Below are 49484 nucleotides of genomic sequence, written 5' to 3'. Positions count from 1 at the left end.
TAATTTAAAACAAGAAGCGGTCAGATTGATCGTGTTAGCCTGTGGACTAGATAGTGCCGACACTGCTAGGGTGAAACAGGAAGAAAAAGCCAACTTTTGTTAGCATTAGTTAGCTTTTTTGTATCGGATTTTTTGAATGTGAGTGGAAATAACGATGTTGAATATTTAAAAGTTTACTATATCTGGCTCCACAGATTTCTACTCATAACATAACTGTACAACAATTTTTGCGACTTGTCAAGTCTTGAAACTAAAAAACGAAAAATCCTGATTCTGACAAGAGCTTGCAGTGCAAATTTAATACACTCCTAACCCACCCTCCTCTAAGATACAAGGTTGGGTTGAGGAACAAAACCCAACATTTACAGGGGTTTGTTGGGTTTCACTTCGTTCAACCCAACCTACGTTATTTCGTTGTTTTGGGCTTAACCGAAAAGTATTGAGATCAAACCTCAATAGATGTCTCTGTTTCCTCTGGTTCAAGAGTGTTTTCCTTTACCCTACGGATGGGTAAATTAGCAATCAAAGCAGTTGTGCGTTGGTTGCTTTCTAAAGAAAACTCCAAACCATCTGTTTCAATTTCTACATAGCGACAGACAATTGCTAGGATTTCCTGACGCATTTTTTCCAAGGTTTGGGCATCTAAGTCTGCTCGGTCGTGGGCTATAACTACTTGCAGACGACGTTTAACTTCGGTGCGACTGGTGTTTGGTGTGCGAACAAAAAGTTTTTCTAAAAGTTCAAGAATCATTGCTGGCTAGGTTATAAGGCGGTAACTGAAAAAAATTAAACAATCTTTGTCCGTAACAACTTGCGTAACCGGGAAAATAAGTTGTCGTTCGGGGAGTCAAGATCAAGAAATTCGACAGTTTCCCCTTCTAATCTACGAGCAATGTTTTCAAAGGCTGAGGCTGCCAAAGAAGGAGCTTCTGATAATACTAAAGGTTCGCCTCGGTTAGTAGAGACGATCACACGCTCGTCATCAGGGACAACCCCGATTAAGGGGATGGCGAGAAGTTCCTGAACATCCTGTACAGACATCATATCATTTGCCCGTACCATTGCAGGTCTAATCCGGTTGATGATTAAATGAATCTTTTTGACACCTTGTGCTTCTAATAATCCTACTACCCGGTCAGCATCGCGGACTGCGGAGATTTCCGGGGTGGTGACAATGAGGGCTTCTTTAGCTGGGGCGATCGCATTTTTAAACCCCATTTCAATCCCTGCGGGACTATCTATGACTACATATTGGTATTTTTGCGCTAGTGCATTTACTAGCAGTTTCATTTGGTCTGGTGTTACCGCGTCTTTGGTGCGATTTTGGGCTGCTGGTAGTAGTACCAGATTCGGTTGTCGTTTATCTTTGACTAAAGCTTGATCTAAACGACACTCTCTAGCTAACACTTCTACCGCTGTGTAGACAATGCGGTTTTCTAGTCCTAGCAACAAATCTAAATTTCTCAGACCAAAATCCGCATCAACTAAGGCCACTTGTCGCCCGATTTTGGCTAAAGCCATACCCAGATTTGCGGAAACCGTGGTTTTACCCACTCCTCCTTTACCGGAGGTAATTACAATAATACGACTCATAACGGCAATGCGCTCGATTAGGGTTGGTGGAAATAATACTAAATATTGAGAGAATATTTAGAACTAGTTATAGCAGTAGACGGGGCGCTGATAACATCAATATATGATGAAACTTCCAGCATTATCAGGTTTTACTCCTGACTCCTGTACGGGCGTTCGCGAAGCGTGCTGGAAGCATCAGCATTCGGGCGATAAATTATCAATTTTTGTCCAAGGTTGTTTTCCGAATGCTTCGCCCCTACGACTACTGACTCCTGCCATAGAGACTCTGATTAATTTTGCTTAACTGACTGCGAGAAAAATCAGTAGCTTTGGCAATACGGATGCCTTCGGGTGTGATATGTGCCACTTCTGGGAAAAAATGTGTTAGTGATTTTTCAGGCGCTCTAGCTACTGCATCGGCGATTCGCAGTTGGGTTGGTTCCATTTGCAAAGCCATAATTAGACAATCACGATTTCCCCCAGCGCCGGCATGAGCTACCCCCCGCAAACGCCCCCAAATGAGAATATCACCATCTGCAACCACAATACCACCAGGGTTGATATCTCCCAAAATAATCACAGTGCCGGGATGGCGAATTTCTCCACCTGATCTTACTGTCATTTCTAGATAGAGCGCATCTGCTAGAGGTTTAGGACCTGGTTGAGCGTCAGCGGTGAAGGATGGTTGTAGTTGGATTTGTTCGACAGAATAACCTAATGTACAAGCGGCGATCGCGGTTTGTCTGCGACTTGTGGCGACTGATTTTAACTCTAGTTGCAGTTCATTTAAAGTTTGTGCCAGTTCTTGCAGTTGTCTTGAGTCCAATAAGCGGTCTTTCGCTACCAAATGTACTATAGTGTTAGGTATACGTAGGCGATCGCTACCATTTAGTCTCTGTCTCATTTGTTGCCAAATCTCGGAGCAACTGAACTCAGAAGCAGGTACTTGAGATTCTGTTGGCAAAATTAATAATAGTCTTCCCTCCTTGGTTTTTAACTGAACTTGAATATTATTGTTGTTATTTTTTCCTGTTGACACTAACTCATCGCTGTTCAGATCAATCAATTCAAAATTGCTTGTTTCTGTTTTCTTATCTTCAGATTTCTCTTCAGATTTCTCTTCAGAATTAGAATCTATCTTCCTATCTGCATGAGCTTGTAAATAGACAAGAACAGAATTTAGCTCTCCATTGGGAATGATAGAATCACTATCTTTAACATCTACATTAGTATCTCCCTCGTTATGAACAGGGTTGACACTTTTTTCCTCTCTATCATCATTAATAGAGATTGATTCTGCATCGTTAAGTGCAGAATTTGACTCCATTTTCAAATCTTTTGGTGATTTCTTAGAATCAGAATTCATTCTTAATGGGTAATGGGTAATGGGTAATGGGTAATTGGTGATTGGTGATTGGTGATTGGTGATTGGGGAGAAATATTTACCTTCTGCCTCCTGCCTTCTGCCTCCTGCCTCCTGCCTTCTGCCTCCTGACTCCTGACTCCTGACTCCTGACTCCTGCCTCCTGACTCCTGATAAATGTTTACTGATTAGTCAATCTTTGATAAATTGTAGCCAAGGCATCAGCATTACCGACATTACCGGGAAATAAAACCACAGGTAAATTAGAAAACTGAGGATGATCAGATGGTGTAATTACCATTGAACAACCGGCTAAAATTTGACCTAATAACCGAGCAGAAGTTAAATTTAAACCTGTACTCAAGACATCATTAGAAGTTATACCCCCCTTGCTGATTAAAAATCCTATATCAGCTGGTAAACCCTTTACAATATCCATTAGTAAAGCCGAAACTCTTGCCCCAAAGTCTAATCTAGTTTTGACATCTTTAAAAGTCAATTCCTGACGGCTAGTATAAACTACTGGTGTTTTTCCAGCGTTATGTACTTCCCGGATTTGTTCTAGAATCTCGGTTAGCAGTTTAGCAGATTCATTGACTCCATCATCAAGTAATCTTCCGACATTAACTTCTATCCCTACCGTTCCCGCAACTGTTAACAGTGATTCTAACTGTTGAGTTGTCTTTTTCACATGAGAACCAACAATAACTGCTCCCGGCTTACCACCACGCACATATTCTGCCATATTTTCCGCAGCTATGGGTTGGGGGGGTAAAGCAGCTAAAGCTGTTAATATACTAGCAGCGGAGCGGAATAAAAAGCGTTTACCTTGACTGGCGGCTGTTAATATGTCTACAGCAAAGGTGTTAAGATCGGCTTGGGTTTCCCCATCAACTACCCCACACTGATTATCATGCAGTTGTAATAATCTTTCTAAGCTACCTTTACGGATATCATCAAGTAAAAATCTGGTGACGGTATCTTCTTTGATGCGTCCTCTGGTTTTTTCTTCTACATACTTGGGTAAGTAGCTGTAATTGTAACTAAATACGGAATCACGAGCAAATTCTGTTTCGTGTACGGGGGTGGGTACACCATCAATAATGAGATAATGGATGCTGTCACAGGTAATTCTCCCACCTTCAAAAAATGCGGGTACGAGAAAATGAGCGTCAAAAGGTCCGAGTTCTTCGGCAATGACATCGGTTTCTATGGGATAATGACCGCGTAAGGTGGAGTCAGAACGACTAACTACGAGAAAATCCTCGATGTTTTCTGCTGCTAGTGCGATTTTGAGGTTATGACAAACTTCTCTGGTGACATTTGCTGCATCTTCTGGGGTGAGCGATCGCGTATTGGTTAAGATAAAGAAAATGGGAGCATCATCTTTTAAACCTAAACGCAAGGTTTCCACATCCCAACGCATCAGGAGTAAACAACTGTGAACAGTTTGAGAACCGGTGGGATCATCATCTAAAACGATTATTTTGGGTTGGTTATTCATTGAGTATGTTAATGGTGGTAAATATTCTACGTTTAAAATATGATGACATTTTTTTGAGATTTTTCAATTATTTTTGCATATCTAAATTTAACTGTAATCATTGATTTAGATATCTCACTTCTCAGGTTTGCAGATTGGCTAAATTATTTACAAGTAACTCTTGGTTGTTGGCAAGTGGTTGTTTATTATCGCGCAAAATTTGCTCACTTTTTCAGGTGTGAACTAAATCTTTGAGAAAAAATTAGGGTATTTGCAGTTAAATAGGATTGCTATATTCGGGAAACCAGTTTTCATCCAGAATTTGTTATAAAGAACCGATGGGGATAATGGGGAATGTGTCAAGAGGAAGTTGAGCACTATCACTGACTAATTTTCTTGCTTCTTGATAACATTTTTCAAATATCTCCAAAATGTAAGGCTTTAAACTCGGACTATCTGTAAGTTCATCTTTTATTTGTATTCTAAATGTTCTAACTTCTCTTTTGCAATGTCCTTGATTTCGTTCTCTTTCATTATCCCAGCATTTGAGTTTGAGTAGGTGTTCAAGCAACTTAATTAATAAACTTTTAATTGCTCGCTTCTGACTTCTACCCATAGTTTCTAATTCTTCTAATAAATTCTCTAAATCAACAGCAGAAAATTGACCTGTGCGAAGTTGGTTGATGGTTGTTTTTATCCACAGGTAATAATCTTGATCGTATAGGGTTTGAGTTTCGGGTTTTGTTGGTGTTTGCATAGAATAGGGGTGGGTTAGCTATGTGTTGTTATTTTAGCTTAGGTTAGTTGCAAATCAAACAAACTTGATTTATACTGAAAAAAGAGTATTGAAATCACCTTATATGTCAAGTTTACTAGAAAGAATTACGATTAATCCTAAACAATGTGGTGGTCGTCCTTGTATTCGGGGAATGAGAATTAGGGTATCAGATGTATTAGATTTATTTGCTTCTGGTTTAAGTGCAGAAGAAATTCTAGAAGAAATGCCGGATTTGGAAGCTGACGATCTCAAAGCTGCACTTTTATACGCTTCACGAAAACTCAATCATCCGGTGTTAGTCGCATGATAATTTGGGTTGATGCACATTTATCACCAGCTATTGCCACTTGGATTAGTCAGACATTTAGTATAACTGCTTTAGCCTTGCGTGATGTTGGATTAAGAGATGCTGAAGATGAGGAAATTTTTGCAGCAGCAAAGGATAAAGGTGTTATTTTTATGACTAAGGATAGTGACTTTGTTGATTTAGTTGAACGTCTGGGAACACCACCCCAAATCATCTGGTTAACCTGTGGTAATACCTCAAATGCTAGACTGAGAGAGATTTTGAGTGTCAATTTGCTGACAGCTTTGGAAATTTTATCTTCGGGTGAAGCATTAGTTGAAATTACTTAAATAAACTTTCAAAGAATACTGTAAAATTGAGATATTACTTGCTGTTACAATATTTATTCGTAATGTGTAAGTACAGAAAAATTATATCTAAGTTATTTAACACAAGTATGAAGGAATACTAAGATACTTAGAGGTTGTCTTAAAAGTTTTCGGCGAATATAATAGAGCCTCCGGCACGCCTGACGGCGAACGCTACTACACAAGCAAAGTCCACCTGCGTGGACTAACGAAAAATTAAGGATTTGAAACCTGCGTAGGCAGGTTTTGTCTGTGTAGATGTGATTTCTAATCGCCCAAGTTAGACTTTTCAAACATCCTCTAAGACTGGGAACGAGTTAACGAGTTACAGCCCTGTAACTAAGGATACAAACCCCTATCAGTCAAAGCTTGCGCCACTCTACCCACACCAAGAGTATAAGCGGCTAACCGTAAATTTACTCTGCGAGTCTGTGCTTGTTGCATCACGTGATGGTAAGCATTTACCATTAAATGTTCCATTTCCCGGTTTACTCTTTCCTCATCCCAGAACAGATAAGAAAGACCTTGCACCCATTCCAAATAACTAACTACTACCCCCCCAGCATTAGCTAAAATATCAGGTAAAACCGTAACTCCACTGGCTTCTAAAACTCGGTTAGCTTCCAAAGTCACAGGTCCATTAGCTGCTTCAGCAATCATTTGCGCTTGAATCTGATGCACATTTTCTTCCGTAATTTGATTTTCCAAAGCAGCAGGAATTAATACATCACAAGGTAAAATGAGTAAATCTGCATTACTAATCGGTGTAGCTTGGGGAAAACCCAGCACACTGCGACGATTTTGAGCAGCGTAAGCTTTTAAAGCCGGAATATCAAGCCCAGTTTCCGCATATACACCCCCAGCACCACTGGAAACCGCAATAATTTTTGCCCCTGCTTGGTATAACAATTCAGCCGCAGCACCCCCCACATTACCGAAACCTTGAATAGCAATTTTTACATCTGCCAGGGATTTACCTTGATCCGCCAAGGCTTCCCGGACAATAATCATTACACCCCGCCCCGTAGCCATTTCTCGACCCAGAGAACCACCAATAGAAAGGGGTTTACCAGTAACAACACCAGGTACAGCATGACCAACATTTACAGAATAAGTATCCATCATCCAGGCCATTTCCCGCGCAGATGTACCCATGTCTGGGGCTGGTATATCTACTGATGGTCCGATATCTTTAATTAACTCACTGATATAACGGCGACTTATTCTTTCTAATTCTCCCACACTGTATTGTTTCGGATCTATGGGAATACCACCTTTAGCACCACCGTAGGGAATACCTAACAATGCACATTTCCAAGTCATCAACATCGCTAAAGCGGAAACTTCCCGTAAAGTCACTGCCGGATGGTAACGAATACCACCTTTATATGGTCCTAAAATATCAGAATGTTGTACCCGATGTCCGGCTAAAACACGCACTTCCCCGTTATCCATTTTTACGGGTATGGAAACGGTGACGACTTTCCGGGGATGACTAAGTATTTCTAATAAACCAGGATCTAATTTTAACTCTTTACCTGCCCATTCTAAATAACTACAAGCTTGGTCAAACGGGCAAATATGGGCTGGAGAATGATTTTCCCACAATGGGCGCGAGGTTGTCACCATAACATTTACTCCTCATCACGGTACTTTGGTGAACCGGATATGTATGGTTAGCTTACCCTGTTTTTTTGAAAAAATAAGAATTTTGTAGTTTTTGTTACATTTGTTTGGTTATATTTATGTGTAGCAACAATTATTTTACTGAAGAACGCAAATATATTACAATTTTTTAAATTTTATACACTTGCCTAAAAATCGCTGTAAATTAATTTTGCTTGGGTACTTAAAACTGAAAAACCTGAACTTTTACTTGATAATCCTTATGAAAATCCCAGAAAACAAATCTAACAACCCAGATATTTCTACTGATAATCAATTACCTTTACCACCTGGAAACTTAGGTTTACCTATCATTGGTGAAACAATTAGTTTTTTAACAGATAAAAACTTTATTAATAAACGACAAGAAAAATACGGTAACGTTTTTAAAACTAATATGTTTGGTATTCCTACAATTGTAATGATAGGAGCAGATGCAAACCGCTTTATATTTAGTGGTGAAAATCGGAATTTCACAGTTAGACAGGATAAGAATACTTCAGACTTGTTGGGTCCTGTATCTTTAGCAATGCAAACAGGAAGCATACATCAAACCCGACGTAAATTATTAGCCCAAGCATTTCAAACGCGAGCTTTAGCGAGTTATACACCTGCAATGGTAGAAATTACTAATAGCTATTTACAGAAATGGAAAGATTTAGGTCAATTAGCTTTGTATCCTCAACTGAGAGAATATGCTTTTGATATAGCTTGTAAATTATTAGTAGGAACAGACATTACTAATGACCATGATTTTCACAAATTATTTGAAGCATGGTGTCAAGGGTTACACGCTATTCCCATTCGCTTACCTTGGACTATGTTTAGTAAAGCTGTGAAAAGCAGAAAACTGTTATTAGCAAAAATTGACAAGATTATTGTAGAACGTCAAAAACAACCAAGTTTGGAAAATTCAGAAAAAGATGCTTTGGATTTATTGTTAAATGCCAAAGATGAAAATGGCAATAGTTTGAGTGTAGATGAAATCAAAGATCAAATTTTAGGATTATTATTTGTTGGACATGAAGCTTTAAGTTCTGTACTCTTTTCTTTCTGTTTGCTGTTAGCAGAAAACCCAGAAATTTTAGTAGCAGCAAGACAAGAACAACAACAAATAAATTGTACAGGTGACCTCACAGCTGAACATTTTAAACAAATGACTTACCTAGACCAAATACTTAAGGAAATTTTACGACTTATTCCCCCCATACTTGGTGGTTTTCGTTCAGTAATCAAAACCTGTGAATTTAATGGTTATTCTATTCCTGAAGGTTGGGTGGTAGTGTATGACATATACAAAACCCATGAAGATGAAAATATTTATCAAAATCCTCAGAGTTTCGATCCAGATAGGTTTAGTGTAGAGAGAAATGAGGACAAATCTAAACCTTTTAGTTACATTCCCTTTGGTGGGGGAATTAAAGAATGTTTAGGTAAAGAATTTGCTAAGTTAGAAATGAAAATATTTACTGCTTTGCTCTTACGTGGTTATGAATGGGAACTTGTACCAGGACAAAATTCAGATTCAAAAATGACACCCATGCCTCAATCGAGTGATGGGTTAAAAGTATTTTTCAAGAAACTAGATCCCTAACTTCTTTTTGAGAATATTAACACACCATAACTGAACGTTAGAAGTCGGGTATCTGAAAACTTCTGAGACACTAGACCCCGACTTCTTTGATGATGATGTTAAAAAACATAATTCAATGTTAGAAGTCAGATATCTGACAAGTTCTGAAAACAACTATCTGGTTATCAGGGTTTTTATCGAGTAGATAGTGGTGAATATCGCATTATTTATAGATACTATCAAGAGCAAGATTTAGTAGAAGTTATTTTAGTTGGTAAACGTAATGATGATGATGTCTACAAAAGATTAAATCGTTTAATAGGATAAACTTCAAAAACTATTAATTAGCAATTACCAATACCAACTGATAACATTAGTATCCCATCAAACTATATACAATTATGAAAATCCAAGAAAACAAATCAAAAAACCAAGATATTTCTACTGATAATCAATTACCTTTACCACCGGGAAACTTTGGTTTACCTATCATTGGTGAAACAATTAGTTTTTTAACAGATAAAAATTTTGCCAGAAAAAGACAACAGAAATACGGCAACATTTTTAAAACTAATATCTTTGGTTCTCCTACAATTATGATGATAGGAGCAGATGCAAACCGCTTTGTATTTAGTGGTGAAAATCAGAATTTTATAATTCAATGGCCTAAGACTGTTTCAGAATTGCTTGGTCCTGCATCTTTAGCAACGCAAACTGGAAGCATTCATCAAACCCGACGTAAATTATTAGCTCAAGCATTTCTACCCAGAGCTTTAGCAAGTTATACACCTACAATGGTGGAAATTACTAATAGCTATTTACAAAAATGGTTAAATTTAGGTCAATTAACCTGGTATCCTGAAATCAGACAATATACTTTTGATGTGGCTTGTAAATTATTAGTAGGAACAGATACTACTAATGATCCTCATTTTGCTGAATTATTTGAAGAATGGTGTCAAGGTTTATTTACTCTTCCCATTCGTTTACCTTGGACTAAGTTTGGTAAAGCTTTAAAAAGTCGAGAACTGTTATTAGCGAAAATTGAAAATATAATTTTACAACGTCAAAAGCAGCCAATCTCAGAAAATTCAGAAAAAGATGCTTTGGGTTTGTTGTTAAATGCCAAAGATGAAGATGGTAATAGTTTGAGTGTAAATGAACTCAAAGATCAAATTTTAACATTATTATTTGCTGGACATGAAACCTTAACTTCGGCAATGTCTTCTTTTTGTTTGTTGTTAGCACAAAACCCAGACATTTTAGCAGCAGCAAGGAAAGAACAACAACAAATAAATGTTACAGGTGAATTAACCTCTGAACATCTGAAACAAATGACTTATTTAGACCAAATACTCAAGGAAGTTTTGCGAGTTATTCCCCCTGTTGGTGGTGGTTTTCGTTCTGTAACTAAAACTTGTGAATTTAATGGATATAGTATTCCTCAAGGTTGGAGTGTACTGTATCAAATAGGGAAAACCCACCAAGATGAAACTATTTATAAAAATTCTCAAACTTTCGACCCAGCAAGGTTTAGTGTAGAGAGAAATGAGGAAAAATCTAAACCTTTTAGTTATGTTACCTTTGGTGGTGGGATGAGAGAATGTTTAGGTAAAGAATTTGCTAAGTTGGAAATGAAAATATTTGCTGCTTTGCTGTTGCGTGGTTATGAATGGGAACTTGTACCAGGACAAAATTTAGATTTAAAAATGACACCTACACCTCAACCCAGTGATGGTTTAAAGGTGTTTTTCCGTTCTATTTAATATGATTTTGTTGTGTTGGGTTTACGCTTAACCCAACCTACATTAATTAAATGAATGTTTCTGGTGTAAAACTCCCATGTAAACCATAAGGAATATGATGTTTAAGGTGTAATTTAGCAATTACACCTTTTGAAAAATCCTGAGCATCTAAAATCACTACATCTGAGCGATGATTTTCTGAATCATAAACCAAAGCTATTACCCAACCTTCATCTTCTTGTTGAGAGTTGGGACGAGGAATAAAAATTGGTTCACCCATAAAACCCCGTGGTGCTGCACTCCAAATTTCTTGTTTTTCTGTTGCTAAGTCTACTTTCCAAATAGCTTGTAAGGGTGCATTTCCTATAGGGTTATGTGCGGCAGCAATATATAAATAACGATAGGGTTTTCCTACATTATTTGGATGAATAGTAGGAAATTCACAAGCACGTTTATCTATTAACTGACTTTGTACTTTTTTCTCCGGCAAATTAATATCAAATCGCCAAATTTGTCCTGGTGCATTGGTGTCAAAGTTGGTTTGTAGATAATCAGTATTTGGTTCTACTTCTGGTAATGATTCATAGCAAATTGAATCAATGATAATTTCAGTTTCCACTTCAAAAGCGTTGACATGATGGAAAATAAAACCTGCTTGGGTTTCTAAAGTTCTGACTTCTTCTTTCTCAGCTTTACTATCTTTGCGGGGAATAATAATGATTTTTGTGGGTTGATTTTTTTGGACTTGAATACATTGTCCAGCACTGGCCATTCCTAAAGCGAAAGGTATGGGATTAAAATTAACAGGGTTTTGGAAGAAGATACAGTAATTTTCGGTGATGACAAAATCATGAATAAAGCAAAAACCAGGAACACTATGATTTTGTTTACTGATAATTTCGCCGTTGGTGTTGAGTTCAAAAATTGTAATTGTGGTTGATAGTCCTGGTTTAATGGCAAAATTAACTAATTTACCATTGGGATCTATGCGGGGATGGGCGCTGAATGCTTCACCTTGGGATAAAACACCATTAAAATATTCGTTGCCTAATGTTTCTAAGGTGTGGGGATGCAATAAATAAGGTTCTGCTGCTTCCCATAAAGCTAATAGTTTTTTACCCCAATAGATAACATTAGTATTAGCAATATGTTTGATTTTGAAATCAAAGGCATTAGCTAACCAACCTCCTGGTTTTTGTGTACCAAATACGCCACGATAAAGAATTTTACCAGCTTTTTTTTCTGCTAAATAACCTTCTGTTTCTACAAATTTATTACGAAAATGGGCGCGTCCGTTAGTAAATGTAATGCGGCTGATCATTCCATCCCCATCAAAGGGATGATGTAATCTTTGTCCGTTGATATCTAATAAACCGGGTCCATTTCTCAATAGTGTTCCTTGTAGTTCTGCGGGTATTACCCCTTCTATTTCATCAATCCAATAATCATATTCTTGTTTGAGTGATTCATATCCTTTTTGCCAATCTTCTTGATTGTAAGATTTTGCTAACGTTTGCTGGTTTTGAGGTTCTAAAATCTGCATGTTTTGGTATTTTTTATTTTTTCAAGACAAGATGATATTTTTTCAACAGTACATCATGAATGTACTTTTCAAAAAACAAAAATGAAAATTAAATGGTTTTGATTAATTCACTGAATTACTGCATTTTGAGTAGATGTGATAGTTTCTGTTTCTTCACCTGGTAAAAATTTGATAAATAGCAATGGTACAAGGGCAATTACATTGGTGATAATTACTAGTAACCAGAGGGTATCAAAGTTATTTTCGGTAATTCCTAACCAGTGCATGATTAAAGCCCCAAACTCTCTGGAAATAGCTCCTCCTAAATTGAAGATTGACATTAAGAGGGCAAATAATGTGGCTTCTATTCCCAAGGGACATATTCTTGCGGCTAATACCATCACGGGCATGAAGGCAATTTGTCCCATGACTGCGAGTATTAAGCTATCACCTAAACTGAACCATTGATCATCTATTCCTAATGCTCGATTAGTGTGGGTTACTAATATTAACATTGTCATTCTTAATGCAGCAGAAATGACGATGCTCCAGCCACAAATTACTCGAAATGGTACGGATTTTAAGAACCGTTGGAAAATCCAAATTCCAATTAATGAGGCTAAACTGGTAACTAAATGGACTCTGCCTAAAAATTCAGGTTGAAAGTGTAATTCGTTGGTGAAAAAGTAGAAAAAAGCTGCTTCTCCACTGGGGGTAGATTGCCACAGAAAGATAAATGCTGTGGGTATCCAAATTACTTTTTGTGTAATCGCTTTACCCAGTTGTTTAATTTGATTGGAGGTGGAGAGAAGATTATTTGCTTGAGGTTTTATAGTGTCTTTGTTAATTGGCGTTTCTGCAATTAACCAAGCTACCACGGAAATAATTAGCGGAAAAAATGCCGTGACTAAAAATACTGTGCGTGTGCTGAAATATTCTAGGAGTAAGCCGCTAAAGTAAGCAGTAATTAAGCCTCCAAGAGCAGTAGCACCCCAGCACAAAGATTGCAGAGAACCAGCTTTGGCTTGGGTTTCTACTCTGGCACGTTCGACAACTAGGGAGTCTACAATGACATCACTGAAGGCAACGGAAAGGGAAGATAGGGCGATCGCTATTGTTGCCGCCCAACTATTATTAACTATTGTTCCCAAACTTACCCAAGCACCAGCCCCCAGTATCCCAGATAACACTAGATAGGGACGGCGACGGTAGCCAAATATGGGCAAACCATCGGAAATAAAGCCAAATAATGGCTTAATCATCCAAGGTAGAGCAACTATTCCCAACAGTGCTGATACCTCAACTGGACTCAGTTGCAATTCATCTTTGAGGAAAAAGCTAACGGCTAGACGCGATAACCCTAATATGCCTTGAACAAAGTAGACTGCTAGAATCGCAATTAGTTCTGGTTTAGGTTCATTACCTAAGAGAATTTTTTTGCCTACTGAGTCTTTGACTTTGGGCAAGTCAGATGAGTGAATCAGCATTTGATGAATATTCTTTAAGTTTTATCTACTTTTATATCATATCGACATTAACTGGAAGTTATCCGCTGTTCTGGCAACAAAGTCAAACCAAAGCGCAAGCGCCATCTCTAGCTTGACGCTTGCTCTCAAGAAATATGGTATTCACTTGTCTATTTCCACTCTGTAGATATTCAGAACCAGCCGCATTAGATTACTCTACTGAGTTAACAGCAGACGGAGTAACTACTCCTGTGTTACGGGTTTCCAAATGATTTGATAAGCGACTGATAGTTAACAGTGGTACTTCTTGTCGGCACGAAAGGCAAAACCAATATAGTTCACCATGACGGACATGACGTAGGATTGATCCACCGCAGCATGGGCAAGTGTTGGCTCTATTACTCATACCAATGTCCTCCTAAAAAAGTTTGTTGTTGTAATCGAGCAAAAAAATTTTGATTACACCTAATTTGATTACACCTAAATGGATGTATCTGTGAAAGTTCCAACCTCTCCGCTTGGTGACAGAATTTGCATATTTTGGGATATTTTCTGGTGAAAATTGAGCTAATATGCTATATCTTGCGATTCTTGGTTTGGTCTACAAAGAGTGTCAACATCATATATATTGATTTATATTGATTTATTGATTTGACATCACCTGCTACCAATCCTGAAATTATTTTATGAGGTAAAAGCATTTATGCTTACTTTTCTTCCATTTAAGTTAACTTTTCTGACTGACTATTAGAAAAGCGTATTCTCGGTTAACTGTATTATCAACTCACTCACAAATGTAATATCACAGTCGTAGTAAGTGCTAACAATTAACGTCTTTATTAGTTTACAAGCAAGTATTTTATATTTTCATCTATCTGGGGGATCATAATCATTTATAATGTTCTGTATCCTAACTTACAATTTTGCCTATTTTGTATTTGCGAATACGCATTTACAGCAGGGATCAATTACTTATAGCTTATTTTTAAGTGAATGGGAGGTTGAACAAAAAAATCCACAATCAAAAATGATTACAAAAAATTTACATATTCTATATTTCTTTATTTACTATCCTACTGATAAGTAACTCATGAAAATCGCTACTTGGAATGTCAATTCAATTCGGACTCGTTTAGAACAGGTGATCAACTGGTTAAGTGAAAATCCTGTTGATGTTTTGTGTTTGCAGGAAACGAAGGTTGTAGATCAGGATTTTCCCTTAAATTCTTTTGAAAACTTAGGTTATCATCTTTATATTTACGGACAGAAAGCTTATAACGGAGTGGCACTGATTAGCCGTCAACCTTTGGAAGATGTGAGTATGGGTTTCTGTTCAGTGTTAACAGATTTAGATCCAGTTTGGGATGAACAAAAGCGGGTAATTAGTGGTGTAATTGATGGAGTGAGAATTGTCAATCTTTATGTTCCTAATGGTTCATCGGTGGGAAGTGAAAAATATGAATATAAACTGCGTTGGTTAACAGTATTACGGAAATATTTGCAGCAATTACTATTATCAAATCCGGCTATTTCTATGTGTGGTGATTTTAATATTGCCTTGGAAGATATAGATATTAATGACAAAGTAAAAATAGAAAATCACATTATGGCATCTATCCCAGAACGCCAAGCTTTAAAAGATGTACTTGATTTGGGTTTTGCGGATGCTTTGAGAAAGTTTAATCAAGAGGGGGGAAATTATAGTTGGTGGGATTATCGGACGGCGGCTTTTAAAAGAAATTTAGGTTGGAGAATAGACCATCATTATTTAACACCTGTGCTTTATGAACGCGCTCAAAGTTGTATTATTGATATTGCACCCAGGAAGTTAGAAAAACCTAGTGATCATACGCCGGTGGTGGTGGAATTTTAGAGGATAGCAAGTAAAGCGATTGCCTACGGCAGTGCGCTCCGCGCAATCGCACTTTATCAAGGTAAACAATAGAGACCGGTGAATCATACGAGATAATGAGGAGATCCTGAATAAACACAAAAATTTCATTAATCAAAGTTTTGAGGTCAAGAAATTTTTAAATCTCCTCCTGTCTCCTGTTTCCTCTAACTCAACGGAAAGAGTTTTATGGCTTATACTATGCGACGCTGCAATATCAGCAAACCCTAATTAGGATGTTGATGATTTTGTTTATGGATTAACACAACAATCTGGTTTTACATCAATATTGAGAGTTTCATCACCGCGACTAATTTCAAATTTTAAAGTAGAATCAATAGTTGAAGATTTCACTACTGTGTTGACATCTTGAATACTGCTAATGCTTGTGCTATCAACACTTGATATTATATCTCCAGGTTTTAGACCAGCTTTTTCAGCATTAGATTCACTGGTAACTTTCGTAATAACAACCTTTCCATCTTGGGATTCTATCATCTCAATTGCTACACTGGAATAACCACTAAACTTACTTTTAACTTGAGATGTAGATGGAACCCAAGTATTATTACCATCTAAATAATAATTGGAGAACACAGGTTTTCGTTCCACTCCTACATCATCAATCCGAAAATTATCAGGATTGTAATTAGAACTTGGTTGTTCTGTATTTACATCAACAGGATTTTCTCCTAACAAAACTAAACTAGTATTATTAGAAGAACATAAAACCACGTTTTGTTTAATAGTTTGAGTTCCACCTTGATTAGGTAATCTAACTAGCATAATTCCTGAAGCATTGTGTATAGATAGTATTGCTGTTACTGGGATCTGAGTGAATCCACTAGCAAATTCCAATTGCCAATTGCCATTAATATTGGGATTAATCTTGGCATTAGTTTCCATAAGTTGTTCTTGAAAAATGTTACTGTTACTCCGTAAACTACAACCAACATTATTCGGTGTCGTTGATAAAGTAACTAAAATTTTACCTGCTAAGATTGCTCCTGTAATTAATAAAATCAAAAACTTCCAGGGAAAGTTTATTGATTGACCAATACCATTAATAACTAAAGATCTAGCAATAAGATCATGAAGAGCTTGCTTCTCTGGTGTAAATACTGCCATTAAAGGACCAATTATTAACAGAGCAAATCCAATTAGAAGTAAGAATACTGATAAAGATGAATAAGCATTATTACTAAAATGAAAAGCAAGTATCCAAGGCAAAATAAAAAACCTCTTAGAGAAATATCTAGCTGAAGCTCTAGCAAATGATATTTTATTACCGTTAGCATCTGTAACCATGATTCCTGAGATTCTTTTGCCAAATGTAGCCTGAATAGAAGAACTCTCCATACCTGCAGAGTAAATCCATCCCAACAGAATATACACAGTCAACCCTGTAATCACCAAAGAATTGTTATCAGGTGGGTTAGAAACCATAGTAATAACCGCTGATAAAACCAAAGTAATGAATCCATCTTGCTGAGAAGCTGCACATCTTTTAGTAAGACTTGCGGTCTTATTGGTATACATATCACTATTTCCTGATAACTAAAGAACCTGATATTAGATCATGAAGAGTAGTTTTTTTCTTCGTGAAACCAGCCATAAAAAAGCCGATGAAAAGTGTTAAATATGAAAGTAACTTACAGAAATATCTTTTAGCGCATTGCTCAAAAGTCAGACTTTTACCATTGATATCTGTGACTACAATTCCTAACAAAAGTTTCCCCACTGTTCCTTGGAATTGTGAACTTTCCATCACCGTGGAGTATACAAACCCCAGGATTACATAACATACTAATAACCGTACCCAGAATTGATCCTGAGGATAATTTGCATTATCCAACTCCGTAAAAACAAAGCTGGGAATACCTACAATTGTTATATCTAAAATCTCCGCTACTAATCTCATGGAAAAACCAGCATATTTAATTGGTGGCGGCGGTGGCGGCGGTGGCGGCGGTAGTGGTGATATTATAGTTTGAGTCAAATTGTTTGCTATAGGTAACGCTTCTAAGTCCGACTGGTACGGCGGTGGTGGTGATATTATAGTTTGAGTCAAATTGTTTGCTATAGGTAACGCTTCTAAGGCCGACTGGTAGCGTCTATAGGGAATAGGATCGACCATTTTAGTTAAAAATTGAACTAAATCATCTCTGACGCTTACCTCTAATTGATCCTGCCAAATAACTTTTAATGTTCTTGAGTCTACAACAGGCCTTTTACCTATAAGTGCTTCAATTGCTACTATTCCCACTGCATAAATGTCACTACATAGATCAGGTGTGCCCCTAGCTTGTTCTGGTGCCATATATCCCGGAGTACCTACACCTGTAGCTTCTATTACTTTCCCTTCGTTGTCATATACCTGTGTAGTAACTTCTTTAACAGCACCAAAATCTATCAGAAAAATTTTTTTATCTGAATTGCGAATGATCAAATTTGCTGGTTTGATGTCACGGTGAATTTTTCTTTGTTGATGCACAAATGCTAATACTTGTAAAATATCTCGCAACAAAAAAATCACTTCATGTTCAGTCCATCCTTTACCAGGAGTCAGTATTTGACCCAGATTCCTACCATCAATCAATTCCTGAACTAAAAAAAATTCATTATTTTCATTAAAGAAAGCTAAAAGTTCAGGAATTTGATCATGCTGTAAACGCTGTAATGTATATGCTTCTCTCTGAAATGCTTCCTCTACCCATCGGGTATTAGCCTGAGGTTGAGGTCTAAGCCTTTTAACAACACAACGGTGATTAAATCTACTTTTATCTTCAGCTATATATGTTTCTCCAAAACCACCGGTTCCTAGTCTCTCGATGATCTTGTAACGTTCGTTAAGCAATTGACCAATCATAATATCACAAGTGAATTATAGTTAAAGAGTATATTAAGATAATATGTACCAAAGTGATAAAGTTAAGTATTATTAAGTATTTAACTCAGGATAATAAATCAAAGCTATACAGGACAGACCAAAATGAACGAGTTATTCTATATATTCCGATTAAATAGACTTTGTTTCCGTAATAGCCTATATTAAAATTGCTGAATTTTTGCTGAATAATTTAGGATTACTATGCTAGTACGATACTGAATCGTGGCACGAGTGTAAAGTAGTATAAGTAAATTATATATATAATCTATTAATCATTAAGTATCTTAAAACAATGCTAAGACTATTAGATTACACGAAAATAGTAAAATTACAGGCTTTTAGCAATTTGCTGATTTAAAAATAGTGATTAAACTTAACTACATAAAGCCCCATACTCAAATCCAAAAGTTATGATTCTAGTAACTGGAGCAACGGGAGATATTGGCCGCCGCATGGTGAGGTTATTACATCAACAACAGAAGTCGGTAAGGTCTTTTGTTTGTCTTACGTCTCATTAGAGCGAGTTAGAACACCGGGTTTCTGATATATTTATTGGTGATTTGCGGAGAGAACAGGATATCAAAAAAGCCTGTCAAGGTGTGAAATATATCTACCCATTCCGGGTAACACTGGTCAAAGTAGCTTGAGGATATTTGTCCATAAAATTACTAACTGTTGAGCATTTTGTCTTGATATCCGTTTTAGGTGCTGAAAGAGGATATGAAGACGCTCCCATTTTCAAAACTAAACGCACAGTAGAAAAATATCTGCAAAGTAGTGGCTTAAATTACACTATTTTACGCCCATCTGGTTTAGCATCAAACCTGCTACCTTTGGCGGAACGGTTTAGAGAAACTGATTTATATTTGCTCATCGGTGATCCCAAAAATCGCACATCTATTATTAGTACCGATGACTTAGCCAAAATAGTCGTAGATTCTTTAACCGTTGCTGAGGCTCGTAATCAAATTTTACCATTAGGAGGACCTAAAATTTTATTGCGTGAGGACATTCCCAAAATTTTTAGTCGCATCTTTAACAAACAACCAATCATCATTAATGTTCCTTTATTTGCAGTGGATGGTTTACGGGTAGCATTAGGTTTATTGAACTCTTCAGCACAAACAGGTTTAGGAACTTTTCGCACTTTATTAGCTAATGAATTTTACTGTACATCGGAAGAAATTGCCAATTTAGAAAGGATTTATAACTTGCAATTGGAAACTTTAGAAAACTTTTTGGGGCGTTATTTAGCAATTTAATTTTGGTGATTGGTGACTGGTGACTGGGTAATCAGCTTTTTTTCCCAATTACCAATTAACCATTACCAATTAACCATTACCAATTACCAATTACCAATTACCAAATATATGAAATATTCCCTATCTGCAAATCCTGTTCAAGCACGTCAAACAAAAGAAAATTTTGCTAAACCAGAGGAACAATTATCCTATGAATTGGGTAAAGCTGTACAGGAATTACCACCACTTTATACAAGATTATTAGCGGGAACTATTAGTGTTATTGTCTTTGGTACTATTTCCTGGGCGCATTTTTCAGAAATTGATGAAGTAGCGACAGCACCGGGAGAATTAATTGCTTCTACTCAAGTGAGACCGGTGACATCTTTAGGTAATGGATCTATTGTAGCGGTGAAAGTTAATGAGGGCGATCGCGTAACTAAAGATCAAATATTAATTGAACGTGACCCCAATTTACAACAAACCGATGTTAACAGATTAGCGAAATCAAGTAAATTAATTGAAGAAGATTTACAAAGATTACAAGCTGAAAGAACCGGAGGAAATACTGCGGGAACAAAATTACAAGATGAGTTATTAAATTCCCGGTTATTAGATTATAAAGCTAGACAAGCAGCAGCAGAAGCAGAAGCAGAACGCCAACTTTCAATTATCAAACAAGCGAAAATTAGATTAACTCGGTTAGAAGAAAATTTAGCTAATGCTAAAACCGGTGTGAGTAATGCTCAAACTAATTTAGTAAATGCAGAAAATATCCGTGCTAAACTAGAAGAAAGTTTAAAAATTGCCCAACAACGAGAAGAAAATTTGAGAACCTTATTAAATCCTGGTGCTGTTCCCAGAGTTGATTATTTAGAAGCCCAGGAAAGATTAAATCGAGCAAATACTGATATTATTAGAGCCACGAATGAAGTAACTAATGCCAAAAATAGAGTTACAGAAACACAGGATAAAGTAGCATCTTTAGGAAAAGATATTGCTGCTCAAAAACAAGAAATTAATCAAGCTGAACAAGCGTATCAAGCAGCCAAAAATCAAGGTTTAAGATTAGCATCAGAAAGAAAAAGTGAAATTTTAACGCAAATAAATAGACGTAAAGAAGAATTAGCCAATGTTGCAGGACAATTAGAACAAGCGAAACAAGAAAAAGATGGAGAAACAATTAAAGCACCAGTAGCGGGAACAATTTATAAAGTCAAAGCTACCAAAGGACCTGTACAGTCTGGGGAAGAATTGCTGTCAATTTTACCCGAAGGGGAAGAAATGCTGTTAGAGGTAAAAGTTTTAAACCGGGATATTGGTTTTATTCGTCAGGGAATGAAAGCAAAGGTGAAATTAGCAACTTTTCCCTTTCAAGAATTTGGTGTAGTTGATGGGGAAGTTTTACAAATTAGTCCGAATGCAGTGGTTGATGAAAAATTAGGTTTGGTTTTTCCGACGAGAATTAAGTTAAGTAAGCATTCCGTGACTGTGCGGGGTAAAGAGGTGGAATTTACGCCGGGGATGGTGGCAAATGCGGAGATTGTGACGCGGAAGAAGTCGATTCTAACCTTTATTGTTGAGCCAATTACCCGCAGATTTAGTGAGGCTTTTTCTGTGAGGTAATTATTATTAAATATTTGCAAAATCTTGTGGGGTGGGCATACTTCGACATAGTTCGACTCCGCACTTCGACTTACTTCGACTGCGCTCAGTACAGGTCGCTCAGTACAAGTCTTGCCCACCCTTTTTATAGTTAATAAATACTCATCAAATTCAACATCCTCAATTATCCTGTTTATTTTCCAAAGATTCTAACCGCACCTTAATTAAATCTATTTGTAGATAAACATAATCTCTAAGAACTGCAATTTTTCCTATTTGAGTTTCTAAGTTGTTGCGTTCTTCCTGCATTTTTTCTAACATTGATTTAAAATTATCCAATTGTTCATAAATAGCATCTTTTGATATATTTTGAATTTGTGATTTTGAAATTTTATCAAATTCGCTTTTTAATTCCAATTTCAATTCATTTAATTGTTTATTGATTTTCAGGATTTCTAGGTTAGTATTTGCCTGATTATCTTTAATTTCTGGTATGTTTATTTCTGCGTTTAATTGTGATGGTAAATTTTTATTTACCTCTTGTAACTGCTGCAAGTGTAATTTTAATTCATCTAGTTCATTGTTGATTTTTTCAAGTTCTAAATTATTTTTTTCTAAATTATTTTTAACTTGATTTTGTTGCTCATCTATATCTAAATATGATCTAAATGAAACACCAGAAATATCATTAGTAAATTCTAAAATTCCCTTTTCTAATAACTTCCATTCCTTACCACTAGGTAAACTGGATACTCTAGCAGGTTTAATTAATAGAAAATGAGTATCTACTGTGGGAGTAATACCACGAAAATCAAATAATTTTTCTACAGTTTTTAGTTTATGAATATGCAATTTAATGTTAATGCTAGGTAAGAGAAAGATATTATTTTGATTAGATACTATTATCCAATATTTACCATTTTCATCTTTTTCTAATAAAACAGGTTGATTTTGGTTATCTTCTCGATAACTTTTAGCTGTTAATTCGGCAATAATTGAGTTTTTTAATAAAACTTTGGGAACGTTATTATAAACTTCTATTAATTCTAATTCAGATATATTTAGGGGTGTGATTTTTTCCGTTGTAAAAGCACTTGTGACGATAACTGAACCAGTTTGGACTTTTTCAGTAAGTGTAGATAGGTAATTTTCTATATTAGTGATTCGCGGTGTCAGGTTTTGTTCAATAATTTGCTCTAGTTGTTTAATTCTACGAATTAAATCATCTTGAAAATTGGATGTCATAGATTATCTATCTCCTTATATAATACTCTAACTAATGCTTTTAATTCTACAATAAAATGTGGTTCTGGTTGGATATTTTCAATATCACCTTTTTGAGAATTTAAAAGGTTTCTTAGTTCTCTTTCTGTAGCTCTCCATAATTTTTGATTATATTCATACTCTGGTTTATTAAAGTTATAACCTTCTATTGCTTTAATATCTTCAATTCTTAAATCATCTAAACTATCATGGAAAGTATCAAAAAATAGCTGTAACTGAGTTAAATTAGTAATCTCATATTTATCAATAGTGTTTAAATTTATATCTAATTCTTGTAATTTTTGATCTTGCAAAACTAAACCACAAGCAACTTCATCTTGAGGGTTTTGACTCATGCGTGTAATTTCTTCTGTGTCAGGAAAACCAGAACTTATACTCATCATGCGACTGAGTAAAGAATTAATTTCTGAATTTCTATCAAATTCTCCACCTTCTGACAACCAATTTAAAAGACGTGAACCAATTCCACCAATATAAACAGGAGTAATTTCTTTAAGAGTGTATTTACCCTCGTGGTGTAAAACAGCAAGAATTTGACCAATATAAAAATACAACCCAGATAAACCAATAGACATTAATGTTATCAGTTTTTGAAATTCAGGATGATTTATAAATAACTCTCTTTTTCGTTCTAACCAGTTTGCAGACTCTAATCTTAACCAAATATCTAACTGGTCATAAAAAGCATATTCTGGAAATTTTATCCAGTTGTCAGGTTCAATATCAAATATTTTCAAAATCTGAGGGTTAGTTTTTATTATCTGAGAGAATAAGTCTATTTTACCAAAATTTAGAGAACATTGATAAATAAGTTGATTATCTTGCCAGATAGATATATTAGAATTTACATTACCAATATCAATACAAGTGGTATTTACTAAATCATAATCTTCATATTCAGTAAAATATTGAGCAAATGCTAAACTTTGTGATCGAAAATATTGAATATCATTAATATTGGGGCAAAGATGTTTAACACCTGTTTTAGATTGTAAATTATTGGTTATATCTTGCCACATTTGAGCATATTTATATTTACCTTTACGGGAAAATTGAGGAGGATAGGAAATACACCATTCAATTGTTTTAACTTTGTTGTTAACAGCATTTGCAGTCAGGTGTAATATGAGGTGTTTAAGAAATAACCGAATATATCTAAGATTTTTAGTTGAGCATTGTAAATCTTTTTTAACCCAGCTTTCTTGTTGTGAATATCTATTCCGAACAGGAATATAAACTCTACCATCAAAAATTGGACGTTCTTGATTTATGTCTGCACTTCCCCTAGTAGTTAGTACGGTAGACATGGGAAATGGTTTATCTACTGGAATAAAACTTTCAGGAATGAAGTATTCAAATAAAACTGGAAACCTAGTATCTATAGAAACATCTGTAACTTTATGATGTAGATTATCTGATTTGAAAGATTCAACAATTTTATCATCTTTATTAACATAAACGCTAGTATAATCACTTCTAAAATCTATACCTATTTTCCAGGAATATGCAAGCTCTATTTTCTTTTGTGTTGGTAGTAAAATAATACCAATTGTATGTTCTTGAATATTTTTACATTCAATAAATTTAGGAAATTGAGTACATCTAACTATTTTATAACTACCTCGACCTTCTTGAAATTGCTTAATTTCCTCTACATTAGGAAAACAAACCTGAAAAGTTTCTTCTCCATATTCAGCATCATAACAAAAACCGTAATATTCTTTCCATCCCTCTGCTTGAAAATTAGGCCATACTTCTAAAACTGGAACTTCAGGAATAAGATTTTCTGCTTGAATTGTATAATCTTTAAACAAAGGAGTTTCACTATTTGGTAAATCTAAAATTAGTCTTACCTGTGATAAATCATCTTCATCAATCAATTCAAATTCAAGCTGTTTAGTTAATTCTTCTGGAGTAAAATAATCTAGTAGAATTGGATTAAGCGGTAAAAGAGGAGTAATCTGATGATTTGCAAATACTAAATATTGCGTACCTTGAGGAAGTAAAGCACCTGGTAAAATACTCTCTTGTTCGATAAATACGAGCTTGTTTAAAAATAAATCCTTGGTTGTCAGTTGAAGTTCTTTGAGCTTAGTTAATAAGCTGTCAGTTTTCATTTTTAAATCATGTAAATTATTATTCATATTCATCTACATCTACTCAAATTCAATAATTCCTTTCTCCGTCAATTGCCAGGTTTGTAAATTACCTATCATTACCACTTTAGCAGGTTTGAGTAATTAAAACCTAATTGTAACCTTACTTCCTTTAATTTGAAACAACACTCTAAACATTCCTGTTCTGAAAAATCTACTTTTTCAAGATTATTAGCTGGCATATAATTTAATTGATTCTTTTAGTTATTAAAATTGTAATTTTCCAGGTTCTACTAATTGCCAATGTTGTCCAATAGATGATACTGTTGCTGGTTTTAACAATGTAAAGCTACTGGAAGAACTGGGATGATATCCTATACATTCAAAACAGCTTGATATTGTTTCATAATTATACTCATTAATTTTAATATTGCCTTTGGGTACAAGATATTCATAATTTCCTTCTCGAACTATCCAGTAATTACCTAACTGATTTTTTTCTAGAATAGGTGCAACTTTTTTTCCAATACGACGCTGTTCTACTGTGTGATCACTTTCTGCAACAGTGATTGCATTTGCAGATAAAGAACGAGGTTTACTATTATATACTGTAAGTATTTTGGTTTCGTGATTAGATAGAGATGTCTGAGATTGATAAATATTTTCCGTTTGGGATTTAAGTGGATGTACTACTCTATTAACTGGTGTATTAATTGGTTGATTATTCGTAAATGTGTAATTTGATAAACTGGGACTTTGGGGATTTTGATAACCTCTTTCTATGGTTTTTAACCTTTCATCTAAATTATCAAAATGCCGTTTAATCTGTGTAAATTCTCCTTCAATGTAATTTACAATTCTTTTTGGTTGAGTTATATTATTTGATGAATGATTTTGTTTTGTTTCCAATATGTTCAACTTATAAAATAACCAAGCAATTAATCCCCCAAAGATAATAAAACTCATAATATTTACACTGACAGTCAAATTTAGAAGTTTATAAATCCTGTCAAGTTCAGATTTAGGTATCAGAATTTTATCTTGATTAGCAGGATTGTGATTTTCTGACACTATCTGTTGATAGTTACTTACAATCCCATTATTATCCGATAATTGTTGATTTTTTGTTAGTTGTTTAATTACATCAAATTGTTTGTTTAATATTTCATTTTTTTTATTCAAAAAATTTTGTAACTGTATCTGTGTTTTTTTCCTAAAATTACCATTAGGTGCAATATTTTGAGTTTCTTGGAGTTTAATAATTTGTTGGACTTGAGTAACATCAGCATCACTAAAACCCTTTTCTAATGGTTTGATGGCGTTCTCTATATCACTAATTGTCTTGTTTATATCTGCGAGGTTTTTTATTTTGTCTGGATTATTAATTTTTGTGAGAGCATTTTTCAATTGAACTATTTTTTTATTTGAATCGGTAAAATCTAATTCTTTTCTTTCTAAGTTACCATCTATAACTTTCTGGAGATTAGCATTTAACTGAATTATTGATTTATTTAATTCAGTATGTGCGGATAAAATCGAATTAAAGTCATCCACATTCTGTAAAATTACAGGAGATGGGTTAGCTTGAACTTTAACATTATTATTTTCTGATTTTAATGGAGGACGTTGACACCCCACCATCAGAGAGATGAGTAAAGAAACTGAGATATATTTGATATGATTTGTTTTTAGCATAATATTCACATATTGTTTATTAAAATTGTAAGATACCTGGGTCAATTAATTGCCATTCATATTGATTTTTAACAGTTACTTTACCTGGTTTTACCAATACAAAATTTTCAGATTTACCTGATTGATAACCGCGACAGTCAAAAGTTGAGAGTAATGTCTCTTGGCTATATTCATTAATCTTAAATTTTCTTTGAGGAACTATATATGAACAATCATCTATATTGATTATCCAATAATTACCTTGACGATTACGTTGAAAAATTGTTGCTTCTTTACTGCCTCCCCAACGCTTAGTTTGACTTTCTTCCGGCTCAGATACTTTAATTATCCATTCCGGGAAATCCTGGAAATCGAAATCCGGATTCTTATAAGAATTTACTAATTGCTGTTCGTGCAATGTCAGAATTGTAGAATAATCTGTATAATTATCTGCGATGCTCTTAGTTTCTTCATCATCAGTTTTTGTTTCATCTAAATTTTCACCATTGTCATGATTAATATATTCCTCTTCTTTATTTATTAAATTCTCTTGATTTTCCATCTGAAATTTATTATTTTGTGCCTGAGAATAATCATTAATTATCTTAATAATGGCTTCAACAACTAAGGGGTGTTGAAAATGATTTAGTAGTTCTTGTATTTTATTATCGGCTAGATTATTATATGTATTTTCTGAAATATTAGTATTTTCATATTTTTCTAATCTTTCTTGTAGAGATTGATTCTCTTTTTTCAGATTTAAATTTTCTTTTTTCAATTCAGAAACTATGAATATAAGGAAATAACTTATAGCTTCTTCTCTATTATGATCACCGTATTCAGTTTTACAAACAGGACATATATTAGAATTAGCTTCCATTTTTCACCTCTGTATACTTGATAATTGAAAGAAAACAATCAGGGCGAAAATATCGCCCATATTTAAACCGCTTTATTTACCAGACCATTCCCTAGCTAAAACTTTCAGTAAAGCCTTTAAGCCCAGGATAAAAGGAGGTTCTTTACCTATACTTTCAACATCACCTTTAACGGAATTTAAAGAATTTCTCAACTCCTTAACTGTAGCTTTCCACAACTTTTGATTGTATTCCGGATCGGGATCATCTGGATATTCTTTTTCAAATTCATAACCTTCTAGTGGTTTAATTCCATCAATTCGTAAATCATCTAGACTAGCATGAAAAGCATCCAGAAACAATCTTAACTGATTTAGTTCAGGAATTTGATATTTAGAAATGGTTTTAGCCTTAAATTCTAAACGATCTTGCCAACTATAGGTTTCATTATCTATTTCACAACCTTCACCAGCAATTACATGATCTTTTTCCTTTTTATTTAAACCTTTGAGCTTTTTATCTTTTAACACTAAACCACAAGCAGCTTCATCTTTGGGGTTTTGACTTAGGCGTGTGGGTTCTTCTGTATCTGTAAAACCAGAAGCTACACTCATCATGCGACTAAGTAAAGCATTTATTTCTGAATTTTTGTCAAATTCTCCACGTTCAGCTAACCAATGTAATAAACGTGAACCATTACCACCAATATAGACTGGAGTGATTTCATCAACAGTGTATTTACCCTCTTGATATAAAACAGATAGAATCTGACCAACATAAAAGTACAAGCCAGATATACCTATTGCCATTAACCGTAATAAACCTTGAAATTCTTTATTTTCTTCCAAAGTATCCCGTTTTTTATCTAACCAGTTATCAGCTTCTAGACGCATCCAAACATCCAGTTTGGCATTGAAAGCAACTCCTTTCAATCTCGTCCATTCATCGGGGTTAATATCTAATTTTTTGAGAAAATTAGGATTTATTTCGATGAACTGAGAAAATAAATCACGTCCTGCTAATTCCACAGAACATTGATGAACTAGCTTATCATCTTGCCAAATAGAAATATCTGATGTACCACCACCCATATCAATACAGGTAGAGTTAACTAAATTACAATCTTCATACTCAGCAAAATATTGGGCTACAGCTAAACTTTCAGTACGGAAATAAGTTGCATCATCCTTACCAGGGCTGTTGTGTTTAATACCTGTTTTGGCTTCTATTTCTTTAGTTATTTTCTGCCAGGTTTTGGCATAGTTCTGTTCTTGTTTAGGTGAAAAAGCTGATGGAAAAGATAAAGACCATTGAATTTTTTGTACACCATTTTTAGCGGCTATAGCACTAATATGTAATGCTAAATGTTTAAGGAATAGTTGGTTATTGCCTAAATTCTCAGTTTCCCATTTGAGATTAGTTTTGATCCAGGTTTCTTGGGGTGAAAAGCGATTTCGTGCGGGAATATATAAACGACCATCAAAAATTGGACTTAATTGGTCTGTTTTTGTGTTTCTTTCTCCTTTTGTTGTTAAGACTGTAGACATCGGAAAGGGTTTCTCTACAGGAATAAAACTCTCAGGAATGAAGTATTCAAACAAAACTGGAAATCTGGTTTCTACTAACACATAAGTAATTTTACGATGCAGTATTTCTAAGTTCAATCTTTCTGTTACTTTATCGTTTTTATTAACATAGACGTTAGTAAAGGAAGTACCAAAATCAACACCAACTACCCATTCACCAGTTAGTGGAACTTCTTCTGGACTTGCTAACAGAATTAAACCAATTGTATTGGTATAAATGTCTTTACATTCAATAAAGGATGGAAATTCATCTAATTGTACTGTTTGATAAGATCCTTTACGTTCTTTGAAAGAATGAACTTCTTTCGCACCGGGAAAACTAACCTGAAAAGTCTCCTCCCCATACTCAGCATCATAGTAAAATCCATAATATTCCTGCCAACCCTTAGCCCGAAAATCAGGCCACACCTCTAACACCGGAACTTCATAAATAATATTCTCCTCTAACAAAGGATAGTCCTTAGTTAAAAGAAAAATTTGCTGAACTTTTCCACCTTTCACACCAGAAAGAGGTAACGTTAAACTTACCCGTACTTGTGAACCACCTGCACCATTATTAATCAATTGTAATTTAATTTTCTTAGTTAAATCCTCCGGGGTGAAATAATTTAATAAAATCGGATTCACAGGAATTAAAGGTGTAATATTCCGATTCTTAAAAACTAAAGATTGTGTACCTTCAGGTAGTAAAGCACCTGGTAAAATTCCCTCTTGATCAATAAATTTTAACTCTGGTAAAAATAAATCTTTCGATTCTAAACAAACTACTTTTCTACTTTTATTCCATGTTCCAATATCTTCAGGACGAAAAGCAGCTAAGGTTTTACCTTCGTGAATAGATATATTTTGTGGTGGTTCATTCCAAGCAGTAGCAATATCAGGATCAATAATTAACAATTGCGGAACATTCGGTTTCATCAAACTGGGAATCACCCTAACATTAGATTCTTTCACCTCTACCTTAACAGGTAAATTCAGCGCGGTTAACGCCCCTCGGTTAATTTCAACTTCAAAATATGTGGGGTTATTACTAAATTGAAAGTTCGGTGTAGTTGTCACACCCAAACTATTAATAAACCCATTAACTAAACCAAAAATTCTATCAATGGCTTTACTATCACCGTTATATCTTCTGATTTCTTTGCGGAGGTTATCTAACCAAAACGCTAACTGTTCTTTTTCTGTTTGGTTAAGATAATTATGAGGTGATTTTAACTGTAATGTATTTGCATCCCACCAAGGTATACTATCCCATTTTCCCTGTTCTGAAGGTACAACTAAGGTACTAGGTGAAGTCATCCCCACAGGTTGATCATTACAGGTAAAAACATATAAATCTTCCCAAGGATGTTTGTTATTATTAAATGTATAAAGAGTATTAACAGGATCAGGTAAAAGCTCATATAAAGAACGAGCAAAAACATGATTACTTTTCTTTGTTTCCAGTTCTAAAAGTTGGGATTTAATGGGAAAATTGCGGACTTCTGCTAATGCTAAAACCGCTAACATTCCTTGCCATTGAGTAATCATTTGTTCTCGAATTGGGTAAGCATCATTATGTAATGCCATTTCCATTGATAAAGCTCGCGCCCAAACTGTGGGAACAGAACTCACGCTGGTTACTGCTCCCGGTGCTTTGTAATCTAAACTAGAAGCGACATCATTAAAAGCTTTTGGTGCTTGAGTATCCCAAATTCCAGGATTACCCGATGTGACATCACAATCATTTTTCAGTTTTGGCAACAACAAAGCAGATTGATTATTAGTATATGCACTAGTCATGATCTAATTTTCCTCATCAACAAATTTATTTCTACAAAAAGTTTTTTCTACAGAAATTTCTGCCTACAAACGACAGACAATATATAAAGCCTTAGCCAGTCCAAATATTCCTATTTTGGGTAAGTTGCTTATAGCTTCAGGATTTAATCGTCTTTTCAAGTCTTGTACTGTATCCCTAGATTTTTGGTTTTTATCTCGACTGTCCCCAATGATTAAATCTGATAAATAATCAGGTTTCATGGGACTATTAGCGAAATGTTTGGCATTGAATAATTGAATATTCTCGTCAGCACATTGATGAATTTGTGATAACCAGCGTAAATAATCTTGACACCAAATACTAATTATTTCTAATGCATTTTGTTGTTCAGGATCATTAAAATCAACTGATTTTTGTTGATTATTGCCAAAAACAGCTTTATCTGGAAAGAATCTAGTAAACCAAAATCCTTGAGGACTTTTTTGAAATTGTTTAATTCCAATGCTCTTACATTCTGCTAACAGTGGGGCAATATCAGCTAACCACGCAAAGACAAACCGAGTGGCATTTACTAATTCAGCAGTGACTAATTTTTGTTCAGGAATATCTCGCCAAGTGATATTTTTTAAATTCTCCCGGTTCATTAACACTACACTTTTTTGCTGGGGAGTTGTGTTTAATAAAAATTGTCTGGCGGCTAATGCTGCATACATTTCCAGAAAATGCGGATCATTACGTTGGGTGTTTTTGCCCACACTGAAAACTTTAACTGGAGATAAGTTCTGATTACCCAATAAATAGACAGTATCAAAAGTTTCTTGTGCCTGACCACCATAATAACGCAGGGCGGCTTCTGTATTTAATAAAAACTGATCAGACCGAGCATAAACTGTTTCTGAATTGTCTGCCGAACTCGGATTAAATCCAAAATAAGGTAAAACAAATAAACAACCAATATCTACTTTACTTCTGATTCTCAGGTTTTCTAACTTATTATGAATTAATCGCCCAATTGTCGGCAAGCCTGAAGCACCAGTACCGCCAAAAATTGACCCACATAAAAATACCTTTGGTCGTTTTCCCGCCCCTGTATCTGTTTGCAGTTGGTTCAGGAGTTGACCCCATGAATCATAATCTAAAGCATCAAGTTTGACTTGACTCATTACCGCCGCACCAATGGCAGGACGACCCCGAAAACCGACATCTAAATTAGCTTCTTTTTCTTCCGAAGTATAGAGAACATCAAATAAATTTCCTAATGCTGGTTCATCATCTTTGAGCAGGTTATATTCAAAAAATGAACTCAGATTTTTATTAACGCTGGTATTTGCAAAAGGCGACCATAAACCAAAGTCTCTGATTTCCGTTTTCATCCAAGGAAATTTATCAGCCAAAGTTAATTTATGGCAGTCTTGATAAATTTTCAGACTTTTTCGCGCTCGTTCTAAATTACCGTTATTTTCATCAGCATCAACAAATAATAAATTTAGGGGTTCTTCGTTAAAAAGTCCTATAGATGCTAATTGAATTATTGCTTCAATGCACTTAGCACCAGTTCCACCAATTCCAATTACATAAATTGACATTTGTTAATCTCCCATTAGTTTATGACGGATAAAAAAAGCTCCAGGGGGAATGTATTTGACGGTTTCAGGAGAACTGGTAGCGGTATTTAACCAATACAACCAGATAGCATCAAACAAGAAAAAACACATTAATGAAAATTGCGCTTCATCGCTGCGATTGATGTAAAAGACTGTAAAAGCAATGGTGAGTAAAGGTAGCAGTCCTAACAAAAACCAAATTAACAACCATTTACCCCGGCTACTACCGCCAGACTTACTCATTGCTCCCAACACACACCAAAAAATTGTGGAAAACAGACAAACACCGAACATAATCAGTGCAGCTGTGGTATAGTCAGCAGCAAGCCATGTATCCAAGGGGACTTTTTGAATGGGTATAATTTGATTTTCATATATGAGACGCTGCCCCAAAAACATCAGTACAGCACCGATCACAGTAAATATAATGATTCTGATAATCTCCCACGGATTCATTAGGCCTCCTTATAATTCCTACTGATCTAGAAGTTTGTTTTTTTGTTTAGATTTAACATTAGTAGTATTTGTTATACAATCATATTATTCTGAGAATGTCAACACAAGAAGCCGTAAAATTACTTAATAAGTATTAATTTTTGGCAACAAACCAACAAAATATTGATATTGAATAATGGAGAAAAATGACATGATGCGTATAAAATGGGCTTTTTTAGTATTAATTGCAGTTTTTTTAGTTGCTTGCAACAAAAAAGAAGAGTTAAGATGTGATATTCCCAGTGTTAATTCTGTCAATAATCAAACAGCTAGTAAGTCAGATAATCTGAATGTGGCTATTTATCTAGATGGCAGTGGTTCGATGTTAGGCTATGTCAAAGATGGGGAAACTAACTACACTAAAGCTTTAAAATCTCTCAGAACAGTATTTGAATTAACAGGGAAATTACCAGTTGAATATTATCGTATTGCTAATCCCATGCAGAAGATTACAAGTAGTGAATATTATAGTTTTGGGGCAACTTCTGTTTTTTATGATGGCAGTAACGCTAAATTTAAAGCAGTCTCTAGTCCCATAGATGCTGCTATTATTCCCTCAGTCAAAAACCAGCCAAAAATGACGGTAATAATTACCGATTTAGAACAAAATAGCGGTGATGTAACTAAATTAAATAAAAAAATCCAAGATATTTATTTTAATTCTGATAAAAAAGATTATGCTGTCGGTATTTGGGCTGTTAAAAGTGAATTTAATGGTAAGGTTTATATAGATAAAAATAATCAACTTCAAACTTTTGATTATAATTCTGGTAAACAACCAGAAAAGCTCAGACCATTTTATGTTTTGTTCATTGGACCCTACCAGGATGTGAAATATTATTTTGGTGAATTACAAAAATATAACTCTAATCAATCATTAGCTAATAGCGATATTAGTAAGTTAATGATTTTCCATCCTGATCATATCATTGAGCAAGTATCTAAATTAGAAACACTACCAACAACACCTAAAGGTATAACAAGAACTCTATCTTTAGTTAAGGATGGAGTTGCAGCTAGTAAAGTTAATCAAGGTAACTATGAACTATTACAAATAGATTCTCGTCAACAAGATAGTTTAACAATTAATTATAGTGTGGACATAGCACCGTCGGAATATAGTTTATTTGTTGATCCTAATTCCTTGAAAGCACAAGTTAAAGCCGAAAAGTTTGATAAGTTCGCTAAAAATTTTACAGCAGTTGATGCTATTTCAGCAGTAAATAGTCCCATTGAATTTAAAGATTGGCAAATTATTCCTCAAGAAAATAAATTAAATTTTACTGCTGTCATCCAACCTCATAAATTCCCTGAACCTGGTATTTATAAACTACAATTTGATATTTTGACGGAAAACCTACAAATTCCTACTTGGTGGAAAGAATGGGATTGGCAAACTAGAAGCAATGAACAAGATGGTTCAAAAACGCATAATTTAGAAGAGTTTTTTATGGCTTTGAAAATTAGAACAGAAACTATGAAAGCTGAAAGAGCAAAAAATACTGACGATAAAAATCAAACTTCACAATGGTTAGTTGGTCGCTTGTGTTATGGAATTCAGAAAAATTAAATGGCAGTAGCGAAAATTGCTCAACCTTCGACAATATCATACTTTAGACATAAATAGATAAACTTAAATTCATGGTTTTAAAAACCATAGATTTGGGTTACATGAGGTACACACTTCTCCCCTTACCAAGGGGAGGGTGTGCGATAGCGCGGGTGGGGTAATTATTAGACATCTCCGAAAATTAAATATGCGTAACCTGAAACCCATTCGTAGGGACAATTCATGAATTGTCCCTACATCTTTTTCGGAGAGGTCTATTAAAGTTTAGACTAATGTGAGAAGTACAATAGGTAAAACTAAATATAGTCTAAACTCCAAATATCCATATTTTCTAGATTCATATCATAGTCCCGTAATTCCCATCTATCTTTGCTCTCACTGTAGTAATTAAGGGTTTCTAAATTGGGAGTTTTGGCATTATAATCACCAAACCGTAACCCTAAATCTTCATTACTAATAGATACAACAACCGACGGTAATTGAGTTGATTCTGATTGAAAAGGTAAGGGAAAACTACCACCAATATTGCCAATATCAGTAGGAAATTGAGAACCAATATCAATCATATCAATAGGAAAAAAAGAATCTAAAGGCGGAAAGAAAGAAGGTAGAGAAGGCGAAGGATTTGAAGGTTGTGGTTGTTGGGGATTTGTACTATTTTCCGCCGTACTGATGATAATTTCCCGCACTTGACTTTCTGTTAAATTCGGGTTAGCACTCAGCATCAAAGCTACTACACCAGCAACGTGGGGAGCGGCCATAGAAGTACCGCTATAACTAGCATATTTATTATCAGGAATTGTAGAATAAACCTCCTTACCTGGAGCAGTCACATATTTAATTTCTTGAGAACCAGAACGATTAGAAAAATCAGTGAGTTGATTATTTTGATCTACCGCCCCCACAGCAATACCTGACTTATCAGCATAACGAGCAGGATAAGATGGTGTAGCATCGCCATTATTACCTGCGGCCATCACCACAATTACACCTTTACTGCTCGCATATTCAATAGCTGATTTGAGAGTATTATTACCAGAATTTCCTCCTAAACTGAGGTTAATAACATTAGCACCATTATCTACAGCGTAACGGATACCATTAGCGATATTTGCATAAGAACCTGAGCCATTTTCATCTAAAACTTTAACTGCCATAATTTGAGAATTATAGGCAATTCCAGTTACACCAATACCGTTATTTTCGGCGGCAATAGTTCCCGAAACATGAGTTCCGTGTCCATTATTATCTAAAACATTATTGTTGTTACTATTAAAATTCCAACCTAAAACATCATCAACATAACCATTACCATCATCGTCTATTCCATTACCAGTAATTTCTTTGGTATTTGTCCAAATATTGTTTTTCAAATCTTCGTGATTATAGTCAATGCCTGTATCTAAAACCGCAACAATGACACCTTTTCCTGTATGTCCATTTTGCCAAGCTGTGGGAGCATTTACCATGTCTGCACCCCAATTATTTCCACCCAATTTTGGAGCATCTGGATAGGGGGTTACACCAACTGCTTTACTCACTGCTTTTCCTGCATTGACTAAACCATAACCATTTTGAGAGTTATAGCTGTTTGCAGTCACATGAGACTGAATATTTGCATCTTTTGGTAAGCTACTACGATTACTCCAACTTAAACTATTGTCAATGGGAGTTGCAAAAGCATCACCTGAGTAAACAGGTGTAATGTTGATTTCCTGACGGGAGGAAAAAGAGTTAGTATTATTCAACGTCATCAGACTTTTATCCTTAAAATAATAATCTTTTTTTCGCAGTCTGAATTTTTCCAACTTTATTTTTCAAACTTTGTCAGATAAAAGTTTGAAACAACGTTAAAACTTACAGTTATTCCCCTTGGTTAAAAAATACTATGAATCCTCTCAGATAAAAAGCTAATTTGATTACGAATTCATGGTTTTAAAATCAAGCTTTGCTCACAAAAAATAAGTCATAATTTAATAACTTAAAACTAGATAAATATGATGAATTAATAACAATAAATATAAAAATCATCAACAGGTAGAATGCACCGAAAGTAGCAAAAAAGACAGTTTTAGATAATTAATTAGAGAATTAAACAGATTCTCGCCAATTAGCTGGCGCTTCGATATAATCAGGAAGGCGAGTAGTGTGATCGCCCACTGCGTTAATGATCTGTTCAGATTTCAGGTTTTTAGCACCATTTAAAATCGCCCCAGTCAGTTTAACATCATCAAGTTGAGCGCCTAATAAATTAGCACCGATGAGATTAGCTTCAGAAAGATTAGCTTCATCAAGTATTGCTTGAGAAAGATTAGCACCCATCAAATTAGCGTGATTTAAATCGGCTTCTGTTAAACTAGCTGCACTAAGGTTAGCAAAATAAATATCTGTTTGCTGTAATTTTGCAGCATTCAAATTTGCACCTTGTAAATTTGCACCATTAAGATTTGCACCATTAAGATTTGCAGCAATTAACCCTGCTAAACGTAAATTAGTTTTCCCTAATTTCGCACCTTGCAAATTAGCTAAAAATAACTTAGCACCTGATAAATTAGCAGCCTTGAGATTAGCTTGTTGCAAATTAGCTTTATACAAGTTGGCAGATTGCAAATTAACTGAACGCAAACTTGCACCAAACAAATTAGCGGAACTCAAGTTGACTCCATATAAATTGGCAAGATTGAGATTAGAACGACTCAAATTAGCTCCCCGCAAACTAGCCTTAAATAAGTTAGCTTGATAAAGAATAGAACCGATGAGTTTAGCACCATCCAAAACCGCCTCACTTAAATCCGCATTTCGCAAATCTGCACCACACACATCAGATCCCCGTAAGTCTACCCCTTGGAGTTTAGCTCCTGCTAAATCAACTCGTCTGATATCGGTATTACGTAAATCTAATTTTTGATTTTCTCGATCATGTTGAAAATTGCGTCTCCCGATCACAGTCAAAGCTGCTTGAATATCAGTACGCAGTTTCCAAGATTCTAATGGTAGAGAATAATTTGCTTGCTGTTGTCGGCGTATCCGATCACGATTGTTTCCGAAATCAATAGTCATGAAATCTTCTGGTTTTTGTACTTTCCTCTCTAGTTGTATGGGTGCATTTTCGCGGACAAACGCAGTGAGAACTTGCATAATTGTCCAATGTTCTTGGGGAAAATCTTGGGCAATTCTTTCTAAAGCATAAATAGCTCCTGTGCGCGTTTCTACCTTGTCATGTCCTAACTGGGAAATACTGCCAATAAAACGTTCTGCAATCAGTCTTTCTTGAAGAAGTTTGGTATTTTCAAGACTAATTGCTAGATTTTTCTCAGATGTAATTGCATTTTTTTCTATTGCTTGAGTTCTTTTGGCTGCATAATAAACATTAACTATGACAGCTACACCCAGAAAAACTATAGCAATAGTAGTTAATGCTTGATTTTTTTGAGATATTTGCTGTTGAAGTGATAACTTGTCAATATTAGTAGATGCGAAGACAATCAGTATCAATGACAGAAGCACAATAACGATGATAGTGATCAACCAATGCAATGTTGCATCTGTCTTTTTAGCAGACATACTAGAAAGATGCTTCACAATAATGAGTTATTACGGAGATGATAGAAGAAAACAGTATAGCATTTAGCCGCAATTTTTAGATATGTAAAATTTTATTTCACACAAAAAAAGGTAAAGATTTTTTCCTTACCCTTTCCTTTTTACCCCTTAAAACAGAAGTTTTCGCGTATATATGGTCTATTAAATAGTAAACTTCGCTTCTCGTAGATTTGCTCCCTCCAGGATAGCATCATCCAAAATTGCATCTTTTAAACTCGCTAAATATAAATTAGCTCGATGTAAGTTAGCATTAGTAAGATTTGCACCAGCTAGATTTGCTGCACTGAGAATAGCACCCTCTAGGTTAGCACCAACCAGATTTGCTTGTGATAAATTAACTTGATAAAGGTTAGTGTGTGCTAAGTTTATACCTTGTAAGTTTAGTCCCCTTAAATCTGTGTAACTTAAATCAATCTGCTCATTTTCTGGGTCTTGTTTTACGTCTCTTTTACCAATTACAATCATAGCTGATTGAATCAGTATCCGTTTGTCTACCAAGGAATCGCTAATTACTTCTTCTGGGGGTAGATTAGCTGTTTTCTCTCTGACAAAATTAGTCAGCATATCCATAATTATCCAGTGAAATTGTGGATTATCTTGCGCCAAACGTTCCAATTCATTAATTGCAGATAAACTGGTTTCTATTGTATTATTCTCCAGTCGTTGTAGAAGTTTCATTAAATAATCTTGATGAGAGTTATCGCTTTGATTATTCTTTACCTCCTTCTGAATTGCCAGCATCCAATGGATGATTTTTCTTACCAAAATACATAAAAATAATCTTGAGTTACTGGGATATTTAAAAAAATTGGCTATGAGTGGATTATTCCTCACCAACCGATGGGAATCATGATTATATTGATATTGAATCCCTGATGAAATTTATTGCAGTTTATTGCAGTTTATTGCAGTTTCCAGATGCAGCAAAATTCTCAACCAAGCCTAAAAAACCTAAAAAACCTAGTTTTGATAGGTGGTGGCCATAGTCATGCCATTGTTTTGAAACTTTTTGGTAATCAACCTGTGGCTGGAGTAAATTTGACTTTAATTACTTCAGATCAATATACACCCTACTCTGGGATGTTACCAGGACATATTGCCGGATTTTACAATTATTCTCACTGTCATATTGACTTGCCAAATTTAAGCAAATTTGCTAATGCTCAGTTATATCTTGATCAAGTAGTTGGTTTGGATTTAGAAAATAATCAGGTTTTTTGTGCTAACGGAACTGTGGTAAATTTTGATATTCTATCTCTTGATATTGGCAGCACTCCCGCTAAATTGTCTGTATCAGGTGCGGCAGAATATACAATTGCTGCTAAACCAGTTAAACAATTTTTAGAACATTGGTATAAATTACAAAATATGGTTGCTGAAAATCCTCAAAAACAGTTAAGTATTGGTGTGGTTGGTGGTGGTGCTGGAGGTGTAGAATTAGCGTTATCAATGTTGGCAGGTTTACAGAAATTAGGAATAGAAAATTTAACAGTACATTTATTTCAGCGTACTGGGGAATTAATGCCAAATCATCACCCATCTGTACGGGGAATTATGCGGGATGTTGTAATTAATAAAGGTGTAAAATTACATTTAGGTGAAAATGTCTGTGAAGTTGCACCTACAAGAGATAATCAATTAGAAATTACATCGGAATCTGGGTTAAAATTAAAATGTAATCAAGTATTTTGGGTAACACAAGCCTCAGCAGCAAATTGGGTCAAAGATTCAGGAATTGCTACGGATGAAAAAGGGTTTATTTTAGTAAATGATAATTTGCAATCTATTAGTCATCCACAGATTTTTGCAGCAGGTGATATTGCCACAATGATTAATTATCACCTACCAAAAGCAGGTGTATTTGCGGTGCGTCAAGGTAAACCACTGTATGAAAATTTGCGAAGATTGATTTTAAATAAATCGCTAAAACCCTACAAACCACAAAAAGAGTATTTAAGTTTAATTGGTACTGGTGATGGGCGTGCCTTAGCTACAAGAGGAAATTTCACCTTACCACCTCATCACTTATTGTGGCACTGGAAAGACTGTATAGATCGGCGTTTTATGGCACAATTTCGCCATGATTGAAAATTGAAAATAGTGAAAATCTTAGGGAATTTCAAATACAAAAAATATACAAATATTTCTTGTGGTGCGGGCATCTTGCCCGCTAATTATCAAGCTAATTATCAACACTGGGGCGATCGCCACTGCAACAGCCGTACTGACAACAGCCTGTGCTAGAAAAACTACATCCACTGCCACACAAAGTAGTTTACCCACAGTCAGATGGCGCATGGCCACAAGTTGGACAAAAACTTTAGGGACTTATATCGGTGCATACACCATGGCCAAACGAGTTAAAGAAATGAGTTGGGAACAGGGAAAAAATACGGTTTTGTTTTACATGGACTTTGGCCACAATATCAACAAGGTTATCCTGCTAACTGTTCTACAGAAAAATTACCACCATTAGTTAAGCAAAAGTTTAGAGGTTTATTTCCCAATGATCGACTTTTTGATCATCAATGGCAAAAACATGGAATTTGTACGGGTAAAAAACCTATAGAATATCTGACATTAAGTAGAAATTTAAAATATTCTCTAGTTATTCCTTCAGATTATAAAAGTCCAGAGAAACCTTTTTGCACTACGATTAAAGATTTAAAGTCTACTTTTATTACTGCTAACAAAAAATGGAATGTTAATGGGATAGATCCTGTTTGTTCTGATTATGGTAGATTTTTATAAGAAGTATTTTTTTATTATTCTAAAGATGGTACCCCCGGAATTTGTAGTACAGAGATTTTAAGACGTTTTCAAAAAAGTTGTGGACATGATAATTTTTTAGTGAGAAACGTGAGATAAAATTAAAGAAATGAAATTACCGAAAATCAGGGATGGTTTAAATCATGAACTGGGGAAAATACATTCATTCAGATCCACAAATTTTATCAGGTAAGCCAACTATGAGAAGAGATAAATTAGTGGTTGATATTACAAAAAATCACTTCCTTCTTCACTTCCCTCTTCTCTTCGTGTCCTTCGCGTCTACCCTTCGGGAAATGCTTCGCATAACGTGGTTCATTAAAAAAACAAAATCATCTTCAAGATCACAAAACATAACAATTATGCCCTAATATTTAAAACATACCCAAAATACAAGCATTGATACCTGTAAAATTTGCCCCATGAGTCAAATTATTTGGATCGCCAGACACGCCAACCGCCTTGATTTTGTAAACCCTGACTGGTTTCTCACAGCCGAAAAACGCTATGATCCACCATTATCAGATGATGGCATGATCCAAGCACAACAACTAGCAAAAAGACTCAAAGGCGAAAAAATCAAACATATTTTCGCATCTCCTTTTTTGCGAACAGTGCAAACCGCCAACGCAGTCGCCGAAGCATTAGAATTAGAGATTAGACTAGAAACAGGTTTAAGTGAGTGGTTAAATCCCGCATGGATGACAGAAGAACCAGAAAGACTCTCAACCCCAGAATTAAAAGCATTATTTCCTAGAATAGACACAGGCTACACACCCCAGATAGCAGCAAAATATCCCGAAACCCATGAACAAGTGAGATATCGTTCTGCACAAACCGCTAGATGTTTAGCAGCAGAATTTTGGCCAGATGATATTCTGTTAGTAGCACATGGGGCTTCTGTGTTAGGTGCGGCAATGGGATTTGTGGGGGATATAGCTAAAGCAGAAGTTAAAGCTACATTATGTTCTTTAGTAAAAGTGGTGCGTCAAGAATCACAATGGTTGCTAGAACTAAAAGGAGATACTTCCCATTTAACTACAGTAGAGGAAGTAGTAAGATTTGTATAAGTCAGGAGTCACTGGTTCGACACTTCGAGCGCGCTCAGTGCATCGCTTCGCTCACCAACCGGAGTCAGGAGTCAGAATATTTGATTTCGAGCAATTATTTGGAAGTAAACCTGAAAAATATCAATACTGTTTACTGATAGGTAAATAATTAAAGTACAAGTCACACACAAACCAACAAACTAACAAACTAACTGATAAATTTTATGACATTACTATTAGCGGGAGATATCGGTGGCACGAAAACAATTTTACGCCTGGTAGAGTCTTCAAACTCATTAGGTTTAAAAACCTTGTATGAGGAAAGTTACCGCAGTGGAGATTTTCCTGATTTAGTGCCAATTGTCCAAAAATTTTTAGCCGCAGCGAATCTATCAACAGGCAATACATCTACACCAGAAAAAGCTTGTTTTGCGATCGCCGGACCCGTAGTACAAAACACCGCTAAACTCACTAATTTAGCTTGGTTTTTAGACACGGAAAGATTAGCAAAACAATTAAATATTCCGGCAATTTCCCTAATTAATGACTTTGCAGCCGTCGGTTATGGTATTTTTGGTTTAACCACACAAGATTTAGTCACCTTACAAGTTGGTAAATATCAACCTGATGCACCGATGGCGGTTATTGGTGCAGGAACAGGTTTAGGACAAGGTTTTTTAATCAAACAAGGAAACCAATATCAAGTTTTTCCCTCCGAAGGTGGCCACGCAGATTTTGCCCCCCGCAATGAATTAGAATTTCAACTGTTGAAATATTTATTGTCTAAACATGATATTCAACGTGCATCTGTAGAAAGAGTAGTTTCCGGTTTAGGGATCACTTCCATTTACCAATTTTTAAGAGATAGACAAATAGACACAGAAAACCCAGAAATAGCCCAAATAGTCAGAAGCTGGGAACAAGAAGCCGGAAAAGCAGAAAAAACCGTTGATCCTGGTGCTGCTATTGGTAGTGCAGCTTTAGAAAAACGCGATCGCCTATCAGAACAAACCATACAAATGTTCGTCGAAGCTTACGGTGCAGAAGCCGGCAACTTAGCCTTAAAACTCTTACCCTACGGAGGATTATATATTGCTGGAGGCATTGCCCCGAAAATTCTGCCCTTGATGCAAAATGGGAGTTTTATGTTAAATTTCACCCAAAAAGGCAGAATGCGTTCCCTCCTCGAAGAAATACCGGTGCATATAATCCTTAACCAACAAGTAGGATTAATAGGTGCGGCTTTATCTGCTTTTAGGTTATAAATAGCAGCAACAATAAAAACCGCATCTGCGAGGGCTACAAATTATGAATATGAAATTGAATATTGAATTTTTAATACCTTTCATTACTGCCACTTTTGTTTATAGTGGGTTTATTTCTGCCGAGGTAAGTAAATCCCAACCTATAGCTACTCACAAAAAACCAAATGTTCCCGAAGTAGTGCAGTCACAATGGAAAATATTTACTCCCCCAGATAAGAGTTTTCAAGTTTTAATGCCAGTCAGACCAAACACGAAAACTCAAATTCAAAAAACCTACATGGGAGAAATAAAATTAAACATATTTGTAGCCCAACCACCGGAACAGGAAGTTGCGTATTTAGTCACTTACAATGAATTTCCTTACAGCTATGCTAAGATGACTAGCCTACAACAAATATTGAATCAAGCCAAAGAAAATACTTTAAAAGCAACACAAAGCAATTTAATTAGTGAACGTAATATTCGCAGTTCCAACAGTCATCCAGGTAAAGAAATTCAGTATATAGATTCGGCTGGTAAAGTAACTACAAATAGGATGTATGTTGCTGAAGGAAGATTATATCAAGTCATGGCAATAGTTTCTAGAAAACAGCGTTCCACATTAGAAAAAACTATTACCGGATATTTAAATTCCTTTCAGTTAGTTTTGAGAAGATGATCCGATTTTAGATTTTGGATTTTAGATTTTGGATTATAAAAAATACAAAATTTCCCAATGTCTAAAAATTTCTTGTGGCATCCTGCCCGCTATTCCTTAACGGGTGACAAGGTAGTTAGCGGTTGCTGAATAAAGACAAAAGCTAGATATATTGAAGGTTTGAGGCTAATAAACAAGAAAAAGATGCCAGGATTTTGAAGGGTATACCTGAAAAAGTGTGCATTTTGGGTCTGATAAATCTTCGTGGTTCATTCCTTCTTAAACCTCATCAAGTAATCGGCAATAGGTGATAAATAATAATCTTACCAATTCAATTACCCATCACCCATCACCAACTACCAAATTAACTAAGTGCTTCCGCACCACCCACAACTTCCAGAAGTTCCTGAGTAATAGCAGCTTGACGCGCCTTATTATAAGAAAGAGTCAAAGTGCTAATGAGTTGACCAGCATTATCACTAGCATTACTCATCGCAGTCATCCGTGCAGCAAGTTCACTAGCTGCGGACTCTTGTAAAGCTCTTAATAACTGATTGCTCAGATATAAAGGCAATAAAGAATCTAAAATTTGTACAGGGTCTTGTTCAAAAATCATGTCACGGGGTAAAGCGCGAACTGTACTAGCTACCTTTTCCCGTTCCACTTGGAACTGACCACCACGAGTAGTTAAGCGGAAAACTTCATCATCTGCGGTTTCCAAACCTTGAGTATCCAAAGGTAACAAAGTTTGCACCACAGGACGAGAACTCACCAAAGACACGAAGCGAGTATAAATTAACTCAATTCTGTCTACCTTTTCTGACAAGAACAAAGAAAGCAACTCATCAGCGATATTAGTAGCTTCTGCTGCTGTAGGAATTTGTTCTAAACCAGTGTAGTTAGCATCAATTTTGTAACCACGACGTTGGAAGTATTGAGTAGCTTTGCGACCCACGATCACAAAAGTTACATCTAAACCTTCCGCTTTGAGTTCCTTAGCGCGGTTTTCTGCACGACGGATCACGTTAGCATTGTAACCGCCACACAGACCTCTATCACCTGAAACTACCAACAAACCAACAGATTTAACTTCCCGTTTTTTCAGTAGTGGTAGGTCTACATCTTCAAACTTTAAGCGAGTTTGTAAACCAAATAATACTTGTGCCAAACGGTCAGCAAAGGGACGGGTGGCAATTACCTGCTCTTGAGCGCGACGTACTCTCGCCGCAGCCACTAGCCGCATAGCTTCGGTAATTTTTTTGGTGTTTTTGACCGACTGAATGCGATCGCGTATTGCTTTGAGATTAGGCATAATATTTAGGTCATTGGTAATTGGTAATTGGTAATTGGTAATTGGGTAAAAGTTCTTGCTATTACCTATTACCCATTACCCATTACCCATTAACTGTTACGCTGTAGCTAAAAAGGTCTTCTTGTAATCAGCTAAAGCTTCTTTGAGGGCTGCTTCTTCAGCATCTCCCAATACTTTGCTGCCTTGTACTGCTGAGTAGTAGGAGTTCTTACCAGTCTTCAAGTATTCACGGAAACCTCTAACAAAGCTGGTAACTTGGTTTACAGCAATGTCATCTAAATAACCGTTAATACCAGCGTAGAGAATCGCTACTTGTTCAGCTACAGATAGAGGATCGTTTTGGGGCTGTTTCAACAATTCCCGTAAACGTACACCACGAGCTAACTGATCTTGAGTAGCTTTATCTAAGTCAGAAGCAAATTGCGCGAACGCTTGTAAGTCGTCAAACTGAGCCAATTCCAGTTTAATCTTACCTGCTACCTTCTTCATCGCCTTGGTTTGTGCCGCAGAACCTACACGGGATACGGAGATACCGGGGTTAACCGCAGGACGGATACCAGAGTTGAACAAGTCAGAAGATAAGAAAATCTGACCGTCAGTAATAGAAATTACGTTGGTAGGAATGTAAGCGGATACGTCACCAGCTTGGGTTTCAATGATAGGTAATGCAGTCATACTACCTTTACCTAATTCATCGCTGAGTTTAGCAGCACGTTCCAACAAGCGAGAGTGAATGTAGAATACGTCTCCAGGGTACGCTTCCCGTCCGGGTGGACGACGTAACAACAAGGACATCTGACGATAAGCCTGAGCTTGCTTAGACAAATCATCATAAACAATCAGGGTCGCTTTGCCTTTATACATGAAGTATTCAGCAATAGAAGCGCCTGTGTAGGGAGCTAAGAATTGTAAAGTTGCAGGGTCACTGGCGTTAGCGGCGACAACTACGGTGTAGTCCATCGCGCCTTTTTCTTGTAAAGTTTGCACAACGTTAGCAACGGTGGAAGCTTTTTGACCAACGGCTACGTATACACAAACTACATCTTCACCTTTTTGGTTAATGATGGTGTCAATAGCGATCGCAGTTTTACCGGTTTGGCGGTCTCCGATAATCAACTCACGCTGACCCCGACCTACGGGAATCATCGAGTCAATAGCGGTAATACCAGTTTGCATGGGTTCATGTACAGAACGACGTGCAATAATACCGGGGGCTGGGGATTCAATCAAACGACTTTCGCCAGTTTTGATTTCGCCCTTACCATCAATAGCGCGACCCAAAGCGTCAACAACACGACCGATTAAAGCATCACCTACAGCTACTTGAGCAATTCTACCAGTAGCGGTAACGGTGCTGCCTTCTTGGATATTGCGGCCTTCACCCATCAATACCGCACCAACGTTATCTTCTTCTAAGTTTTGGGCGATACCAACAGTACCATCTTCAAATTCTAGGAGTTCCCCAGCCATAGCTTTTTCTAAGCCATAGATCCGGGCAATACCATCACCAACTTGCAGTACAGTACCAACATTAGCAACTTTGACTTCCTTGTCATATTGCTCGATTTGTTGTTGGATAATGCTGCTGATTTCGTCAGGTCTAATTGAAATGCTCATTATGCCTATTGTTCAGTGTTCTTTCAAGACAAAAGAAGTTTTTGGTAAACGGTGATTGGTGATTGGTGACTGGTGACTGGGAAGAATATGATTCATTACCCATTACCCATTACCCATTACCCATTACCCATTACCCATTACCTAACCATTAGTTAAGCGCAAAGAAAGGCGACGTAGTTGACCACGTAAGCTGGCATCAATAACTTGAGAACCGACTTTGATCACCACACCACCAATTAAATCGGTGTCGATTTTGGTTTCAATTTCTACTTCCCGTGCTTTGGTAATAGAAATAACCTTTTCTTTCACTGTTTGCAGTTGTGCATCTGTCAAAGGAACAGCAGAAGTTACTTCTGCTAAAACCGTTTGATTCAATTCCCGTAACAGGTTTACATACTGCTGTAAAATTGGCTCTAGAAAAGAAATTCGTCTTCTATCAACCAACAGCAAAATGAAATTTCTCAGATAGGGGTTAACACCTTCCCCTAACAATTGTTTGAGGAAATTCTTTTTGTTTTCTGGTTGAATAAAGGGGTTATCCAAAAAGTTTTGCAATTCCCCAGAACCAGAAATCAAACTAACTAGAGTCCGTGCATCTGCACCAAACTCTTCTGTCAAATTATTTGCTTGAGCAACGGATAACAAAGCCTGTGCATAAGGCTGGGCTACTTCTGCTGTAGCTGCATTACTTTTCATGGTTTCTAACCTCCCAATTGAGCGATGCTACGGTCAATAATAGTTTTTTGAGCATCCTCAGCAATGCCAGTCTTGAGTTCAGCTTCCGCCTTTTGCAGTGCTTGAGCTACTACTTTTTGACGCAATTGAGAAATTACGCGCTCTAGTTCTGCATTCAAGTCAGCCGCACCAGCAGCTTGCATTTTCTCAATGTCAGCAGCAGCTTGAACCAAAATAGCCTCACCAGCAGTTTTTGCACTTACTTCTGCATCAGCTTTAATTCTGGTAGCTTCAGCTTGAGCTTGCGTTAGCTTTTGTTGCGCTTCTTGCAATTGCTTTGCAGCTGACGCTGCTCTTTGCTCTGCACTCTTAATTGCTGTTTCAATATTTTCTCGACGAGATTTGAGGGTATTACCCAAAACCTTACGTCCGAAAACAAACAGTACAGTAATAATAATGGCAAGGTTAATTAGGTTGGTCTCTAAAATATTAGTATTTAGACCAAAACCACTATGTTCTGCTCCCTCTGCCAGTTCACCTCCGACGGCGGCTGCTTCCGCCATCAATAGTACAAAAGTCCCCATGATTTTCTATCCACAACTGCGCTGCCAAATTCAAAATCTATTGTCAGTAGTCAGTGGTCAGTGGTCAGTTTTCAGTGATTACTTTCTTCACTGTTCCCTGTTCCCTGCGATGCACTGAGCTTGTCGAAGTGTTCCCTGTTCCCTTCCCCGACAATTCTGCGAGTTAGCGTTGGCCTATTAAGTCAGCACCTAACAGCTTCTCTAGTATTTGGCGACTGAGGGCATCTACCTGAGCTTCTAAGGAAGCTAAAGCTTGTTGTTTTTGCTGCTCAATTTCACCAGCTGCTTTTTCTCTTTGTGCTTGGGCTTCTTGCTGCGCGGCAGCTATTTTCTGGGCTGCTGTTTTTTGCGCTTCTGCTTGAGCTTGGGCAATAATCGCTTGTGCTTGTCTTCTTGCGCCGGCTAGTTCTTGTTCATACTGCTCGGCTAACTTTTCCGCTTTTGACAAGCGTTCTTGGGCATCCAATTGATTGTTACGGACATATTCATTACGTCCATCAATGGCTTTACCCAATGGTTTATAGAGAGTTGCATTCAATATCAGGGCTAAAACTAGAAACTGGATTGCCATCAAGGGCAAAGTCGCATCTAAGTCAAACAAGCCCCCTTCTTTGGCAACTTCTTCTACTGCCAATAAGGTGATCCAGTGTGTCATTGTTGCTTGTTCCTATCTATGGTTGTAGTCCTGAGTTATGATTGGTGGATGTTATGAGTTATGAGTTAGTGAGTCATTAATTCAACTCCTAACTCCTAACTCCTAACTCCTAATTTTTGTCACTCAGCACTCAGACTGTGTACTCAGACTGTGTACTAATTATGCGAAGGGGTTAGCAAACAACAGTACGAGAGCAACTACTAGACCGTAGATGGTTAACGCTTCCATGAACGCCAAACTGAGCAACAATGTACCGCGAATTTTACCTTCTGCTTCAGGCTGACGAGCAATACCTTCCACAGCTTGTCCTGCTGCGTTACCTTGACCAATACCAGGGCCGATTGCAGCCAAACCAACAGCGAGAGCAGCAGCTAATACGGAAGCAGCAGAAACTAATGGATCCATGATATTCTTTCCTTACTTTATACAGTGGTTAGTTGTTGAACTTGTAGAGTTGTTTAGTAGTCAGCTATCAGTTATCAGCTTTCAGCGATCAGATGTTGTTTTTTGGTTGACTGCTCTCGGTTGACTGTTGACTACTTTCTGTCACCTGTCACCCATCACCTGTCACCTCATAACTGTCACCTGTCACCTGTCACCTGTCACCTCATGACTGACTTTTGTCATCTGAGGGGTTTAGTGATGTCCCTCATGCTCTTCGCCATGATGATCTTCCATCGCTTCACCAATATAGGCGGCGGCGAGGGTGGCAAAAATTAGGGCTTGAATAGCACTTGTGAATAATCCCAAGGCCATTACTGGCAATGGTACAAATAGAGGCACTAGCAACACTAGCACGCCTACGACCAATTCATCAGCTAAGATATTACCGAATAAACGGAAGCTTAGGGAAAGAGGCTTGGTGAAATCTTCAATAATTTTGAAGGGCAACATGAAGGAAACTGGTTGCACATAGTTGCCGAAGTACCCTAAGCCTTT

41 protein-coding genes and 2 pseudogenes (1 of these 43 only partly in view) are annotated in these 49484 nt (G+C 36.2%); 14 read left to right on the top strand and 29 right to left on the bottom strand.

All coding sequences use genetic code 11. The features are described 5' to 3' along the window. Positions 1 to 445 precede the first annotated feature (445 nt). From minE to H6F45_RS10900, 5 genes are all read right to left on the bottom strand, one after another. Entirely contained in the window at positions 446 to 751 is a 306-nt protein-coding gene (gene minE / locus H6F45_RS10925) for a cell division topological specificity factor MinE (protein ID WP_096572384.1), read from the bottom strand. A gap of 35 nt (positions 752 to 786) precedes the next feature. After that, positions 787 to 1593, bottom strand: coding sequence for a septum site-determining protein MinD (gene minD, locus H6F45_RS10920; protein WP_096572383.1), 807 nt, complete (start codon positions 1591 to 1593; stop codon positions 787 to 789). A 244-nt stretch (positions 1594 to 1837) separates the two neighbouring features. After that, positions 1838 to 2941 (bottom strand): septum site-determining protein MinC, encoded by a 1104-nt coding sequence (minC, locus tag H6F45_RS10915; RefSeq protein WP_190347180.1) that lies wholly within the window; start codon positions 2939 to 2941, stop codon positions 1838 to 1840. 178 nt (positions 2942 to 3119) lie between these two features. Further along, complete coding sequence (locus H6F45_RS10905) at positions 3120 to 4442, bottom strand: four-carbon acid sugar kinase family protein (protein ID WP_190347173.1); 1323 nt, start codon at positions 4440 to 4442, stop codon at positions 3120 to 3122. A gap of 304 nt (positions 4443 to 4746) precedes the next feature. Next, positions 4747 to 5178 (bottom strand): DUF29 domain-containing protein, encoded by a 432-nt coding sequence (locus tag H6F45_RS10900; protein ID WP_190347172.1) that lies wholly within the window; start codon positions 5176 to 5178, stop codon positions 4747 to 4749. 103 nt (positions 5179 to 5281) lie between these two features. On the opposite strand from H6F45_RS10900, the gene H6F45_RS10895 reads away from it, so the two are divergent. Continuing rightward, the gene (locus H6F45_RS10895) at positions 5282 to 5506 is read left to right on the top strand and encodes a DUF433 domain-containing protein (protein WP_190347171.1); all 225 of its coding nucleotides are present in this window, start codon (positions 5282 to 5284) and stop codon (positions 5504 to 5506) included. Then, entirely contained in the window at positions 5503 to 5835 is a 333-nt protein-coding gene (locus H6F45_RS10890) for a DUF5615 family PIN-like protein (RefSeq protein ID WP_190347170.1), read from the top strand. The genes H6F45_RS10895 and H6F45_RS10890 overlap by 4 nt, the downstream gene beginning before the upstream one ends. A 357-nt stretch (positions 5836 to 6192) precedes the next feature. Here H6F45_RS10890 and H6F45_RS10885 read toward each other — a convergent pair whose 3' ends face one another. Then, entirely contained in the window at positions 6193 to 7482 is a 1290-nt protein-coding gene (locus H6F45_RS10885; RefSeq protein WP_190347169.1) for a Glu/Leu/Phe/Val dehydrogenase, read from the bottom strand. 259 nt (positions 7483 to 7741) lie between these two features. Between H6F45_RS10885 and H6F45_RS10880 the strand changes: the two genes are divergently transcribed. From H6F45_RS10880 to H6F45_RS10875, 3 genes and pseudogenes are all read left to right on the top strand, one after another. Continuing rightward, positions 7742 to 9112, top strand: coding sequence for a cytochrome P450 (locus H6F45_RS10880; RefSeq protein ID WP_190347168.1), 1371 nt, complete (start codon positions 7742 to 7744; stop codon positions 9110 to 9112). 147 nt (positions 9113 to 9259) lie between these two features. Then, positions 9260 to 9418: pseudogene (locus H6F45_RS26515) on the top strand (type II toxin-antitoxin system RelE/ParE family toxin); the annotation flags it as partial. Positions 9419 to 9492: 74 nt separating this feature from the next. Further along, entirely contained in the window at positions 9493 to 10857 is a 1365-nt protein-coding gene (locus H6F45_RS10875) for a cytochrome P450 (protein WP_190347167.1), read from the top strand. A gap of 46 nt (positions 10858 to 10903) precedes the next feature. On the opposite strand, the gene H6F45_RS10870 is transcribed toward H6F45_RS10875, so the two are convergent. From H6F45_RS10870 to H6F45_RS10860, 3 genes are all read right to left on the bottom strand, one after another. After that, complete coding sequence (locus H6F45_RS10870) at positions 10904 to 12379, bottom strand: carotenoid oxygenase family protein (RefSeq protein WP_190347166.1); 1476 nt, start codon at positions 12377 to 12379, stop codon at positions 10904 to 10906. 107 nt (positions 12380 to 12486) lie between these two features. Next, positions 12487 to 13845, bottom strand: a complete 1359-nt coding sequence (locus tag H6F45_RS10865; RefSeq protein ID WP_190347165.1) for a folate/biopterin family MFS transporter — start codon at positions 13843 to 13845, stop codon at positions 12487 to 12489. Positions 13846 to 14035: 190 nt separating this feature from the next. Then, on the bottom strand, positions 14036 to 14230 hold the full coding sequence (locus H6F45_RS10860; RefSeq protein WP_096572371.1) for a hypothetical protein: 195 nt from the start codon (positions 14228 to 14230) through the stop codon (positions 14036 to 14038). 684 nt (positions 14231 to 14914) lie between these two features. Between H6F45_RS10860 and xth the strand changes: the two genes are divergently transcribed. Then, positions 14915 to 15697, top strand: a complete 783-nt coding sequence (gene xth, locus H6F45_RS10855) for an exodeoxyribonuclease III (protein ID WP_096572370.1) — start codon at positions 14915 to 14917, stop codon at positions 15695 to 15697. Between the two features lie 270 nt (positions 15698 to 15967). Here the strand turns inward: xth and H6F45_RS10850 are convergent, their stop codons facing one another. Together H6F45_RS10850 and H6F45_RS10845 are read right to left on the bottom strand one after the other, a co-directional pair. Continuing rightward, complete coding sequence (locus tag H6F45_RS10850) at positions 15968 to 17254, bottom strand: RDD family protein (RefSeq protein ID WP_190347164.1); 1287 nt, start codon at positions 17252 to 17254, stop codon at positions 15968 to 15970. Positions 17255 to 17258: 4 nt separating this feature from the next. After that, on the bottom strand, positions 17259 to 18584 hold the full coding sequence (locus H6F45_RS10845; RefSeq protein ID WP_190347163.1) for an RDD family protein: 1326 nt from the start codon (positions 18582 to 18584) through the stop codon (positions 17259 to 17261). Between the two features lie 431 nt (positions 18585 to 19015). Here H6F45_RS10845 and H6F45_RS10840 point away from each other — a divergent pair. Beyond that, positions 19016 to 19867 (top strand): annotated as a pseudogene (locus tag H6F45_RS10840) (NAD(P)H-binding protein). A gap of 108 nt (positions 19868 to 19975) precedes the next feature. Beyond that, positions 19976 to 21472 (top strand): HlyD family efflux transporter periplasmic adaptor subunit, encoded by a 1497-nt coding sequence (locus tag H6F45_RS10835; RefSeq protein ID WP_190347179.1) that lies wholly within the window; start codon positions 19976 to 19978, stop codon positions 21470 to 21472. 159 nt (positions 21473 to 21631) lie between these two features. Here the strand turns inward: H6F45_RS10835 and H6F45_RS10830 are convergent, their stop codons facing one another. From H6F45_RS10830 to H6F45_RS10800, 7 genes are all read right to left on the bottom strand, one after another. Next, the gene (locus H6F45_RS10830; protein ID WP_199301795.1) at positions 21632 to 22696 is read right to left on the bottom strand and encodes a hypothetical protein; all 1065 of its coding nucleotides are present in this window, start codon (positions 22694 to 22696) and stop codon (positions 21632 to 21634) included. Continuing rightward, on the bottom strand, positions 22693 to 24885 hold the full coding sequence (locus H6F45_RS10825) for a hypothetical protein (protein WP_190347162.1): 2193 nt from the start codon (positions 24883 to 24885) through the stop codon (positions 22693 to 22695). Before H6F45_RS10825 ends, H6F45_RS10830 begins: the two co-directional genes overlap by 4 nt. 213 nt (positions 24886 to 25098) lie before the next feature. Then, positions 25099 to 26526 carry a DUF1241 domain-containing protein gene (locus tag H6F45_RS10820; protein ID WP_137666137.1) on the bottom strand — a complete coding sequence of 476 codons (1428 nt, stop codon included), beginning with the start codon at positions 26524 to 26526 and terminating at the stop codon, positions 25099 to 25101. A 19-nt stretch (positions 26527 to 26545) separates the two neighbouring features. Next, the gene (locus H6F45_RS10815) at positions 26546 to 27385 is read right to left on the bottom strand and encodes a hypothetical protein (RefSeq protein ID WP_096572365.1); all 840 of its coding nucleotides are present in this window, start codon (positions 27383 to 27385) and stop codon (positions 26546 to 26548) included. A gap of 72 nt (positions 27386 to 27457) precedes the next feature. Next, positions 27458 to 30730, bottom strand: coding sequence for a hypothetical protein (locus H6F45_RS10810; RefSeq protein WP_190347161.1), 3273 nt, complete (start codon positions 30728 to 30730; stop codon positions 27458 to 27460). Positions 30731 to 30793: 63 nt separating this feature from the next. Beyond that, complete coding sequence (locus H6F45_RS10805) at positions 30794 to 32296, bottom strand: tubulin-like doman-containing protein (RefSeq protein WP_096572363.1); 1503 nt, start codon at positions 32294 to 32296, stop codon at positions 30794 to 30796. Between the two features lie 3 nt (positions 32297 to 32299). Further along, on the bottom strand, positions 32300 to 32770 hold the full coding sequence (locus H6F45_RS10800) for a hypothetical protein (protein WP_096572362.1): 471 nt from the start codon (positions 32768 to 32770) through the stop codon (positions 32300 to 32302). 190 nt (positions 32771 to 32960) lie between these two features. Between H6F45_RS10800 and H6F45_RS10795 the strand changes: the two genes are divergently transcribed. Next, the gene (locus tag H6F45_RS10795) at positions 32961 to 34379 is read left to right on the top strand and encodes a hypothetical protein (RefSeq protein ID WP_096572361.1); all 1419 of its coding nucleotides are present in this window, start codon (positions 32961 to 32963) and stop codon (positions 34377 to 34379) included. Positions 34380 to 34675: 296 nt separating this feature from the next. On the opposite strand, the gene H6F45_RS10790 is transcribed toward H6F45_RS10795, so the two are convergent. From H6F45_RS10790 to H6F45_RS10780, 3 genes are all read right to left on the bottom strand, one after another. After that, positions 34676 to 36133 carry a S8 family peptidase gene (locus H6F45_RS10790; RefSeq protein WP_190347160.1) on the bottom strand — a complete coding sequence of 486 codons (1458 nt, stop codon included), beginning with the start codon at positions 36131 to 36133 and terminating at the stop codon, positions 34676 to 34678. Between the two features lie 337 nt (positions 36134 to 36470). After that, on the bottom strand, positions 36471 to 37943 hold the full coding sequence (locus tag H6F45_RS10785; protein WP_096572359.1) for a pentapeptide repeat-containing protein: 1473 nt from the start codon (positions 37941 to 37943) through the stop codon (positions 36471 to 36473). 180 nt (positions 37944 to 38123) lie between these two features. After that, positions 38124 to 38723 carry a pentapeptide repeat-containing protein gene (locus tag H6F45_RS10780; RefSeq protein WP_096572358.1) on the bottom strand — a complete coding sequence of 200 codons (600 nt, stop codon included), beginning with the start codon at positions 38721 to 38723 and terminating at the stop codon, positions 38124 to 38126. Between the two features lie 177 nt (positions 38724 to 38900). On the opposite strand from H6F45_RS10780, the gene H6F45_RS10775 reads away from it, so the two are divergent. Continuing rightward, a complete protein-coding gene (locus H6F45_RS10775; protein WP_096572357.1) occupies positions 38901 to 40070 on the top strand; it encodes an FAD-dependent oxidoreductase in 1170 nt (389 codons plus the stop codon). Positions 40071 to 40091: 21 nt separating this feature from the next. Here H6F45_RS10775 and H6F45_RS10770 read toward each other — a convergent pair whose 3' ends face one another. Further along, positions 40092 to 40286, bottom strand: a complete 195-nt coding sequence (locus H6F45_RS10770; protein WP_190347159.1) for a hypothetical protein — start codon at positions 40284 to 40286, stop codon at positions 40092 to 40094. Between the two features lie 69 nt (positions 40287 to 40355). Here H6F45_RS10770 and H6F45_RS10765 point away from each other — a divergent pair, with 69 nt between their 5' ends. The 4 genes from H6F45_RS10765 to H6F45_RS10750 all read left to right on the top strand — a co-directional run bounded on the left by H6F45_RS10765 (position 40356) and on the right by H6F45_RS10750 (position 43723). Further along, a complete protein-coding gene (locus H6F45_RS10765; protein ID WP_242052592.1) occupies positions 40356 to 40733 on the top strand; it encodes a hypothetical protein in 378 nt (125 codons plus the stop codon). 440 nt (positions 40734 to 41173) lie between these two features. Next, positions 41174 to 41821 carry a histidine phosphatase family protein gene (locus H6F45_RS10760; RefSeq protein ID WP_096572356.1) on the top strand — a complete coding sequence of 216 codons (648 nt, stop codon included), beginning with the start codon at positions 41174 to 41176 and terminating at the stop codon, positions 41819 to 41821. Between the two features lie 203 nt (positions 41822 to 42024). Further along, entirely contained in the window at positions 42025 to 43065 is a 1041-nt protein-coding gene (locus H6F45_RS10755) for a glucokinase (RefSeq protein ID WP_137666143.1), read from the top strand. Positions 43066 to 43120: 55 nt separating this feature from the next. Next, positions 43121 to 43723: a hypothetical protein gene (locus tag H6F45_RS10750; RefSeq protein ID WP_190347177.1), complete on the top strand. Its 603-nt coding sequence runs from the start codon at positions 43121 to 43123 to the stop codon at positions 43721 to 43723. A 343-nt stretch (positions 43724 to 44066) separates the two neighbouring features. On the opposite strand, the gene H6F45_RS10745 is transcribed toward H6F45_RS10750, so the two are convergent. The 7 genes from H6F45_RS10745 to atpB form a co-directional block, all read right to left on the bottom strand. Next, positions 44067 to 45014: a F0F1 ATP synthase subunit gamma gene (locus H6F45_RS10745; RefSeq protein WP_096572354.1), complete on the bottom strand. Its 948-nt coding sequence runs from the start codon at positions 45012 to 45014 to the stop codon at positions 44067 to 44069. A 96-nt stretch (positions 45015 to 45110) separates the two neighbouring features. Beyond that, entirely contained in the window at positions 45111 to 46631 is a 1521-nt protein-coding gene (atpA, locus tag H6F45_RS10740) for a F0F1 ATP synthase subunit alpha (protein WP_096572353.1), read from the bottom strand. Positions 46632 to 46772: 141 nt separating this feature from the next. Beyond that, positions 46773 to 47327: an ATP synthase F1 subunit delta gene (gene atpH, locus H6F45_RS10735; RefSeq protein WP_190347158.1), complete on the bottom strand. Its 555-nt coding sequence runs from the start codon at positions 47325 to 47327 to the stop codon at positions 46773 to 46775. Positions 47328 to 47332: 5 nt separating this feature from the next. After that, complete coding sequence (locus H6F45_RS10730; RefSeq protein WP_096572351.1) at positions 47333 to 47890, bottom strand: F0F1 ATP synthase subunit B; 558 nt, start codon at positions 47888 to 47890, stop codon at positions 47333 to 47335. A 163-nt stretch (positions 47891 to 48053) separates the two neighbouring features. Further along, entirely contained in the window at positions 48054 to 48545 is a 492-nt protein-coding gene (locus H6F45_RS10725; protein ID WP_096572350.1) for a F0F1 ATP synthase subunit B', read from the bottom strand. Between the two features lie 159 nt (positions 48546 to 48704). Continuing rightward, a complete protein-coding gene (atpE, locus tag H6F45_RS10720) occupies positions 48705 to 48950 on the bottom strand; it encodes an ATP synthase F0 subunit C (RefSeq protein WP_010994186.1) in 246 nt (81 codons plus the stop codon). A 231-nt stretch (positions 48951 to 49181) separates the two neighbouring features. Continuing rightward, positions 49182 to 49484, bottom strand: partial view of a F0F1 ATP synthase subunit A gene (gene atpB / locus H6F45_RS10715; protein ID WP_096572349.1) — the 3' end only. Its footprint extends 453 nt past the window's final position; 303 of the gene's 756 nt are visible here — the last part of the coding sequence; its start codon lies off the right edge, out of view; its stop codon occupies positions 49182 to 49184.

Source organism: Sphaerospermopsis sp. FACHB-1194 (genome assembly GCF_014696235.1).
Lineage (GTDB): Bacteria > Cyanobacteriota > Cyanobacteriia > Cyanobacteriales > Nostocaceae > Sphaerospermopsis > Sphaerospermopsis kisseleviana.
Note: the sequence above shows the minus strand (reverse complement) of the source record. Positions and strands in the feature narration are given on the sequence as shown.

What these genes read in the sequence shown, in the direction of transcription:
- minE (WP_096572384.1), bottom strand. Translation starts at nt 751, where the DNA reads ATGATTCTTGAACTTTTAGAAAAACTTTTTGTTCGCACACCAAACACC.
- minD (WP_096572383.1), bottom strand. Translation starts at nt 1,593, where the DNA reads ATGAGTCGTATTATTGTAATTACCTCCGGTAAAGGAGGAGTGGGTAAA.
- minC (WP_190347180.1), bottom strand. Translation starts at nt 2,941, where the DNA reads ATGAATTCTGATTCTAAGAAATCACCAAAAGATTTGAAAATGGAGTCA.
- H6F45_RS10905 (WP_190347173.1), bottom strand. Translation starts at nt 4,442, where the DNA reads ATGAATAACCAACCCAAAATAATCGTTTTAGATGATGATCCCACCGGT.
- H6F45_RS10900 (WP_190347172.1), bottom strand. Translation starts at nt 5,178, where the DNA reads ATGCAAACACCAACAAAACCCGAAACTCAAACCCTATACGATCAAGAT.
- H6F45_RS10895 (WP_190347171.1), top strand. Translation starts at nt 5,282, where the DNA reads ATGTCAAGTTTACTAGAAAGAATTACGATTAATCCTAAACAATGTGGT.
- H6F45_RS10890 (WP_190347170.1), top strand. Translation starts at nt 5,503, where the DNA reads ATGATAATTTGGGTTGATGCACATTTATCACCAGCTATTGCCACTTGG.
- H6F45_RS10885 (WP_190347169.1), bottom strand. Translation starts at nt 7,482, where the DNA reads ATGGTGACAACCTCGCGCCCATTGTGGGAAAATCATTCTCCAGCCCAT.
- H6F45_RS10880 (WP_190347168.1), top strand. Translation starts at nt 7,742, where the DNA reads ATGAAAATCCCAGAAAACAAATCTAACAACCCAGATATTTCTACTGAT.
- H6F45_RS10875 (WP_190347167.1), top strand. Translation starts at nt 9,493, where the DNA reads ATGAAAATCCAAGAAAACAAATCAAAAAACCAAGATATTTCTACTGAT.
- H6F45_RS10870 (WP_190347166.1), bottom strand. Translation starts at nt 12,379, where the DNA reads ATGCAGATTTTAGAACCTCAAAACCAGCAAACGTTAGCAAAATCTTAC.
- H6F45_RS10865 (WP_190347165.1), bottom strand. Translation starts at nt 13,845, where the DNA reads ATGCTGATTCACTCATCTGACTTGCCCAAAGTCAAAGACTCAGTAGGC.
- H6F45_RS10860 (WP_096572371.1), bottom strand. Translation starts at nt 14,230, where the DNA reads ATGAGTAATAGAGCCAACACTTGCCCATGCTGCGGTGGATCAATCCTA.
- xth (WP_096572370.1), top strand. Translation starts at nt 14,915, where the DNA reads ATGAAAATCGCTACTTGGAATGTCAATTCAATTCGGACTCGTTTAGAA.
- H6F45_RS10850 (WP_190347164.1), bottom strand. Translation starts at nt 17,254, where the DNA reads ATGTATACCAATAAGACCGCAAGTCTTACTAAAAGATGTGCAGCTTCT.
- H6F45_RS10845 (WP_190347163.1), bottom strand. Translation starts at nt 18,584, where the DNA reads ATGATTGGTCAATTGCTTAACGAACGTTACAAGATCATCGAGAGACTA.
- H6F45_RS10835 (WP_190347179.1), top strand. Translation starts at nt 19,976, where the DNA reads ATGAAATATTCCCTATCTGCAAATCCTGTTCAAGCACGTCAAACAAAA.
- H6F45_RS10830 (WP_199301795.1), bottom strand. Translation starts at nt 22,696, where the DNA reads ATGACATCCAATTTTCAAGATGATTTAATTCGTAGAATTAAACAACTA.
- H6F45_RS10825 (WP_190347162.1), bottom strand. Translation starts at nt 24,885, where the DNA reads ATGAATATGAATAATAATTTACATGATTTAAAAATGAAAACTGACAGC.
- H6F45_RS10820 (WP_137666137.1), bottom strand. Translation starts at nt 26,526, where the DNA reads ATGCTAAAAACAAATCATATCAAATATATCTCAGTTTCTTTACTCATC.
- H6F45_RS10815 (WP_096572365.1), bottom strand. Translation starts at nt 27,385, where the DNA reads ATGGAAGCTAATTCTAATATATGTCCTGTTTGTAAAACTGAATACGGT.
- H6F45_RS10810 (WP_190347161.1), bottom strand. Translation starts at nt 30,730, where the DNA reads ATGACTAGTGCATATACTAATAATCAATCTGCTTTGTTGTTGCCAAAA.
- H6F45_RS10805 (WP_096572363.1), bottom strand. Translation starts at nt 32,296, where the DNA reads ATGTCAATTTATGTAATTGGAATTGGTGGAACTGGTGCTAAGTGCATT.
- H6F45_RS10800 (WP_096572362.1), bottom strand. Translation starts at nt 32,770, where the DNA reads ATGAATCCGTGGGAGATTATCAGAATCATTATATTTACTGTGATCGGT.
- H6F45_RS10795 (WP_096572361.1), top strand. Translation starts at nt 32,961, where the DNA reads ATGATGCGTATAAAATGGGCTTTTTTAGTATTAATTGCAGTTTTTTTA.
- H6F45_RS10790 (WP_190347160.1), bottom strand. Translation starts at nt 36,133, where the DNA reads ATGACGTTGAATAATACTAACTCTTTTTCCTCCCGTCAGGAAATCAAC.
- H6F45_RS10785 (WP_096572359.1), bottom strand. Translation starts at nt 37,943, where the DNA reads ATGTCTGCTAAAAAGACAGATGCAACATTGCATTGGTTGATCACTATC.
- H6F45_RS10780 (WP_096572358.1), bottom strand. Translation starts at nt 38,723, where the DNA reads ATGCTGGCAATTCAGAAGGAGGTAAAGAATAATCAAAGCGATAACTCT.
- H6F45_RS10775 (WP_096572357.1), top strand. Translation starts at nt 38,901, where the DNA reads ATGCAGCAAAATTCTCAACCAAGCCTAAAAAACCTAAAAAACCTAGTT.
- H6F45_RS10760 (WP_096572356.1), top strand. Translation starts at nt 41,174, where the DNA reads ATGAGTCAAATTATTTGGATCGCCAGACACGCCAACCGCCTTGATTTT.
- H6F45_RS10755 (WP_137666143.1), top strand. Translation starts at nt 42,025, where the DNA reads ATGACATTACTATTAGCGGGAGATATCGGTGGCACGAAAACAATTTTA.
- H6F45_RS10745 (WP_096572354.1), bottom strand. Translation starts at nt 45,014, where the DNA reads ATGCCTAATCTCAAAGCAATACGCGATCGCATTCAGTCGGTCAAAAAC.
- atpA (WP_096572353.1), bottom strand. Translation starts at nt 46,631, where the DNA reads ATGAGCATTTCAATTAGACCTGACGAAATCAGCAGCATTATCCAACAA.
- atpH (WP_190347158.1), bottom strand. Translation starts at nt 47,327, where the DNA reads ATGAAAAGTAATGCAGCTACAGCAGAAGTAGCCCAGCCTTATGCACAG.
- H6F45_RS10730 (WP_096572351.1), bottom strand. Translation starts at nt 47,890, where the DNA reads ATGGGGACTTTTGTACTATTGATGGCGGAAGCAGCCGCCGTCGGAGGT.
- H6F45_RS10725 (WP_096572350.1), bottom strand. Translation starts at nt 48,545, where the DNA reads ATGACACACTGGATCACCTTATTGGCAGTAGAAGAAGTTGCCAAAGAA.
- atpE (WP_010994186.1), bottom strand. Translation starts at nt 48,950, where the DNA reads ATGGATCCATTAGTTTCTGCTGCTTCCGTATTAGCTGCTGCTCTCGCT.